Origin of the sequence: Bacillus sp. NSP9.1 (assembly GCF_000465465.2) — a bacterium.
GTDB classification, from domain to species: domain Bacteria; phylum Bacillota; class Bacilli; order Bacillales; family Bacillaceae; genus Bacillus; species Bacillus sonorensis_A.
Map to the genome: position 1 here is coordinate 2,699,687 of NZ_CP048273.1, position 54,734 is coordinate 2,754,420.

Sequence of the window (54,734 nt, forward strand, 5' to 3'; positions counted from 1 at the left end):
TGGCGGGTCGTCAAAGCGCCGATCAAAGGCAATTTCACATACCGGATCAAAGAAGGAAGCAGTCAGTGGTGGGCGGCGATTCAAGTGAGAAACCACAAATATCCCGTTATGAAAATGGAATATTATAAAGACGGAAAATGGGTCAACATGGAGAAAACGGACTACAACCATTTTGTCAGCACCAATTTGGGGACAAGCCCTTTAAAAGTCAGGATCACGGATATCCGCGGAAAAGTCGTAAAAGACACGATTCCGAAACTTCCGGAAAACGGAACGTCCAGTGCATACACTGTATCTGGGAACGTGCAGTTCCCAGACTAATCCTAAACTAAGAGACGGCGGCCAGCTGCGGAAACCCGCAGCTTTCACCGCCGTCTCTTTTTAAGATTTTCATTAGACTGTAAACTTAGCAACCTTTATCGATAGCCGGGCGCTCCTCCGTATGGAGCTCCTGCGGGAACGCCTGCTCCTCCGTAAGGGATTCCTCCCGGTCCGGCTCCGTAATAAGGCCCCGCACCAGGCACACCTCCGTAATACGGGTAAGGCGGCGGATAAGCGTACGGTCTAGGGTAGTTAAAAATCGCGCTTCCGAGAAATCCGCCCAGCAATCCGCCGACAAGCGGCGCCCCAAATCCCCAAAACAACGGGGATCTAGCCGGATATCCGGCAGGATTCGATCTCGCGTATCCATAAAGCATGTGAGGGTACATCGGCATTTATCCTCCTTTATGTCTGCCTATAGTCAAGGTATTCATAAAGTCGGAAAACGTTTGGGCTATTCTTCATAAATCCACCGTAATGTTCGTACCATTGACAAACCTGTTGTCCGGATCGGTTAAGTAAAAACACGCCTTAACAATATCAAGGGGCCGGCCCACACTGTTGGAAAAATGCTGCTCACGGTCTTTCGCCCGCAAATCTTCAAAATGCCCGGTCTTAGAACCACCCTGGTGATGCTGTTGACCGCGATCGAATACTCGCCCGGCCATCCTTATCAGTTCCCTTCCGCATCACAATGGTGTTCTGCCCACTTTTGTATCTCGTGCAAAACAGGTTCAAGCGCCGCTCCTTTGCCTGTCAATTGATAGATCACTTTCACAGGCGTCTCCGGCAAAACCTGACGTTCGACGATACCACCCTGCTCCAGTTCTTTTAAACGTTCAGCCAGCATTTTTTGGCTGATCATTGGTATCATTTCCGTTAAATCTTTAAACCGTTTAGGTCCATCCAATAAAACATGGATGATCAGTCCATTCCATCGTTTGCCGAGCAAAGAAAAGGCGGCCTCCATTTTAGGACACATTGTAAACCCCAATTCTCTCACCCCTCCATATCCAGTTGACAAATAGTCTTTGCACCATTAGAATACTGATTGAAGTTACAAAAAGTAAGTTTCTAACTTTTTATCTAACTCTATCATACCACGTTTATCGTAAAGGAGGAAGTCACATGACTTTATCGGAGAATCAAGCGATTCAAGTTTTGACAGAACGCTCATCTATTAAAGAATATGACACAAGCGCCGCCATCTCGAAAGAGGAGCTGACAGAGCTTTTGGAAATTACAACAAAAGCGCCGTCAGCATGGAACCTGCAGCACTGGCACTTTACTGTATTTCACAGCCGGGAATCAAAAGACAAGCTTCTCCCGATTGCCTACAACCAAAAACAAGTCAGCCAGGCATCAGCGGTTGTCGCTGTCTTGGGAGACCTCAAGGCAAACTTAAACGGGGAAGCCGTCTACGGTCCTTTAACAGAAGAAGGGTATATGACCGAAGAAATCAAAGAGACGCTTCTCGGACAGATTAACGGCGCTTACCAAAACAGTGCGTTTGCCAGAGACGCCGCTTTCACCAATGCATCGCTTGCAGCGATGCAGCTGATGATCGCAGCCAAGGCGATGGGCTATGATACGTGTGCCATGGGCGGTTTCGACAAGGAAGCGTTTGTGAAAGAATTCAATATTGATGAACGCTATGTACCGGTCATGCTGATTTCGATTGGAAAACAGGTGAAACCGGCTCACAAAAGCAGCCGCTTTGATGTTTCTGAAGTATCTACATGGCTGTAAACATGTGAAAAACCTTAGTCCCGAAAAAGGGACTAAGGTTTATTTTTATGCTTTGAGATGTGTTTCATACCAGTTTTTTGCCTGTTCAATTTCCCGATGTGTGAGCTGATGTCCGCCCTCTTCCCAATGAAGTTCGACATCCGCCCCGGCGTTTTTGAAATACCCGGCAAGCTCGTCCGACTCCTGGGGCGGACAAAGCGGATCTGTCTGTCCGGCTCCGATAAAAACAGGAATTCCCGCCATATCAGGAAGCTTCCTATTTCTAAGCGGAACCATCGGATGATGCAGCACGGCCCCCTTCAGCACGTGTTCATGGAGAAACAAGAGGCTTGCAGCAATATTGGCGCCGTTTGAATAGCCGACCGCCACCACTTGATTCCGGTCGAACTCAAGCTCTTCTGCCGCTTGATCGAGAAATGTCTTCAATTCATCCGTTCTTGCGATTAAATCGTTCTCATCAAAAACCCCTTCTCTCAACCGTTTAAAAAAACGGGGCATGCCGTTTTCCAAAACCTTTCCTCTGACTCCGAGCAGATTTGCATGCGGGTCAATCATTCTGCCGATCGGCAAAAGGTCGTGTTCATTCCCTCCGGTTCCGTGCAAAAGCAGCAGTGTAACGTCTGATTGCCCTCTCTCAAAAATATGGTTCATTTTATATGTCCCCCTTTTCCCATATTGGAAGAATGCCTTCGATTTGACGGCGGTGCTCTTCAAGCCAGTCCGGGAGCTTCAATGTCGTTCCCAAGTCCTCGAGTTCCTCGTCAACGAGAAAGCCCGGACCGTCTGTCGCCATTTCAAATAATATACCGCCTTTTTCCCTGAAATAAACGGATGTGAAGTATTGGCGGTCAAGAATGTCCGAAGTGGAAAATCCGCTTTCAGGAAGCCGTTTTCTCCACTCTTTTTGTTCTTCGGGATTCGTTCTGAAAGCCACATGGTGAATCGTGCCATATCCGCCGATGCCTCTCGCGTTTTCATTCAGCTTGACATCGAGACGGTTTCCGATTGTTCCGTCGGATTCAAGGCGGACATATCCTTTATCTTCACCTTTTTTCTGATAGCCGAATTGCTCTTCCAAAAAGCGGATCGTCGCCTCAGGCCGATAGCTGTTCAATGTTACGCCTTTTATGCCCTTGATTGCATAACGAGCCGGAATGGCAGCCGCTTCCCATGTGCTCTCTGCGCCTTCTTCATCTTCTGTGATGGAAAGCTTGAGCCCTTCCGCATCTTGAAAAAGCAGAACAGCCTCGTTAAAGAGCACTGATTCGCAAGCATTGATACCCCTCTCTTCAAGGCGCTTTATCCAAAAGGAAAGCGCACGCTTAGGCACGGCTAAATCGATCCTTCCCGCCTGTCCGTTTCCAACCATTCCCTGTGAGCTCTGCTGAAATGGGAAGAATGTTAAAATCGTCCCGGGATCACCGGTTTCATTCCCGAAATAAAAATGATAAGTGCCGGGGTCATCAAAATTGACCGTTTTTTTGACGAGCCTTAAACCCAATACCTCCGTATAAAAGGCCAAATTTACTTTTGGATCTTTCGCAAAGGCTGTCACATGGTGAAGTCCTTCTGTTTTCATGATGATTCTCCTTTTATCTCGAATTCAAGATATTAATTATTGTAATGTTATATTATCATTTCCGCAAGGCAGACGTATTGTTTTAATAATTTAAAAAATCACTTTTTTCTAATAATTATCTTGTGATTGAATCTGACAACTGCTATGATAATGAACATTAAAATGCTTCAAGGAGGAAATAAGGTGAATAAACGGTTTTTGATTGCGATTCTTTTCTTCATCCCTTTTATCGGCCAGCTTGTCTTGCTGCCGTTTGTCAACCGGATTGAGCCGGTCATTTTCGGGCTTCCGTTTTTCCACTTTTGGCTCGTATTATGGATCGTCTTGACACCGTTGATTACATTCGTGATTTACAGATTAGAAAAAAGCGGAGGTTATGAATGATGCAGGGAAATTTAACAGCTCTTTTGATAACGGCGGCCATTATCCTGAGCGTTGTCTGTATCGGATTTTTGGCCGGAAGCAACAAACAATCGCGCAAATCGGTTGAAGAATGGTCTGTCGGCGGAAGGCGATTCGGCGGGCTCCTCGTCTGGTTTCTCGTCGGCGCCGACCTCTATACGGCGTATACGTTTTTAGGGCTGACAAGCACGGCATTTACAAGCGGAAGCGCAGCTTTTTTTGCTATTCCTTATTCTGTTCTGGCATATTTTATCGCTTACTTTTTCCTGCCGAAAATATGGCATGTGGCAAAAGAACACCGCTTGACAACCCTTGCTGATTATGCGCGGGAACGATTCAACAGCAAACTCGTGTCATCGCTTGTTGCGATCGTCGGCGTCCTGATGCTGATTCCCTACATCTGTCTTCAGCTCAGCGGAATCCAGGACACGCTGCGGGTCGCGGGAACGAATTTTATTAACGTGAATGCGGTCGTCATCATATCTTTTATACTTGTCGCGCTTTATACGTTTTTCAGCGGTATTAAAGGGCCTACATATACCGCCATTATTAAGGATATTTTAGTTTGGGTGATGATGTTGTTTATGGTCGTTTCTCTGCCGCTCATTCATTTTAACGGCTGGACGCCGATGATTGACAAACTGGCAAGTGAAGCACCGCAAATGCTTACCATCCCTTCCGATGGACCAAGGGGAATTGCCTGGTTTATTACCGCCTCGATCGTTTCCGCCCTCGCCTTATTTATGTGGGCGCACGCGGCAACGGGTGTTTTTACGGCGAACAGCGCTGATGCCCTCAGGAAAAACAGCATGTTTCTCCCATTGTATAATATCGTGCTGATCCTTGTGATCTTCCTTGGATTTATCGCTTTTCTCGTCCTTCCTGAGGACACGAACCCAAGACTTGCTTTGCTTTATTTGATTCAGACGTCCTATGGCGGTGTCACACAAGGATTTGCCTATTCGACGATCGCTCTGGCCAGTCTCATCCCGTGCTCGATTATGGCGATCGGGGCGTCCAATCTGTTTGCCAACAATTTATACCGCGATTTGATTAATCCCCGCGTTTCGGGAAACCGGCTGACGATGATCACGCGTTCGATGGTATTTGTCGTTATCGGTCTTGCGCTGTTATTCGGAATGCTGTTCCCGGCGGCGCTTGTGACGCTTCAGCTTCTCGGGGTATCCGGAATGGTGCAGATTTTCCCGGCCATCGTCATCAGCTTGTTCTGGAGAAACCAGACAAAAGAAGCGACGGTCATCGGCTTGATTATCGGCCTTATCGTGACGTTTACGGTTTATGTGACGAAAACCTCATTCGGCATTTACGAAGGGTTCTGGGGGCTTTTAGCCAATCTCGTCTTTCTCGTGATCCTGAATCCGTTCTTTGTGAAAAATGTGAAGACAAATTCTGTCGTCAGCTTTTTGTTTGATGCAAAGAAAAGCGTGCAAAAAAGCGCCTGAGATCATACAGCAAAACACCCTTGCAGCAAAATGTGCAAGGGTGTTTTTAAGTTATTTTTCTTTTTTCAAAATTTCAATCGCTTTATCAAGCTGTGTATCGTTTTCGGAAAGCTTTTTCTGCAGCTTGTTTGTCAGGCTGATGGTTGTCTCGCCGGTGATGATTCCGGTTGCCTTCAGCTTTTGATCTTTTTGAAACTTTTTCACGGCGGCTGCTGTCTGATCATCGAAGGAGCCGGTCGGTTTTATCGTGTAGCCGAGCGCTTTGAGCATTTGCTGTGCGGCTTTCACTTCGTCTCCTGTGCTGCCTGACTTATACTCTTTTTTGGAGTCGAGGTACGGCAGTTTGGCGTAGCTTGGAAGCTCGGCCTTGTATTGCGGCTTGATCCCTTTTTCATGAATCCAGTCCCCGTTTGGCGTCAGCCATTTGGCAATCGTCAGCTTGACTGTTGATCCGTCGGCGAAGTTTTCCGCGTTTTGCACCGTACCTTTTCCGAACGTTTTTTCACCGACAATCGGAATACCGGAAGACTGATGCAGCGCAGCTGCCATGATTTCAGCGGCGCTCGCCGTTCCTCCGTTGACGAGAACAACGGTCGGCTTGGTCACTTTTCGTTCATTTTCCGCTTTATATACTTCTTTTTTACCGTTTTTCGGTTCAACTTGCAAAATCGTTTTGCCTTTATCAACGAATAGGTTGCTCATTGTAATCGCTTGGTCCATCAGGCCTCCCGGGTTGCCCCTGAGATCCAATACAAAACGGTCCGCCCCTTTTTCGGTGAGGCTGTCAATCGCTTTTGTCAGCTCTTTAGACGTGTTTTCCGAGAAAGACGTAATTTGGATTTCGCCGATATGGCCATCGATCATTTTCGAATAAACCGTTTCAATCGGAATCGTATCACGCTTAATGGTGACATCGATTTGCCCGACGCCTTCCCTGTTTAAGACCAGCTTGACTTCCGTGCCTTTTTTGCCGCGGATCATCGCAACCGCTTCGTTGACAGTTTTGCCTTTGACGCTTTTGCCGTCAACTTTCTGAATTTCGTCATGCGGCTTCAAGCCCGCTTTTTCTGCCGGTGAGCCTTTAATAGGCGCGACGATTAAAATTTGTCCATTTTTCTCTTCCACTTGGGCGCCGATTCCTTCAAAAGAAGAGGTAATGCTTTCTTCAAAACTTGTGGCCTCTTTTTTGTCCATATATGTAGAATACGGATCATCCAAAGCCTCTAGCATCCCTTTGATCGCACCATCTGTCAGCTTTTCATCGTCTGTATTTTGATAATAGTCGCTCTTGATTTTGTCATACGCCGCCATCAGCTTGTCAAATTTATCGCCGTTTGATGCGGAATATACTGTCCCGCCGTTTTCTCTTTGTACGATAAAAAGCGTTAGTGCCGAAGCGGCGACGGCAGTAATCAATACTGCCAAAAAGAGTTTTAACTGCTGTTTCAAACGAACACCACCTTTTCTTCTTACCATATTATCACGGACGAGTCTTTATTCGTCAACTCGCATCCCTTAGGCTAGGAGATTTTTCTGGGTTGTCTTTCCCTGTATATCTAAACGTTTTTTCAATTTTTGCATATGCATACACAAAAGGAGGGATCTTATTTTGAGCGATTATTTAGACATGCTGGCCACTTTCGGCGTCTCAGGCGCCCACCCCGGCGGCATGCGGCTGACAAAAGCGGTGCTTGCCAAAGCCGATATCGATCCGGAGCTGCCGATTCTTGATGCGGGCTGCGGAACCGGGCAGACCGCCGCCTATTTGAGCCACCTTCAGTTTCCAGTTACCGCCCTTGATTCAGATCCGGTCATGATTGAGAAAGCCAAAAAAAGGTTTGCAAAAGAACAGCTCTCCGTCCCGCTTTTTCAGTCCCGCCTCGAGAAAACGCCGTTTCAGGATGAAAGCTTCGCTTGTGTCTTAACAGAATCGGTGCTGAGTTTCACCGATTTCAAAGCGGCCTTAAAAGAAATCCGCCGGCTTCTGATGCCGGGCGGCAAGCTGATCGGCATTGAAGTTTCTCTTTTAAACGGCGGCCTCACAAAAGAGGATAAAAAAGTAATTACGGATTTTTACGGCTTTACCGTTTTATACAATAATGATGAATGGGTCCACGCTCTTCGGAAAGAAGGCTTTTCACAGGTTGAAATCGTTCCCAGCATGTTGGAAGAAACGGTTGACCTTGAAGCCGTTACCGAAATGGATTTGTCGCCTGTGATTTCGGCAAAAGCCTATCATACGATGGAACAGCACCATCAGCTTCTGGCCAAATATCAGCATGATCTCAGCTTTATCGTTTTTATATGCAGTTGATAAAACGGCGCTTCACCTCCTTCTTTCGTCCAACCTTTTCTATCAATATCGTCATAAGCTGAATAGGAATACTAGATGATGGAAGGAGCATGTTTAGTGGAGCGTTACTACAGGTTTTGTAACCAAAATATTGGAAGGGTTGCCAGAATCACTGACAGAAACGGGCGTGTCCATGTCGGCAAAATTGTCCGTGTATCACCGAACAGGGTTTTTATCGCCCCGGCGATCAGAAGAGGCGGCCCCGGATTCGGCTACGGCTTTTACGGAGGCTGGTGGGGATGGGGTCCTGCTTACGGAATTGGTCTCGGTTTAATCGCGGGTATAGCGCTCGCAGGGCTGTTTTTTTGGTAAACGAAAAAGGCCGATACACGTATCGGCCTTTTTCATTTTATATCTTTTTGACTTTTTCGAAATACTCTTCAAGCGTCAGATCATGTTCCTTGATCACTTTGGCGGCCTTTTTGCCTACATACCGCAAATGCCAAGGTTCATATTTGTATTTGGTAATGTCTTCTTTATTTTTCGGATAGCGGATGATAAAGCCGTATTTATAGGCGTTTTCCTCAACCCATTTTCCGTCTTTCGTATTGCCGAAGTCCTCGTTAAGGGCAAAGCCGTTGCTTCTGCTGGAAATGTCCATTGCCAAACCTGTCTGGTGCTCGCTCTGTCCCGGATAAGCGACGGCTTCTTTCGCTTTTTCCTCACCCTTTTGGCTTACTTCATTGTCATAGATCACTTTTTGTCTGTCATAAGATCTGTAGCCGGACACCGCAACAAGTTCAAACCCGTCTTTCTTCGCGGCATTGAACATCTTCTCCAGAGCCTCAGCAGCCTCTTTTCTAATATAGCGCTTGTCGATATCTTCGGTAAATGAAAATTCGACGTCAGGCACTGTTAAATCCGCAGGTGCATAGTCTCCAGGCAGGGCATAATCTTTGTTGACAAGCGCGAGAATATTGTCTGAATTTTGAATCGTCGGCAGGCCGTCAACCTCTTTAATTTGATTAAAGTATTTGCTTTCAAGTACAAAATCTTGATCTTCCAGATCTTTTTTTTCATTTGTTTTTTGATCTTTCGCATCTTGATTGGTGTTTGCCGTATTTTGCGGTTGAGCGGAGTCTGCGTTTTTTTCTTCATTCATTGAGCAACCCGCGCCTAATAATACAGCTGCACTCAAGATTGACGCGATCGGCATGTATTTGTATTGTATTTTCATCATTTTCCATCCTTTGTTCAGCGCTTCATCTACCGTAAAGCTGTGTCAAGCGCCAATAAAATCATATCGTTGAATGTGGTCTGTCTTTCTTCAGCGGTCGTTTCCTCGCCTGTCACCACATGATCGCTGACCGTGAGAATCGACAAAGCGTTCCGGCCGAATTTCGCCGCTAATGTATAGAGAGCTGTCGTTTCCATTTCAATCGCCAGCACGCCGTGCTTGGCAAGCTTTTCGATTTGGCTGTCATCATTGTAGAATTGGTCCGCCGTAAAAACATTTCCTGCCGTTACCGGGATATTCCGCTCCTTCGCAGCATCATACGCCGCTTTTAAAAGCTCGAAATTTGCGCATGGCGCAAAATCGATCGAACCAAACGCCACCCTGTTGATTTGCGAATCGGTGGAAGAGGTCATCGCGAGAATAACATCTCTCACTTTAACGTCTTCTTTGATAGCGCCGCATGAACCGACACGAATCAGGTTTTTCACATCATAGCTTCTGATCAGTTCATTCACATAGATCGAAATGGACGGTACACCCATGCCCGTCCCCTGTACGGAAACGCGTTTTCCTTTATATGTGCCGGTAAAACCGTACATACCCCGAACTTGGTTATAGCTTTCGACATTTTCCAAATATGTATCTGCGATGTATTTTGCGCGCAGCGGGTCTCCGGGCAGCAGCACCGTTTCTGCAATTTGCCCTTTTTCCGCGCCAATATGTACACTCATGAATATTCCTCCTGCCTAAGTATTGATCCAGCATCAGCTCGCAATATGTATTATAAACCAACATGATCGAAAATGAAAATAAGCTTTTGCGGTTCAAAACTTGTCATGTTTTCAAGTGGACAGGCATAGCATAAAAAAGAATCATTCCGATTAATAATCTTGACGGAGGAAAAGATATGTTTCGTTCGCTTAACCATTATCTTTTAGATTTTACAGGCATTCTCGTCATCGGCATTTTATTATGCCTATTGTCGATCGGCGGCTCGCTTTCAGCCGGACTTCCTTTTCATCTGCCCGCTTCCATCCAGCAGCTGAATACGATTTTTATCAGCATTTTAATTGAGGCGTTGCCCTTTGTCTTGATCGGCGTTTTAATGGCCGGTTTCATTCAAATTTTTATCACTGAAGAACATATCCGCTCTCTTTTTCCAAAAAACAAATTTTTCGCAGTGATTGTCAGCTGTTTGCTCGGCGCTTGTTTTCCTGCTTGTGAGTGCGGTATCGTACCGATCGTCAGACGGCTCGTCGCTAAAGGCGTTCCGATCTATGCCGGCGTCGGATTTCTTCTGACTGGTCCGCTGATTAATCCAATGGTCATCTTATCGACTTATATGGCTTTTGGCAATGATGTCCGAATGGCGGTTTTAAGGGGCGCCGTCGGGTTTACCGCCGCGCTCCTCACCGCCTTTTTCGTCAGCTTTATGTTTCGCTCAAACCAGCTGAAAACAAAAGAGACCCGCCGGGAGCATGATTCGGGTCATGTGAAAGCTCCCTTTTCAGAACGCCTCTTCGCTATGTTGAAGCATGCCATCGATGAATTTTTTGATATGGGAAGATATTTGATCATCGGGTCTTTCATCGCCGCTCTTGTGCAAACCTATATTCCCTTAAAATCTTTGTTTCTTGCAGGTGGCGGAATGATCGACTCCACATTGGTGATGATGGGACTTGCTTACTTTTTGTCGCTGTGCTCTGAAGCGGATGCGTTTATCGGCGCCTCCTTTACCAGCTTGTTTCCCCACTCCTCCATACTCGGATTTCTCGTATTCGGACCGATGCTTGATTTAAAAAATACGATCATGATGCTGCATGCATTCAAGCCGAAATTCGTGATTTGTCTTTCGATTTTGATCACGGTGTTCGTCTATATTTGCGTCAAAGCTGTCAGCTTGCTGTAGAAAGGAGGATTTCACATGGTATTTCAGCCGCAGCAGTTCCTGCGCGCACTTATTTTGGCCGCTTTTTCCGGTTTCATATTCAAGCTCCATCAGACGGGGGAAATCTATAAGCTGATCAACCCGAAATACGAATACATGAGCTTGATTGCCGCCGGTGCATTCGCTTTTCTGTTTATCATCCAGCTGTCAAGGATCTGGACCATCCGAGAGGATCATAGCGGATGCTGCAGCTGCGGTCATGATCACGGCCGCTCCAAGCCTTTCTTTATTAAAATGATCCATTATGCTGTGATCGCCTTACCGCTTATTACCGGCTTTACCTTCGCTCCAGCCGTGCTGAACTCATCTGTTGCCGCCAATAAAGGAACAATGCTCGCCAAAACATCCGCTCCGAACACCGAAGGCGCCGGACATGTGACAACACCTGAGATCGAAAACGAATCATCCGACATCCCCAAGACAGCCTATGATCGAAAAATGGCCCAGTTTCAACAGCAGAATCCGCTTCTGATGAAGGACGATCTGTTTGCCGATTACTATGATGAAATCAATGAAAATCTTGATGATTACATCGGAAAGCACATCAAAGTCAAAGGTTTTGTCCATAAAGAACCCGGCCTGAAAGCCGATCAGCTTGTCGTCTCCCGTTTTTTGATCACGCATTGTATCGCCGACGCCAGCTTGATCGGATTGCTTGCCGAATGGGACGGTGCCGAACATATAAAACGCGATACATGGGTTGAACTAGAGGGAATTCTCGGAAAAGCCTCCTATCAAGGAACCGTCATTCCGATCATTCAGGCAAAGCAATGGAAAACGGTTCAAGAGCCGAAGCATCCTTATGTCTATCCGGTGTCTATCAATATGACAGAGTAAAGATTTCCCCGGGATAAATGAGGAGCTGTTTAGTCATCCTATTTTTATGGAAGGAGGTCAAAGGTATAATGGGCAAAAAACAGCGAAACAGAGTGACCGGGCTGAAGAAAAACAATCACATCCCCGCAAAAGATGTGATCGCGGCGGAGGAAGCACACGAAAAAGACTTCAGCGCCAGAAAACGAAAGAACACAACGTAAAAAAACTGCGGATGGCGCTTCCGCAGTTTTTTTACGTTTAGGACGACTGGAGTAAAATCCGGTTGATCTTTCTCCAGCCTGTTGATAGCAGTTTATAGTAGGTTTTTCCTTTTTTCCCTTCATCGATTAAAACGATGTCGCCTGTGGCAAGAAATCTGGCCTTATAGTCATTCGGCACCGTGTCATACACATTAAAGGTGGAAAACGTCCGCTCAAGCACATCCGCATGGGTTCTGCCGTTTATTTCTGTTCTGTAAACCATCTCATATCCCTTATCTTCTCCAAAGCAAGGCGTTTGAAAAATCGTCACATCATAAGCTGTCAGCTTCTTTTTAAACAACATCAACGGCAATACGATCCCTCCCTTTTTATATACTATTGGCGTTTGGCAAGGGAAACCCTTTGACTAGTTTTGTCGAACAAGCGGGTAGTTTTCGCCAATTTTCTTGAAGAGGAAAAACAGCGCCAGACCGAGAGAAAATCCTGCTATAACATCGGTTGTGTAATGGACGCCGAGATAAATGCGGCTGATTCCGATCAGGATGGTCACCAGGCCTGTCCACACCAAAACGGCCGTCCTGTGCTTCTTGGAAAAAGGAATGTGCAGTAAAAGGATATATGCGATAAATGGATACATGCTCGCCGCATTCATCGAATGCCCGCTCGGAAAGCTGAAGGATGTCTCATGAACGAGATGGCTCACTTCAGGCCGCGGCCGGGAAATCCAGTCTTTTAGTCCTTCATTGACCGTTCTTTCCAGAAGAAAAAGCAGATAAACATACAGTGAAGCCGCCGCTTTTTTGCGGTAAGCGAGCAGCAGTGTCAAAACGAGCATCACGGTCAGCAGCAAGCCGCTTGACCCAATCCCTGTCATCGCTTTAAAAAACGGGGTGAGGAGCGGCTGTCTGAGAGCCGCGGCCGCCTTCGCGATATAAACGTCGATCAGCTGAACAGCAGGAACGCGAATGAGGGCGGCCATGACCAGAAAAAGTGCGGTGAAAATGAGTGTGTTACGCATCGAAAAATCTGCGCCTCCTTAAGTCGATATTGTTTACATATTGTACCCCCGCTTCTCTTTTTAAGGCAATAAATGAAAAAGGACCGAAGGCAAAGCCCGGCCGGTCCCCATCGCTTTAATCTTCTATATGCTCATCTATCATACATTTTGCAAGCAGGTAATCAAAGGTGATATCGGCAATTTCGAACAGTTCGTCCTCATTCGGTATGTAGCCTCTTCTTGTCAGCTCAAGATAAAAAAAATCAGCGATTTCTTCAGTATCTATCATAAGCTCAATTTCTTTCATTTTGATCGCCTCCTTATTCTGATGTATGAGCCGGCATTCGGATTTATAACCGGATTGTCATAATGTTTGTCCCTTCTCATATACATGTTGTAACAAAACAAAGCGGGAAGGGGAAAAGAAATGATCCAAAAAATGATTGCAGCGCTTGACGGAGACGGTTTCGACCTGATGCTGGAAAAAGTCTTGAAAGTCATGTTCGGATTCATTTTGTTCGGTTGCTTTCCTTATTTTTTATATTTGCTGTTTTTCAGCTGAAATATTCTTTCAGGCTGTTTAAAACAAAATTCATCATTTCTTTGTATTCCGCATCCTGAAACATTTCATACAGCACTTTGTAGTCGTTGTAAATATCCAGCAGCTCATCCACGACAGCCACGGCCATTTCACGCTCATGCTCCTGCTCTTCATTATCTGTGGCAGATGGCAGCAATACCTTTTCTGAAATCGGTTCATCCAGTTCCTGTCCGGCTTCACCGACATAATGAACAAAAAGCAGCTGGTGAACAAACTGATCCATTTCATATGTTCTGAGCACAAGTGTCAAGTCTTCTTCTTCCGTCTCAAGCCATTCCCCGTCTTTCAGGCGGGTCAGTTCATATATAATATCCTCCCAGCCGTCCTCTACATATCTCCAGATTTCCGTTCTGTGTCCGGTGATTTTAAAGAGCTCTTTGCCGTAATCTTTTACATACACGACATCACCGATTAGAAAACCATATTCGATATCAAGCTTTTCCGTCTCGACGATGACCCCGTCATAATCTTTATAAAGCTGTAAAGAAGACTCAAAATAAAGAACTTCATTATGATTGACTTCATAAAGAAAATGCTTGTCGATTTTATGAACTTTTGTCACAGTTCCGACCGTTCCGTACATGACAACAACTACAACATCTCCGACTTTAAATTTAGGCGCGTTTGGCTTCATTTTGACTCCCCCTTGCCTTAAAGCTTCCGTCTTACGCTTATCGTATGCATAAGGCTGTCATTTCGCATGGGCAAGGATACAACGCATGAACGTGTTTGCCGAAAATCCTAAAAAACCATGCCGGCACCCGGGATTAGGCCATAAAAGAACCCGCAGACATCGATCTGCGGGTTTTACTGCCTTGTTTCCGATATATATTTTTCCCAAGCCTCATCAAATGTCGTCATCGATGATAAATAATCTCCATTGAGCTCAAGGTATGAACTGATTTCATCGTACTGGTTTGACGTCTTCGGAAACCCGTGATCATGATAGGCGTGATTGGCAAATTCACTGATCGCGTCTTTCGGCTTCGGATGTCGGTATTTCATTAAATAATGATAAAAGGATTTCACGGCCTCCCCCTCCTGTCTTCTTTTGATGTACTATTATACAGGCACCAGAAAAAAATACAAACAAAAAAACCGGCTTTAGTCAAGCCGGTTTAAGACGAGAAGTCAAAATAATTGCGCTTTAAAATCCGCTCGGTTTTCATTAGCGTGTCAAATGATACGGATGAAGGCAGTGCTTTTGTATCGATCAAGAGCAGCTGGTTTTCAATGTCTTGAATGATGGATTCCTCCTGATAGACCATCCCGCAGCTGCCGCAGCTGACAGCGGGCGTCTCCGTGATTTCAACCGCTTTTGTGCCGTCCGGCAGCTCCCAGTATACGGTCGTTCGGTCATGTTCTGCTTCCGTCTGGCCGCACCAGTCACAGCGCTTCATTGAGCACGCCCCTCAGCTTCGCTTTCTTTATTCTGCTGGGCGAGGAATTTCTTTTCTTTTAATTCATCCCGCTTTGCCCTTCGGCTTTTCAATGTTTCATGGTCAGGCCGCTCAGAATAGCTTTCCCGCCTTTTTAAACGGGTTAAGCCGTCAGGTGTATAAGAGAGCGTCTGATCCTCAAAGATCGCGGAGATGCCGATCTGTTCTTTTTCCCTCATCACCTCTGGATAGATTTCGGCGAAATAATCGTCCGCTCTGCCTGGCACATAGTTTTCCGGCTCAGGATAAGAAGTGATCACCCCTTCAAAATTGCGGAGTACGACTTTGTCAGGGCTTTGCGAAATCAGGTAGTTCGGTTGAATGGCGATTTTCCCGCCCCCGCCCGGTGCGTCCACAACAAAGGTCGGTACGGCGTACCCGCTCGTATGCCCCCGCAAGCCTTCAATGATTTCAAGCCCCTTTGACACCGGGGCCCTGAAGTGGCCGATGCCTTCGGATAAATCACACTGATAAATGTAATACGGGCGGACTCTGATTTTGACCAAATCGTGCATCAGTTTTTTCATAATGGGAACGCTGTCATTTATGCCCGCCAAAATCACCGCCTGATTGCCGACCGGAACGCCTGCGTTGACAAGCTTTTCACAGGCTTCCTTCGCTTCTTCGGTGATTTCGATGCTCGTGTTGAAATGGGTGTTCAGCCAGACGGGATGGTATTTTTTCAAAATGTCGCAAAGCTTATCGGTGATCCGCTGCGGAAACACGACAGGAGCTCTCGTGCCAATCCGAATAATTTCAACGTGCGGAATGGCGCGCAGATTTTTCAAGATGTACTCCAGTATCTGATCATTGATTAACAGACCGTCCCCTCCCGAAATGAGCACATCCCTGACATCCGGTGTATCCCGAATATATCCGATCGCCTGGTCAAGCTGCTTTTTCGGCACCCCCATGCCGATTTGACCTGAAAAGCGCCGCCTCGTACAGTATCTGCAATACATGGAGCACTGATTTGTGACGAGAAAAAGAACGCGGTCAGGGTACCGGTGGGTTAGCCCCGGTACAGGCGAATCTTCATCTTCATGCAGGGGATCTTCAAGATCGTATTTCGTTTTATGCATTTCGTCTGACAGCGGAACCGATTGCATCCTGATCGGACAGCGGGGATCGTCGGGATTCATAAGGGAAGCGTAGTAAGGTGTAATATTTAGAGGAATCGTTTTTGTAGAAATCCGCACCCCCTCTTCTTCTTCTTTTGTCAGATTGACGACCTTTTTTAAATCATCCAACGTTCTCACGGTATGAGTCAGCTGCCATATCCAATCATTCCACTTTTCTTCGGGAACATCTTTCCAAAGCTCAATTTCCTTCCAATGCCTTTTTGGCTTGAACAGGCCGTTTGCCATATTCCATCCCCCTATCAGCATTTTTCCTATTACTTCCCAGGTTATGTCACGGTCAGGGAAAGTGCCTCTTATTTTCAAAAATCATCCTGAAAGCCGCTTAAATTCTTGCACCAGATGTTCATGTTCTCAATTGCTTCATAAATGAGGCAATTGTTGATAAGACGCCCCCTGTAACGGTAAGACAAATGATAAAGACTGGCGTTCATTCCGAAGGAAGCCGCTCTTGCAATCGAAAAAACAGAAAAGATGCCGGCTTTTTTCAGGTCTGCTTCAAGTGCCGTGATGAGCAGCTTTGTCAAAGAAGAGCCCCGATACGAAGGGAGAACGGCACAATCGGTCAATTCCGCATGCCCCAAGGCGGGATTGATATCTGCCGCCGCTGCTGCGATCAGCTTGTTTTCGTCAAATGCGAGCCGGTAAACAGTCCCTTCGGCCATCAGCTTTTCAAGGTAGGTATGATCGAAAACAGGTGCCGGATATACCGGGAAGACATCCTTGTAGAGCTTTGCCATAAGAGGTGCATCCTCTGCGTCGGCCCGCCTGATCTTAAATTCGCTTTTCTTTTCCGCTTTTAAACATTTGGTGCAAAATAATGTTTCCAGCATTTGATCCTGTCTGTGCCAATCCTGTGTCTCTCGTCTGCTTTCTTTTACATATCTCACAAACAGTTCGGCGTCATGGCCGTTAAAATATCCGTCTATCTGTCCTTCCGGCTCATACAGATGCTCAAGCATAGCGGTTCTGTCTCGTGCTTTCGCAAAAATGATGATCTTTTCAAGATTACGCGCTTTTGCAGCTTTCAGTATATCCGGGAAAAAAGAAGCGACATCCCCTTCATAGTTGATGACTCTGATTCTTTTATTCAGCACATCAAGATCGATCTCGAGCGTGCCGTATTCGTTGCTCCATTTTTCCGTCATGGCCCCCTCCTTGTCGCTTTACTTTTCATAGCCACACCAATTCATAATGAAGAGGCTGATGATTTTCGCCGCTTTGATCATCGCATCCTTTTCAATGTATTCATTCGCTTGATGAGCCAGCTTTGTTTCGCCCGGTCCGAAGACGATGGCTGGCGTATCTCCCGCATGGGACAGGACGCCTCCGTCTGTCGCCCATGGAGACGCTTCGACGGCAGGCTGTTTGCCGGTGATGTTTTGATAGGCTTTTTTCAGAGAAACCGCCAATTCATGATCATCAGCTAAATCATTGGGCATCCATCTTGCCCCAAACCATTCGACTTCCACAGGGTAATGCTTAAACCAGTCATCATGATACTGAAGATCTTGGAGCCAGTTCTCCAATTCAGCCTGGACGGCTTCCGGGGATTCGTTCGGGGCGATTCCGCACCTTCCCTCCAAGGTCACGGTGTCGGCGACCGATGAGGGCCATGCGCCGCCCTTGATGGTTCCGATATTGATCGGGACAGGGATCGGGATATGTTCATATAAGGAATCTTTGATTCTTTTATTTCTCACCGATTCAAGCTGACGGATCGACCCGATGACAAGCATGCTTTTTTCTATGGCGCTAACGCCTTCATACCTTGTGCCTCCATGTGCGGAAAGCCCTTTTACCGTGATTCTGAACCACATTGATCCCTGCTGTTTGATAAAGATTTTCATATTTGTCGGCTCCGGGATCAGGGCTCCGTCCGCCCGGTACCCCCGCATGACGGCGGCAAGGGTTCCCGCTCCTCCGCATTCTTCATCGACGACGCTTTGAAAAATAAGGTCCCCTTTCAATCGGACCCCGCATTGTTCAAGCGCTTCGATCGCCATTAACAGGGCGGTATTCCCTCCCTTCATATCAGTCGTGCCGCGCCCGTAAATCCTTCCGTGTTTCATGATCGGCTGAAACGGCTCGATGTCCCAATCATTGCGGTTCCCTGCGGGGACGACATCGATGTGGCCGTTGAGAATCAGCGATTTCCCCCCTCCTGAACCGCGCTTGACAGCCGCGATATTCGGACTTTCTTTGAAGCTTGTTCTGTCGGATTTAAACAGGGGATGCTGATTTAATTGTTTTATGCTCGGTTCCCAGACATCGATTTCAGCGTCAAACTGCCTCAGTTTTTCCAAGACGACGGCTTGAGCGTTAAATTCTTCTCCGAGCGTGCTTTTTTCACCGACGAGCTTTTTCAACAGGCGAACCGCTTTTTTTTCGTGCGAATCAATCCAATCGCACACTTTTCTCTCTATGTTCTCCATCCAATTCCTCCTCTTACGAAAACGGCTGATCGATCCTGACCTTTCCATCTGTCAGCCGGAGTACATCTTCAAGATCTGCTCCGTTCATCAGTTCTTTTAAAACAAAACCTTCGTGTTCAATCGCAATCACAGCTTTATCGGTAATGACCATGTCAACACAGCCTTTGGCCGTTAAAGGGAGCGTGCAGTTTTCCACGAGCTTCGGCGCCCCGTTTTTATCGGTATGGCTCATGACAACGATCACTTTTTTCGCTTTTTGGGCAAGCTCCATTGCCCCTCCCATCCCGGGGACTTTTTTGCCCGGCACGATCCAGTTGGCAAGATCTCCAGACCTGCTGACCTGGAGGGATCCGAGGATCGTCAAGTCGATGCAGCCTTTTCTGATCATCCCAAAAGACACGGCCGAATCAAAATAGGAAGCCCCTTTGACAACCGTGACGGGGTAGCCCGCCGCATTGCAAAGGTTCTCATCCTCACTTCCCTTTTCAGGCGTTTCCCCGATCCCGAGCACACCGTTTTCCGCTTGAATCATGACGGAAATGCCGGGGGCCAAAAAATTCGGGACTAAAGACGGGATGCCGATTCCCAAGTTGACAACCATTCCATTTTTCACTTCTTCAGCCGCTCTTTTTGCGATTTGCTCCCGCTCCGTTACTCCCAAACCCATTTCCAGTTCACCCCTCCCGTCTCGCTCACCCCATGGACAAAAACGCCTGGTGTCACGATCTCTTCTTCAGCAAGCTCACCCGCTGGGACGATCCGGTTGACCTCTGCAAATGTCTTGTCAGCGGCCATCGCCATGAGCGGATTCATGTTGCGGGCCGATTTATCATATATAACGTTTCCGAACTCGTCGGCCGTTTTCCCGAAAACGAAGGCAAACTCAGCAGTCAGCGCCGCTTCGGCGAGATAGGATCGTCCATTGATGCTCACAAGCTTCTTGCCTTCTCGCACCATCTCGTGATCAACCCCGATGTCGGACAAAATCCCGCCCAATCCTACACCGCCCGCACGGATTCTTTCGGCCAAAATCCCCTGCGGAGAAAATTCAACGTCAAGAAACCCGTCTGTCATTTGTTTTCCGGCGACAGGGTTTGAGCCGATATGTGAAGCAATCAGCTTTTTTACCCGTTGATTGACGATCAAAGGGCCGATCCCGATGCCTGGAAACCCGGCATCATTACAAATCACCGTTAAATCTTTCACACCCGTTTCCAAAATCGCGCTGATGAAAGACGGGGGTGAACCGACTCCGCCAAATCCGCCGACCATAATGACCGACTCATCTTTTAAATCTGCAACCGCTTCTTCAATTGCCATCCGTTTATTCCGCATCATCTGCTGAGATCACCTTTTCCACCTGTTTTTCAACCGCATGTACGGCTTCTTGCAAACAGAATACAAGCTCATCCATCTCATGATCCGTAATCGTCAGCGGCGGTGCGATGATCACGGCGTCGCCCCCGCCGCCGGCAATTCCCGCCTCCGCCGGATAAATGAGCAGCCCCCTCCTTTTCGCTTCGGAAATGATTCGCGCTGATACTGACAGTGACGAAGGAAACGGTTTTTTGCTTTTTTTATCAGAGACAAATTCAACACCCAAGAGCAGCCCTTTTCCGCGAATGTCACCAATTATGTTTGATTGTTTCATGACATCCCTCAGCCGATTTTTCAGCCTTTTTCCTTTGGTCGCTGCTTGTCTTGGCAAATCATGCTTTATGATATAGCGCAGGACCGAAAGCGCGGCCGCGGCGGAAAAAGGGTTGGCGCTGTACGTATGACCGCTCATGATCACACCCGAGCCATTTTTGATCGTCTTCATGATCCCGTCCGTAATGACAGCCGCGGCAATCGGGGAATACCCGGCGCTCATTCCTTTCCCGAGAACAGCGATATCCGGCGTAACACCCCAATGTTCGATCGCCAGCATCTTCCCCGTTCTTCCCATGCCGCACATCACCTCATCCGCTATGAACAGAATCCCGTTTTCTTCGCAAAGATCTTTGATTCTTTTGTAGTACCCGCGAGGAGCGGCAATGGCGCCTCCCGCGGCTCCGATCACAGGTTCGGCCACAAAGCCGGCAATAAACGATTTGCCGATCCGTTTGATGGCAAGCTCTACCTCCTTCACACATGCTGTTTCACATTCGGGAGCTGACAGCTGATACGGGCACCTGTAGCAGTTTGGAGCAGATGCAGCGGGATAGTTGTGCAGCATCTGTGTAAACCGGTAGCGCCGTTCGTAAAACCCCGACAGTGACAGGGCTCCGTTCGTGATTCCGTGATAGCTGTTCCATCTGGAAAGAAACATCGTTTTGTCGTTTTGCCCTTTTTCCTGCCAGTATTGAACAGCGATTTTCATTGCGGTTTCGACCGCTTCTGAGCCGCTGTTTACAAAAAAAGACCAGTTTAGATCTTCGGGCAGCACTTCCGCCAGCAGTTCGGCAAGCTGCTCCGCAGGCCGGCTCGTAAACTGTGAACGATAGACAAAAGAAACAGCATCCAGCTGTTCTTTGAGAGGAGCAATAACCTCGGATACTCCGTGGCCGAGGCTGCAAGTGACAGCACCTGAGCAGCCGTCAAGAAATCGTTTTCCGGTTTGATCGTATATATAGCTTCCTTTCGCATACTGAACGACCGGATAGCTTTGATGAAGATCCGGCTTAATCAAAAATGACATGCAGATTTCCCCCCTTCCGAATGAAAAGGATGTTTTCTTTACATTGTATGAAGCGGGAAATGGCGGCATTCTTTTTTCATAGCCGGAATGAGTGCAAAAATGGTTTATCATGAAACAAGCGAACGATCGTTTTATCATAAAGGAATAAGATCACCTTTTGGCGGGATGACGCGACTTGAAAATCAATTATGAAAAGAATATGCTTGAAGGCACATGCTGCATCGACATTTTTTCAGACCGGAATAAAGGGAAAGTGCTGGAATTCTGATTCGATTTACTTGACTGAAGATCATTTCGGCTGCATCGAACCTGTATTTGAAAGATGCTGTAAGCCATTCGATTGCTTTGCATTTAACGAAATCGATGTGGATACATAGGCGGTGAATGGGAAGCTGTAAAACGCCTCACTCAGATGAAGTGAAAGATGTGTCAGGGTTTCCATTCGTTTATTCTGAACAAGAATTCAAGGAGAACGATGAAATAAACGTCAAACACCTGACACCCATGATCGGTGAATTTTAAAGCATGGATAGAGAAAAAAGCGGCTTCGGTTCAATGTATCTCTGTCTGTGTTGGGAATCTAGAAAAACATCCTTTTATTTTTTACATAGAAACCTTTTTTTCAGAAGACGCATCATTCCCTGTTTGCTTTTCCCACAGAGAAAAAGAGCGCATCATACTGAATGCAGCGAAAGGAGCGGGCAAAGCGACAACCAGGAATAAATATGTTGGGCTGACGGCGTCTGATAAAATACCGGCCAGCGCATAACCGAGCGGCATGAAGGTGCTGTTGAGCGCAAAAAAAGCCCCCAGGGACCTCCCCCTCTTTTCACCTTCCGTCAATCGCTGCAAGTATCCTTCCAAATATATATTGACAACACCGGAGATCATGCCGATCAGGATCAGAAGGAAAGCGGCGATGACAATATTAGCGATCCAGCCAAGCGGAAATAAAAGCAGGCCGAACATCACCATCAAGGCAGGCACAGCCGCTTTTGCATGCTCCTCTTTGGCGATAAATGACAGGCACAGCGCCGCCCCGAGTGTTCCCATGGCCCAAAGTGATTGAAAAGCCCCGCCAAGCCATGCCTGGTCTTTGACAAAGAGCGAAGACCAAACGACGATATAGATGGGAAACCCGCTGAATACGAGCTGCTGGACGCTTGTCCCATACAGTAAATACCTGAGCGGTTTATTTTGGAATATGCTAGAAAACCCGCTGAAAAGCTGTTTGTTCGTAAACGGAATATGAGGCTGATTTCCTCTGTTGTCTTTGATTTTCCACTCCAAAAAGATCGACATGAATGAAAGGCTCCCGCAAATCACCCAGATCCAGCCAAAATGCAAAAATGAAAACAGCACACCCGTCAGGAGCGGCACAAGCACTTGGATCATCTGTGATAGCACTTCCTGAAATGCGATTCCTTTTTTAATTTGGTCTTGCCGAAGCGTATCAGGAATGAGCGATCTTGCCGCGGGTTCAATCGCGGTCAGGCAGGTGGAGATCACCACTCTGGCCGCCAACAACAACAGAAGCGGACTGGTGCCGTTTAGCGCCAAAATGCCGATCGTAAAAAAAACCGCCGATATGAACATGTCTGAAACGGCAATCAGCTTTCCCCTGTGAAGCCTGTCAGACAGCCATCCGGTAAACGGCGATATCGCAACAGAAACGGCCAGCCCGAGCCCGATCATCACGCCTCCCTGAAGCGCGCTTCCGGTTTCATATAAAGACCACCACACCAATGAATAATAAAAAAGGACGGAGCTGAACAAAGACAAAAATGTTCCAGACCATAATCTGAAAAAATCACCTTTTATAAGCCATGCATATTTCAATCTGAATCCCCCTTGTGAAAATATAGGACCTCCGTCTGAGCTGCTCATCAAGATTACAGGATTATTTTACATATGTATTCAATATTTAACAATGCTTTATTCTTCAAAACGGCAAAAACCTTCCGAACTGGAAGGTTCCTGCGAGCATGCAAAGCACCGGTCTTTTTAACGTATCTTAGCAGATAAAAGCGGCTCCAACGATAATAAGCAGAATGAAAAGTACAACGATTAACACAAAAGTGCTTCTTCCGTGAAATCCATAGCCATATCCTCCATCAGGACAGCAGTAGTGCACAGGCCATTCATCCTTTCTTAAAAAGTCTACACCCCAGCCTATGCAGGCCAAGTCACCATTTGTTTGTGCACCTGCCCACATTCAGCCAAACAAATATTTAAAAATGGTTGTCATCCGTTCCTTCCGCTGAAAACCGAGCTTTTCGTAAAACCGTTTGACATGGTCGCTGCCTGATGTGACAAGATAGCTGGATGTCATGCCCGACTGCTTAGATGCCGCAAGCATCCCGCAGATGAGCTCTGTTCCATAGCCTTTCTTCTGATGAGGCTCTAAAACGGCCACTTCTTCGATTTTAGACAATTTTTCACCGTGATCGAGATAAAGCTCGGCACAGCCGACAGGCTCTCCTTCATCTGAATAGCAGACAAACAGCTCGATGACACCTTGTTCGTAATAAAGGTACTTGCGGCGCAGCTTTTCTTTCGCAAATGCTTCGTCTATACTCAATGAATCGTAAGCCTCCATGACGCGGCAGGCATCGCGGAGCGATTTTTCCGTGCCCCATTCGACCCGGCAGATGCCGGCGTGTTCTTGCCAATCGGACAGCCTGATGCTGTAAAACAGCTCTTCGTCAAGAATATATCCAAGGTCAAAGAGCGTTTTTTTCATAGAAAAGGGGATGTCGCATCCAAATGAGCTTTTCACATGAATGTAATTTCGTTTTAAAATGCCGGGAGCTCGGACCAATAACGAGTATAAATCCGCCAAAGGATATGCGTCTTGCAGCTGTATAAAATGATGGGCGAACATTTGCGGCAGCTGGTCGTCCGTATATATGTCGTAGAAAGGTTCGCTTTTTTTGCTGCATGTCAGCAATAAATAGTTTTCTTCAGCTTTTGCAATGGATTTCATGATGACAGCCTCTTTTCGTTCATTTCGTTCCTCAAGTAGTTTTTCGTCATCAAAAGGAACATTTCCTGTTAAAAAAAGTCATATAAAAAATGATCCTTTATGAAAAGGATCATTTTTTTGAACCGTCAATCTTCTTTTTCGTCAAATAATTTGGCGTATTCGCCATACCCTTCTTTCTCAAGTTCGTTCTTCGGGATAAAACGCAGAGCGGCGGAATTGATGCAATAGCGCAGCCCGTTTGGCCCGGGACCGTCTGGGAACACGTGGCCGAGGTGGGACTCGGCCGTCTTGCTTCTGACCTCCGTCCGGATCATGCCGTGAGACGTGTCAAGCTTTTCTTCGATCTCCCCGGTTTCAATCGGCTTTGTAAAGCTTGGCCAGCCGCAATGGGCGTCAAATTTGTCCAGCGAGGAAAATAGCGGCTTCCCTGAAACAATATCGACATAAATCCCCTCTTCCTTATGGTCCCAAAATTCATTTTGAAACGGGGGCTCTGTTCCGTTGTTTTGCGTCACCTCGTACTGCATCCGGTTCAGCTGTTTCAGCCGTTCTTCTTTATTAACCGTCATGCCTGATCCCCCCAATGCTCTTGAAGAAATCCTTCCCGGCCGCTTCCGATGCGATATCGTTTATAACGGTCAGGATGTTTTTTGTGATAATCCTGATGATACTCCTCTGCCGGATAAAACGGCTTCGCTTCAAGAATATCGGTTACGATCGGCTCTTTAAATATCCCGCTTTCTTCAAGCTTTTTCTTTGATGCTTCAGCGAGCGTTCGCTGTTTGTCATGATGATAAAAGATCGCCGTCCGGTAGGATTCCCCGCGGTCTGCAAACTGCCCTCCGCGGTCTGTAGGATCAATTTGCTGCCAATAGAGCTCAAGCAGTTTTTCATATGGAAACACATCCGGATCGAATGTGATCTGCACCGCTTCTCTATGTCCCGTCGTATCGCTGCAAACTTCTTCATATGTCGGATTTTCCTTATGGCCGCCGGTATAGCCGGATTCTACTTTGATAATACCCGGCTGCTCGTCAAAAGGCTTGACCATGCACCAAAAACAGCCTCCGGCAAATGTCGCAAGTTCTTGTTTTTCAGCCATTTCAATCTGCCTCCTTCTCTTTAAACACCTGATGGGAATGATTATATCACAGCCGCCTGTTTTCCCGGTTTCTTCTGCTCATGAGCCGCCGGGTATATACCTTCACGCAAAGTTGTGACAATTCGTTGGCTTCTTCAGTTCAAATAGCCGATTGTTCACCCATTCGGTTTTGCATTTGTTCAATTGATGGTCAAATGAACTAAAAATCTTCTGAAACATGCACTTGAAAGGCAAAAATTATGGTATCATAGTGATATCATGTTCATGATCAATAAAAATCATGCTGATTCGGTCATTCCTTAAAAATGAAAGCGGAATTTGCTAACTATATGGAGGGGCGAAATTTTGAAAGCTAGAGAACAAATGATGTATGATATGGAAGCGTTGCTTCGCACGGTTTTTAAACAGATACGTGATGAGATAAATGAATTGCTCGAAAAAGAGATGTCCCGTAATGAATTTATGATTCTCCGTCTGTTAAGTGAACAAGGTCCCAAGAAGGTGACGGAGTTTGCAACGATTTTAGGCGTTTCTGCAAGCCACATCACAGCTGTAACCGACACATTGGTCGAAAAGGGATGGATCACAAGAGTCCGCTCCAAAGAAGACAGACGAATCATCAAAATCCATTTAACGGATACAGGCAAAGAAATTATCAGATATTTCGAAGAAAAGAAAACAGAATATTATATGAAACGCTTCAGCTGCTATACCGACGAAGAGCTGAAAACACTGATCGAACTGTTCAGCAAACTGGACAAAAAAAGAGAACAGCGTTAATCAAAAAGGTTTATACATAAAAATAAACCTCTCTGCGCATCTTATGAATAAAAAGAGGTGCGAAGATGATGACAGCTCCTTATCTCTGTCCAAACTGCAAAACAAACCGCACGCGGTTTAATCTCATTGAGCAGGCGCCAACATCCGTCAAGCTTGATCCATCGACGGGGGAAATCATGGAAACGTATTCAGAAGGTGAGCGCTCTCCCTTTCATCTTCCATACAGCGGCCCTGATATGAAAGTTCAATGCGGAGCCTGCGGTTTAATTGAAGATGAAAGGACTTTTATCAAGCACGCCGAACACGATAGACGCTAAGAAAGCACATCTCCTAGGAAGATGTGCTTTCTTGTTTTTCAAACAGAATGAGGTTTTTCCATTTGCCATAACGGTAATACAAAAACGCCGTCAGGCTGCTTAATAGAAAACTCGTCCCAATTCCCAGCGCAATCCCGTTTTCCCCGAACCATTTCGAAAACATGAATGTAAACGGGTAGCGAAGGACCCAAAAAGAAATGACATTCAATACCAAAATTTGAAACATCGCTCCCGCTGCCCTTACCACACCATTGAGCACAAAATTAATGCCGATGAATGGATAGAAAAAAGCGACGGTTTTTAAATACTGTTCGCCGAATGCCACCGAATCCGCCTCAGAAATAAACAGCCTGACAGCTTGATATCCGGCCAAAAAAACGGCGGTGCTGATCGCCAGCATAAACATCATGACGTAGAAAACGCCGTAGTTTGCGATTTTTTTCGTGCGCTCCATATCGCCGCTTCCGATGGTTTGTCCAGCCATACTGTTGACGGCTGTTCCGATCGCCATCGCCGGCAGGATGAGGATGCTGTCAACCCGCTGGATCGCTCCATACCCGGAAACAACGCTTTCGCCGAATGAATTGACAACGCTCATAATCGCCATGGAACCGCCGGAAATCACCATCATTTGCAGTCCCGCGGGTACTCCGAGCCGCAGGATAACAGCTGTCTCTTGAAACGAAGGAATCACCGGCATCCTAAAAGGAACAAGCCCTTTTTTCACCGTCAGGATCAGCCCGTATACAAAAGCGACCCCCTGCGACACAACGGTTGCATATGCCGCTCCGGAAATCCCCAGCTTCAGTCCGGATATAAAGAGCGGATCCATGAAAAGATTGATGATGACAGCCAATAGAACAAAGCGTAAAGGTGTTTGACTGTCACCGACAGCTCTTAAAATAGTGCTGATAAAATTATAGCCAAATAGAAAAATAATTCCAATAAAGTGAATTCTTAAATAAACGGTCGCTAAGTCCATCATCTCGCCAGGCGTTTCCAAAAGGGATAGCAAGGGCTCTGTGAATACAAACCCAAGGATGCCGACAAATAGGCTCATCACCGTCATCAAGACGACAAATGCATTGACATATGAAGCAAGCCCCTGCTTGTCCCCTTTTCCTTTTTGCTGTGAGAGAATCGTCAGTGCCGCATTATTGATCCCCAAGACAAACGACAATACCGTAAAGAATACCGTTCCGGATACGGCGGCGGCTCCAAGAGCCTGAGCGCCGAGCAGGTTCCCGACCCACAAGCTGTCGATGAACTGAAAGGAAACTTGCAAAAGGTTAGCCAAAATGATGGGGCCTGAGAAGAGGATCAACTGCTTCAATACATTTCCATATGTAAAATCCGTTTTCATTTTCTTCTCCTTTTCCAGACTTTTTAGTGCTGTGTCCGCTTACCAGCCGGCGGAATATGATGACAGAAAGAAGATAAAGGGGCGTGTGAAGATGAATGGTGCTGAACTTAATGCCCGTACTCGAGGTGGTGCGCATCACAGCAGGCAGGCGGCGCTTTCCGTTTTTCGCTATGACACAAAAAACGTCATGCTCAGTCTGCTCCATGCCGCTCCGCATACAGAAGATATTGATATGGCCGTTAATGGGATGCCGCTTTTTAAAAACGTTCCATACAAAAGCTTGACTTCTCCTGTTTCAGTTCCTGCCGGCCGTATTCAAATCGCTTTTTTTACAACAGGACATGACCGCCGTCACCTCCTGACAGCATATGATCAGCTGACAGCGGGAACAAATTATACCATTGCCGTCACCGGTACACCATCAAGGCTGCTTCCCGTCGGAATCAACAATCGAAACATCACCGATCCGCAAAGCATCGGCTTCAAATTCGTCCACCTTTCCCCGGATGCCCCGGCTCTCGATCTTGCCGTCCGCAACGGACCTGTTCTTTTCGCAAATGTCCCTTTTGCAAAAGCCGGCCCGTACATCACGCTTCCGCCACAAAAACTCGATTTGGATATCAGGGCTGCCGGTACGAAAACAGTCTTATTCAACGTCCCTAAAATCGGGGCAAAAGCCGGCCAGTCCGTGACACTGCATTGTCTCGGCTTCGCCAACGGCGCCCCCTCTCTTGAAATAAAGGAAGCTTTACTTCCCATGGAAAGCTTAGGCTAGCGAAAAAAAAGAGACGTAAAGTCTCTTTTTTATTGGTCGTTCCGCTCTGTTTTTTTGTGCTTTTTCATCTCAAGTGTAAAGATCATAATGCTTAAAAATAAAGCGCAGTAACCGATATTCAAATACATCTTATCCATATGTTCATCGATAAAACTGAAGGCGGCGAGACCGCCGAAGTAAAATGAAAATAACAGCGACAGAAAGCTGAAATATCCATAAATACGTTCCATACGTTCACCCCAGTATTGAAACAAAACAGATCCATTGCTTCTTATTTTCTTTCATTTTAAAAGCTTACATCAAGCTTATCAATCTGATGATGCAGCCGGCTGATAATAAACAAATTCGATTTGATCCTGTTTTAAATCAATGTTTTTGGCTTTGATATACATTCCGTTTTTAAGCGGCATTTCCGACAGACGAACCTGAATTTCTTTGGCATCAGCTCTGACATGGACAAAGGGCGGCAGATCATAAAATTGGTCCATATAATTTAAGACAACGGATATTGGAACATTCAATCTGCCGATCGAGAATTTTGTAACATCCAAAACCACATCTCCGTTTTTTTCAACCGCCGGGCGGAAGGAAACCTTTGCATCGACCGTTGATGAAAAGGCGCGGATCGCACCGACAATGTGGAATTCGTCATCAATCTCTATTTTGTAGTCAAGATCTGGCGACGATTCCTTTTCCAAATACGTATTAATAAATGCCGCCAAAGACTCTTTCGTACTGGTCACATTCAGTTCATATTCGCTTGGCGCTGGCGTCTTGCCGGGGTATTTTTGGCCGCCGGGAAGGAACAGGAGAATCAAAATCCCGGCCAAAATGATCGCATTAGCCGCTGCCAAAATAAAAAACAGACGTTTCCACTTCTTCATATTTTCACCTAATTCTGATTCAGAGGTCTTCTTCTTCGATTTGTTCATAAACGCGTTTGGCAATTAATGAATACCCGTATTGGTTTGGGTGAAATTCATCTTCTGAAATCTTTTTTTTATCACTGTACTCTTCGAATATATCAGCGATATCGGCCATTTTTGCATTCTCAACTTTTTTGAGTTTCTTTTCAGCCCCTAGATTCCATTCCCCTACGACTTGGTCAACTTCTTTCAGTTCAGACAATGTAAATTTAAACGGGTTGTACATGCTGACATAAATCAATTCGGCGCTTTTGTTTTGCTTTCTGATTTCTTTTAGAATGCTCACAAACCGCTTTTCAAATGCCTTCTGTTCTGTGCGGAAAGGCTTCAGGGTTAAATGGGCGAAGTTTTGCCGAACCACCTTCATCAGGTCATTGCCGCCGATTGTAAACAAAATATAGTCCGCATCCTTAAGGCCTTCTTGAACCTCTTTATCTTGCAGTTTTTTAAGCAGCTGATCAGTCCGGGACCCTTTAACGGCATAGTTTTTCACCGTAACCGATTTGACATCGCTGCGCTTTTCAAGCTTGTCGGCCACCTCGCCGACATACCCTTTTTCTTCTCGATCGCCTACCCCTTCTGTCAGAGAATCACCCACAGCGGCGATCACAATATCCCGCTTGGGGGCTGCCACTGTTTTTTCAGCGCCCGCATGACCCTCTGCACAGGCTGAGAGCAGACAGACGAGGGCCATCATGACTGATAAAAAACGTATCTTCAATAAGGATGCCCCTTCCTTCAATAACCTAAAAAAAAGTGTACCATGTTTTCATTCTTTTGAAAATCGTTTGCAACGTGTTGAAAAAAGCCTGTTTTCCAGATTTTCAGGAAACAGGCTTTTTTGCCTCCGCCTTTGTTCTCAACGGTTTTCAAGTGTTTTAATATCGGCGATGATCTCGCTGTATGGCGTATCTTTCACCCCATTATAATCCTTGACGACTTTCCCGTTCTGATCGACTAAATAGAATGAGGTTTGATGGATCACCTGGTCATCATCTTCCGGTTTTTTGACGATCGCTTTAAAGCTTTTCAGCGCAAACTTTTCAATTTCTTCCTGCGAATACCCCGTTAAAAAGTCCCAGTTTTCAAAAGTGAGCGGATAGTTAGCGGCAAACTTCTTCAATTTCTCAGGGGTGTCATTTTCGGGATCGACACTAAATGAGACAATCCTTGCTTGTACATCTTCTTGTTCCATTTGTTTTTGCAGCTCTGCCATATGCGATGTCATCGGCGGGCAAACCGTTTCACAATTCGTAAAAATAAAATCGGCGATCCAAACTTCCCCTTTTAAGCTTTCAAGAGACACCGTTTTTTGATCTTGATTTTGAAACGAAAAGGCCTGTACATCATAATTTAAAGAATCTTTAATTTTGCTGGTTCCGCAGGCGCTTAACATCACGATGAGCATACCTAATGCAAACGTGCCGAGAACGTTTTTCAAATCCTTTCATCCCCTTTATCAATCCGTGTAAAAGGTAAACCCGATCGCTCCTTTGCCTGTGTGTACCGAGATAATCGGCGTTGTATATGAAATATCAATATCGGCTCTCGGAAAATGCTCAAGCAAAGAAGCTTTGAGCCTGTTTGCCAGATCTAAAGCATCTGCATGGGCGATGCCGATTGCCTGGACTGTTTTCCCTTTGACAGTTGAAAGAAATCGGCCTGTTAAATAACGGACAAGCTGGTTTGTACTGCGGACATTTTTTTCAGGCGTATAGATGCCGTCCTCAAGCCTTGCAATCGGCTTCACTTTGAGCAGTGAACCGATCAGCGCTTTCCCTCTGCCGATACGTCCGCCTTTGATCAAGTTTTCGAAATGGTCGATTGTCACGTATAAGGACGTCCGGTTTCTTACGTCTTCGAGATCTTTGATGATCTCATCGGCTGTAAGGCCTTGCTTAGCCAAGGCCGCAGCTCGCAAAACCTGAAAGCCCAAACCCTTTGAAATATACATGGAATCCACCACTCGAATCGTGGCATCGACCATTTTTGAAGCGCTTACAGCCGTTTGGAATGTCCCGCTCAGTTCACCGGACAGGTGGATGCTGATCAGCTCACTCCCGTCTGCCGTGAGTTCTTCATACAGCTTGATAAACGCGCCTAATGGAGGCTGTGAGCTTTTCGGAAGCTCTGTTGCGGACTCCATTTTTGCAATAAATTCATCCGGCTGAATATCCAGCCGATCTCTGTAAACCGTACCGTCTATCGCGATGGAAAGCGGCAGCACGGAAATGTTGTATTTGCGCAGTGTTTCTTCGCATAGGTCAGCTGTGGAATCCGTTACAATTTTGATGCTTGTCAATTCCCTTCACATCCTGTCGGTCTCATATGGTGTAGATCATGGTGATTGGCAAAAAAACGCATGAAAAATTCTTTGCCGGCTTCATGCCTTAGAGCGGCTCGGGTCTTAGCCGGCAAAGAATGCTTTTACATGCTATGCATTATGTTTCAGTTCTTCCTGTTGGTAAATGGCCAAGTAATCCGGCCATTTGAGCGCTCTTTTTAAGTATTCCCTGAAGGAGTAGACACACCTTTTGCGCTTCGAGCAATAAAGCTCTTTCAAATAAGCCTCTAGCCTCAGCTTCGCCATGAAAAAATGCGGGTCATCCTCTTTTAACAGGGGTATTTCCGTCACCTTCACCTGCTGTCCATCCGATCGTTTGAACTCTAGGCTTTTAAGTAACAAGCTATCAATCCTCATTTTTGATATTTTCTTTATTATACATAATCTCCAAAGCTGTTGTCTTTAGAATCATGCGTAATATTCAAAAAAAATTCTTATATGAGCAGATTGAACAGACCCTCATCTTTATTCACTTCGAGATAGCGGAACCCTTTTTTGTCCATTCTTTCGATCAGCGGGTCATAGTCTTCGCGCTGCTTCAGTTCGATACCGACAAGAGCCGGCCCGCTGCTCTTATTATTTTTCTTTGTATATTCAAACCGGGTGATGTCATCGTTTGGCCCGAGCACCTCATCTAAAAATTCGCGCAAAGCCCCGGCCCTTTGCGGGAAGTTGACGATGAAATAATGCTGCAACCCTTCGTACATCATCGATCTGTCTTTAATTTCCTGCATCCTGCCGATGTCATTATTACCGCCGCTGATCACACAAACGACATTTTTCCCTCTGATTTCATCCTTGTACAGATCTAAAGCGGCAATCGGCAAAGCTCCGGCCGGTTCAGCGACAATCGCACACTGGTTATATAGCTCAAGAATGGCCGTGCACACTTTGCCTTCCGGTACAAGCAGAATATCATCGACGACGGTTTCAAGCGTTTTGAATGTCTGCTCACCGATTGTTTGCACGGCTGCACCGTCAACGAATTTGTCGATCTTCTCAAGTGTTACCACTTCGCCTTTTTTGTTGGACTCAAAAAGCGCAGGTGCTCCTTTCGGTTCGACTGCGATCAGCTTTGTCTCAGGGGACACGTTTTTCACATAGGTACCCACTCCTGAAAGAAGCCCCCCGCCTCCGACGCTTGCGAATAAATAGTGCGGCTCAGCCTCGATGTCGTTTAAAATCTCCACGGCGACTGTTCCCTGTCCGGCCATGACCGCGGGATCATCAAACGGATGGATAAACGCGCGCTTTTCTTCCTCACAGCAGGCAACAGCGCTCCGGTATGCATCATCAAACGTATCACCGGTCAGAATAATTTCTACATATTCCTTTCCAAACAATTCGACCTGGGAAATTTTTTGTCTCGGGGTTGTTGAAGGCATAAAAATCTTTCCGTGGATGCCGAGATGCTTGCACGAGAAGGCAACTCCCTGGGCGTGGTTTCCGGCGCTCGCGCAGACGACACCGTTTTTCGTCGTATCTTTGGAAAGCTGCTTCATTTTATAATATGCGCCTCTCAGCTTGAATGAACGGACAACTTGCAAATCTTCCCTTTTTAAATAAACGTTGCAGTCGTACCTCTCAGACAGCCTCTCATTTTTTTGAAGAGGGGTATGAATCACAACATCTTTCACATTTTGGTGTGCTTTTAAAATATCTTTGACTTGGATGAGAGAGTTTTCTTTAAGCAACGGTTTCATGTATTAAGATCCTTTCTTTTTAAAGCTTTATTTAATACGCCATTATATCATGAATATTCAAAATTTAAAGGGCAATTACGGAATATAACACAGTTTCCCCCGATTTTCTATATATACGGCAGCCAACAGTGTTTCATGCACTCATCGAAACAGACGCCAGCGCTGAAAATTTTCAAAAAAACCTTTATTTGTTTCAATTGGGTGTTATAATAGAACCAATTAGAACCAAAAGGAGCATAACTATGGTGCATACGAAACCGCCATCTTCGAACTTCACCGAACTAATCGGTGAAAGCGATACTTTTTTACAGGCAAAAAACAGAGCAAAAAAATTTGCAGACTCCCATCTGCCGGTTCTGATACACGGAGAAACCGGGACCGGCAAAGAGCTGTTTGCAAAAGCCATTCATGATGAATCATCGTACAAAAAGGGGCCTTTCGTCCACGTCGGCTGCAGCACGCTGAAAGAGGACGCTCAGGCAGAAGCGCTTTTCCATTCGGCAAATGATGAACCCGGAACCCTGTTTCTTGACGAAGTGTGGGGCCTGTCTTTGCCCCTTCAGGCAAGGCTTTTGGATTCAATTGAAAAAGGGTTGAATAAAAGGCTGATTTCCGCATCAAGTGTACCGCTTTCGGAAAAGGTAGAGAAACATGAGTTTCGCAAAGATTTGTATTTCAGGCTCAATGTCCTTGACCTGCCGCTGCCTTCTCTTGCTGAGCGACAAAGCGACATCCCGCTGCTCATGCATCATTTTCTGAAAAGCGGAGATCATGACATATATGTCGATCCTGTCGTTTGGAAGGCGCTTGAGCAGTATGAGTTTCAAGGTAATGTAAGAGAGTTGAAAAACATGGCGGATTACATGAAAACCGTCTCTGATCAAAAAACGATACAGCTTTATGACACACCGCCCGCTATTAGGGAACAGATTGAAAAGAAAAAATCAAAAGATAAAAAAACAACGGCAAAATCGCTGACTTTGATGGAAAAAGAGGAGTTTGCCTACCTTTTGGAAACGATTAAACAGCTGAACGAAAAGGGGGAGCCGGCCAGCCGCAGAGTGCTGTCCGAACGAAGTAAAAACGGAAAGTTAGTGCTCACTCCGCAGCAAGTGCGAAGCAGGCTGGATTATTTGGAAAAAAGAGAGTTTGTTACAAAAGGCCGCGGCAGAGCCGGCACAAAAATCACGCTTGAAGGCCTGCGCTTTTTAAGCTCTTTAAAAAATCACATTGTTCAAGAATAGAAAGGGTGATTGATGTTGTACACGATCAAAGAAGAAATTGCCAATGCCATCACACACGGACTCGGCGTCTTGCTGTCGATTCCCGCGATTGTGTTTTTAGTGATTTTCGCCGTACGCTACGGCAGCCCGCTTGATGTTGTCAGCTTTTCGATTTTCGGAGCTTCGATGCTGCTTCTGTATTTAAGCTCGACACTTCTGCACAGCATTCAGCATAAAAAAACAAAGGACATCCTGGAGATCATTGACCATTCAGCCATTTATGTATTAATCGCGGGCACCTATACCCCGCTGCTCCTAGGTCCGCTTAAAGGCGCGCTCGGCTATACGATGCTGGCGGTCGTCTGGAGCTTGGCTCTTTGCGGCATCATCTTTAAAATCTTTTTTGTCAAACGGTTTATCGTCGTCAGTACACTGATGTATCTATTGATGGGCTGGATGGCGATCGTGGCGATCAAACCGCTTTATACGGCATTGACAGGAGAAGGTTTTGCCCTGCTTTTATTAGGAGGCGTCTTATATTCGGTCGGAACGATCTTTTACCTATGGAGAAAGATCCCCTACCACCATGCGATCTGGCATACGTTTGTACTCGGCGGCAGCGCCTCGATGTTTTTCTGTGTCCTCTTTTACGTCGCGAACGTCCCATTTATTTAAGTATTAAAAAAACAGGCTTTTCAGCCTGTTTTTTAATGCGTCCGCTAAGCCTGAAGCTGCTTTTTATCGGAAACGACGTAGCCGGGGTGAATCGTCAAATCGATATCAACAGGCTTGAGCCTTTTAAAAAACGACCCCTTGACCATGTCCCGTGTTCCATCGGTCTCAACCGGAACGATCGGAACACCGAGCCTTTTTGATATGGATTTGTAGTCAACGCCGTCATTTTCAGAGAGGATAAAGCTTTGCCCTTTGCGCAAAAGCTCTTCTATTTCTTCAATGGCTGCTGCCTTATCCGTGTGTTTGTTCAGCACCGCCATTTTTTTCAGCCATTGATTGACAAGCGGATAGCGGAATGCGCGCGGCTTTGCGAAAAAAGAAGCGGTTTTGTCAAGGTGTCCGACAAGAAGCGCGAGCTCTCGAAGGCCCGGCTTTGGATGGACATAAAGCACGGGACCGGCCGGCGTTTTGCCGAACTGATGGATCGAAACAGTCGAACCGGTGAGGCCGATACATCCGCGCAAAAAGGATTTCGGCTTGTCATAAACCGCCTTCATCTGATTGGCGTAAGAAAGCCGCGGGTCGAGCGTCCGAAGCTCGCCCAACAGCCTGATATGCTTCAAGAACATATAGGCCGTATAAATCAACAGGAAACCGTAGCGAATCATGAAAATCCCTCCCCTCTATCCTTTTCTCTGATAAACGAGGAATTCGTAGTCATAAGGGTTTTGCTCGTCTTTTAAACCTTTTTGCCTCGAAATGATTTCCCACTCATCTTCGCTGAATGCCGGAAAGTAGCAGTCCCCTTCAAATGTTTCATCGATTTTTGTCACATACAGTTTATCTGCATAAGGAAGGAGCTCTGTATATAGTTTTGAACCGCCGATGACAAAACATTCTTCGTCCTGTTGATTTGCAAACCGAACCGCCTCCTCCGGTGAATGCAGCACTTCACAGCCCGGCAGATTCAGCGCCTGATTAGACGTAACCACTAGATTTTTCCGGTTGGGCAGAGGTCTTCCGATTGATTCGTAAGTTTTCCTTCCCATGATGACGGGATGGCCGGTTGTCACCTTTTTAAAGTATTTCAAATCCTGCGGCAGATGCCATGGTAAATCATTGTTTCTGCCGATCAGACGGTTTCTGTCCATTGCAAAGATAAATGAGATCATGCGTATACAGCCTCCTTAATCAATTCATATGCGGGTTACGGGTCAATGCCTGATGGTGCCGTTGTCTCCTTTGTTATAATCATTTAGTGAACAATGATGTAAAAGGTGGAGTTTTGTTGTTAGAGGCAAACCTTGCTGGAGGCCTGAATATGACCAGGGTGCCGAACGAACTGCAGAATTCCCCGTTCCTGTCCAATTCTCTCTGTTTCCCGTTTACTAAACATAAGACGGCATAAATCCCGCTTTTGTTTCAGTTTTTTCATCCTTTTGTAGTGTATCTCGAGTAAGCTTTGAAAAACAAGACATTTTTCATAAATCGAGCAAAAATTGCCCGCAAAAAAACCCGCCGTTTGGCGGGTTTTACTTTTCATCAGTTCCTGACGCCGGTCTTTTCTTCCCGGACTTCATCCTCATGATCCTGAGACGTATGGGCGATCCTGCTCGCAGCAGCAGCGGCAAGGGCGGCCACGATATCGTCAAGGAAAGTGTGAACCTCGCCGTCAGAACAATCATCCAATTCTTTAATGATTCCAAACTTTTCTTTATCAAGATAGCCGAAGTTTGTCAGACCGATTGATCCGTAAACATTGACGATGGAAAGCGGAATGATCTCATCTATTCCATAAAGCGGCTCATCTGTTTCAACCAAATACTGGAGCGGTTCAGGCAGAAGCTTCTTCTCTGCGAGCTGATCAAGCGCGATTCCCGTCAATACGGCGTGGACGATTTCCCTTTTATTCAGCACCTTTTCGACATGTTCGACACATACGCTGAGCGGCAGATCGGGATGATATTTTTCCTGAAGTTTTTGAACGATGAGCGCGATGTCTTCAATCTTGACTCCCCGCTCATTGAGCATGTCTTTTGTGAGATGTACCATTTCATTCATCGTATATTTCTTCATCTGTTATCCATCTCCTTTAGTGGCTCATCCAGTTGGGCGGTGTGTTTTGATCCCAGTATATACTTCCGAGATCATGATGTGTCTGAAAGCCGTCTTCTGCGGTGTGGTAATGGAAATTAAACCAGTAGCCTTCATGCGGAGGCTTGTCCCGGCGGACATGAAACCGCAGCACGTCTTCACCGGTTTTTCGATTGTAGACGTGGAAGATTTTCTCCGATTTTCCCGCTGTCGGCTTTCCGGAAACCACCAGATCCTGATATGCGTCATTGTCCTTCAGCGTCATGAGATGGCTGACGATGATCTCTTCGATTTTAGGCAGCACGTCCTGTCTGTACTCCTCTTCGATGACGGGCGAAATCCGGTTTCCGAATTTGGCAAACGATTGATCTTCCGCGGCATTCAGCATTTCATCCGTATAGGCGTCAAAAGAGGATTCAGATGCCTCTTCCCCGTCGGATTTGGTTTCCTCCCGCTTTTGATAAACAGCCGTATACCCGGTTTCTTTGATGCTCTGGTGCTCTGTCGGCTTGTCCGCCATTAAAGCGGCAGGAGGAGAAACAAGACCGAATGTCGCAATTGTAAACAAGGCAACAAGAGCTTTTCTCATCCACATCTTCATGACTGGTTGGTTCCCTTCTATTGACATTCTTTTTCTCTTATTCTATCATATGTTGAATTTTCAGTCATTCAAAAGCTGATGGTCGGGAAATCGCTTAGAAAAAATACGAAGAAATCAAGATCCGGGGAATCTCTGTTCCCGCTTGATTTTATTATAACTTCGTTCGCCTGGTGTCAATTGAAAATCCGCCTTCAAGATGCACTGCGGCCGCCAAAATGTTCGAGCTTTCATGACCGGCCGGGTGGATTACGCTTAGAATATCATCGTTTTTGCAATCTGTCCGTTCCGATGCGCCGGCCGGCACGATATAAGATATGTTACTTCACCTATTGTTCAACTTTAAGTAAATGATCGACCACCATGCAATTTATCGCATGAATATAAGCCCATGCACTGGCTTTCATGATATCCGTATCCGTCGCTTTGGCTGTGTATTTCTCCCCTTTGTATTCCACCTGAATCTTCACTTTTCCTAATGCTTCTTTGCCTCTTGATACACTGCTGATGTTGTATTCAATCAATTTAGTATCAAATTCACTGATGTCAGCTATTGCGGAATATAGAGCATCGACGGGACCCGTACCTGTCGCACTCTTCTGCAGCACCTGCCCGCCCTTTTTCATTTTCACACTCGCAGAGGGGAAATGAGGATTGCAAATCACCTGCAAATCCATCAGCTCATAAAAGTGCTGGCTGATGTGCTCCACCTCTTGAGCGTGCACACTGTGTTTTTTGTAATAATTCTCAACGATCACATACAAATCATGGTGATAGACTTCTTTTTTTGCATCCGCCAGTTCTAAAAAGTCTTCGAAAACTTCTTCAAATTGCGTCTGGGTCAACTGGTTTAAGGCCAATTTCTCAAGCGCGTTTTTCACGGCATGACGGCCTGATCGTGCGGTTAAAACAAGTTCCATATCATCAAGACCGACGTCGGCCGGGTTCATGATTTCATAAGCGTCTCTCGATTTCAATAAACCATCTTGGTGTATGCCGGAAGAGTGGGCGAACGCATTTTCACCCGTAATCGCTTTATTCACTTGTACATCAAGCCCCATAAAACTGCTAACAAGCCTGGAGGTATTGATCAATTCTTCCGTTTGAATATTGGTGTAGCCTTTGTAGACTGACGAACGTGTCTTCATCGCCATGACCACTTCTTCCAAGGCCGCATTCCCGGCGCGTTCGCCGATACCGTTCACCGTACATTCCACTTTATCAGCGCCATTTTTAACGGCTGCAAGTGTGTTCGCTGTCGCCATGCCGAGATCATTGTGGCAATGGACGCTTAAAAGCACTTGATCATTTATATTTTTCAATCGGTCATTGATTTTAAAGATCAATTCCCCGAATTCTTCAGGCTCTGCATACCCGACAGTATCAGGCACATTAATGATCGTTGCCCCTGCATTGACAACAGCTTCAATTGTCGCCCACAAATATTCGAAATCAGAGCGTGAGGCGTCTTCTGTTGAATACTGCACATCCGGCAGAAGGGTTTTGGCATATTTTACTGCATCCACGCCGATATTCATGATCTGGCTTTTTGATTTGCCGAATTTCTTTTCCACATGAATATCCGATGTGCCTAAGACGATATGAATCAGCGGATGTTCAGCATGTTTCACACTTTGGTAAACCGAATCAATATCTGCTTTAACTGCTCTTGCCAGCGCCGTGATGACAACATCATCCGCTTTGCCCACTTTGGCGGCAATTTCTTTGACGGCATGAAAATCACCAGCTGATGATGAAGGAAAACCGGCTTCAATCATATCAACTTGAAGCTTTTTTAGTTGGTGAGCGACTTCCAGTTTTTCATACAGATTCAGCTTAGCCCCCGGGACCTGCTCACCATCTCTCAAAGTCGTATCCAACACCCAAATCTTTCTTTCCATAAAAAACACTCCTTTCTTGTATAAAAAAAGCCCCGTCTCTATTATGAAATAGAGACGAGGCATTGCTCGCGGTACCACTCTAATTGATTAATCAATTCACATTAATCCACTCAAATTCGGCGGCTATCACCGCCTATCTTCGTAACGGGAGAATTCCGGCATCCCCTACTCCGTCTGTTTCAGGGTGCAGCTCATGGATGAGTTCAAAGGGTATAACTGCCGATTCACACCAGCCATCGGCTCTCTGAAAAGATTATAAACCTTCTACTATTTCCATTCTTCGCTTTGTGTTGATGTCATTTTTTGCAATCATATAGGAGCAAACAGCAATTGTCAATATTATTTTCAGAATATTTCATTCGTTTTATCCGGCGTAAATGAGAAACGCGCCTTTTCTTTTTACGATAAAACGTTTACAATCAAAGGTGAAAATTCCAAAACTGGGAGTGATCCTTTATGGTAGAAGGACTATTCATCACTGCTTCATTGGTAACGCTCGCTTATTTTATCATCATGGAAATCGCCGATTAAAAAACACCCAAGGCGATTAGCTTTGGGTGTTTAATCATTCAGATTCAGGTTCGAGGACGCCGTAATGAAACAGGGCTGTTTTTCGCCTTTTCACACGGAAGCCGTATGTCTCAAAACGCGGACTTCTCCAGTGGTCTTTCAGGACGACTCTTTTTCTGGCTACCCGCAGTGCTTCACTTACACAGCCGGCAAACGAGAAATCGGTATGCGCCAGTTTTCTTAAAGGGGCGATGCCGTCAGATTCTTTGATTGCTTCATCAAACATTGGATCAAAGTAGACGATATCGGCCGAATCATCAGCAAGCTGTTGAAAATGTTTTAAACTGTCGCCTTGAATAACCTGAATTCTTCTCATCGCTTCGTTTAAAGGTGTGAGATCCGTCTCCCATGTCTCAAGCCCGTTTTCCACCAGAAAGGCCAGAAGCGGGCTTTTTTCAATGCCGCGGACTGTTCCCTTTTCACCTGTCACAAGGCTTGCGATCATCGCATCTGAACCAAGGCCTAGCGTACAATCAAGGAGCGTGTCGCCCGGTTTAAGCTGAGCCGCTTCGATAAACGGATCCGGCTCCCCTTTTAACAACCGCTTGGCGCGGAACATCGCCGAATTCGGATGGAAGAAGAACTTTTCTCCGTCTGCAAAATAAAGCTCAAAACGTTCTTTCCCGACCACAAGAACTTCATCCTGCTCCGTCTCCTGAATGAGTCGGATCGGCCGTTTTCTCCGTTCAGAAAACCGGCCATTGAGCGTCCGGCTGATCTTTTTTGCCGCAGATATGGTGGCTTCATTCGGTCTGTAGCTTGTCGTGACAATCATATGTTCTCCATAAAAAATGCCCTTTTGGAGGGCATTTTAGCAATGTTTTTCAAACGCGTCCGTGATGTTTTTCATAATTTCCGCCATTTCGCGGCCTTCGATTTCTTCACGCGGGATAAAATGGACGACTTCTTTTCCTTTCAGCAAAGCCATAGAAGGAGAAGAAGGCTCAAACCCTTCAAAGTATTCCCGCATTTTCGCCGTAGCTTCACGATCCTGTCCGGCAAACACGGTAACGGTCTCGTCAGGACCGTTTTCGCTTGAGCTGACGGCCTGAACGGCGGCAGGTCTGGCCAGTCCTGCGGCACATCCGCAGACTGAATTGACGACAACGAAAGTCGTGCCTTCGCTGGCCTCCATAAACTGTTCCACTTCTTCTGCTGTCGTGAGCTCTTTAAAACCGGCCTGGACCAATTCCTGACGCATTGGCAGAACGAGCTGACGCATGTATTCTTCATAAGCTGTTGACATATAAAAGCCCCCTCTATAAACCTTTAACTACTGATGTAAAGGATACTATAGAGGGGGGAGAATTTCAAACGTCCGCCGTTAGATTTTCATAATTCCGCCTGTATTGGCAGATGTCACAAGCTTGGAATAGCGGGCGAGATAGCCTGTCTTCACTTTTGGCTCAAAGCCCGGCCAGTTTGCTTTTCTTTTTTCCCATTCTTCATCTGATATTTCAATATTCAAGATCCGCTTTTCGATATCCACGACAATATGGTCGCCGTTTTCTACAAAAGCAAGCGGTCCGCCTTCAGCCGCTTCCGGAGAAACGTGGCCGATCGAAAGCCCCCGCGAAGCTCCGGAAAAGCGGCCGTCCGTGATCAGCGCGACTTTAGGCCCGAGCCCCATGCCGACGATCTGAGAAGTCGGGGCGAGCATTTCAGGCATTCCGGGTCCGCCTTTAGGCCCTTCGTAGCGGATGATGACAACGTCTCCCGCTTTGACTTTGCGGTTGATGATGCCGTCGAGCGCTTCTTCCTGCGAATCAAACACCACAGCAGGACCCTCATGACGGGTGATGCCGTCCTGGACGCCGCCGGTTTTAATGATCGCCCCGTCAGGCGCCAGGTTGCCGAAGAGTACGGCAAGTCCGCCCTGTTCTGAAAACGGCTTGTCGATCGGATGAATGATATCATAGTCCTGCACTTCACATCCGGCAATATTTTCGCCGAGCGTTTTCCCCGTTACTGTCATCGTATCTAAATGGAGTGCGCCTTCTTTTTTAGACAGCTCATTTAAAACCGCTGTCACGCCTCCGGCTGTATGAAGATCTTCAATAAATACATCTGATGCCGGGGCCAGTTTTGATAAATGAGGAACCCTTGCCGCGACCTCATTGATCCGTTCCAGCGAATAGTCAACGCCCGCTTCATTGGCGATCGCCAGCGTATGAAGGATCGTATTGGTCGATCCGCCGAGCGCCATATCGAGCGCAAACGCATTGTCAATCGCTTTTTCCGTGACGATGTCGCGCGGTTTTAAATCCGCCTTGATCAGCTCCATCAGCTGGCGGGCCGATTGTTTGGCAAACTCTCTTCTGTCCGGTGACGTCGCTAAGATGGTGCCGTTGCCCGGCAGTGCGATGCCCAAGGCTTCGGAAAGGCAGTTCATCGAATTGGCTGTGAACATTCCCGAACATGATCCGCATGTCGGACAGCCAAACTGTTCAAGTTCCTCAAGCCCTTTTTCATCGATTTTGCCAGATTGATAGGCGCCGACGCCTTCAAATACAGAAGAAAGCGAGATTTTCCGTCCGTCGCTCGTTCTTCCCGCTTCCATCGGACCTCCGCTGACAAAAACGGTCGGAATATTGATCCGCATCGCTGCCATGATCATCCCCGGGGTGATTTTGTCACAGTTTGGAATACATACCATCCCGTCAAACCAATGAGCGGAAACAACCGTCTCAACGGAATCGGCGATGATTTCCCGGCTCGGAAGGGAGTATCTCATGCCGATATGCCCCATCGCAATCCCGTCATCGACTCCGATCGTATTGAATTCAAACGGCACCCCGCCGGCTTCTCTGATGGCCTCTTTGACGATTTTTCCAAATTCCTGCAAATGGACATGACCCGGTACGATATCAATATATGAGTTGCATACGGCAATAAACGGTTTGCCGAAGTCCTCTTCCTTTACCCCTGCCGCACGAAGCAAGCTGCGGTGCGGTGCTCTGTCGATCCCTTTTTTTATCATGTCACTGCGTAAACCTGTCATGGTGATCCTCCTAAACATTTTTACATTCTTTTTTTCTGAATATTCAGTTTTAAAAACGGTCCATCGGCCGCATCTCCCTCAAGATGGCGGCTTCATTTGTCAATCATTCCCCAATATCAGAACCTCCACATTCCATATGATTGCTAACTACTATATATATTTTCTGTTTGTTTTTCAACAATATTCGAAATATTTTTATAGAAAAAGTCATATTTTTTGACAGAATCCTTGATTTTGTCCCGTCCTCTGTTCGGAACAGGTCATAATGGAATAGTATTCCATTAGAAAAAGGCGCTGGAAACAGCGCCTTTACCCGTTTTCTTTCTTGCGGCTTTCCGTCATTTGTTTCCAGACGGAACCTTTCGCTTCTTCACCGTGTTCAATCCGTTCGATCGCCATTTTGATCTGCAGGCTGACTTCAAACTCCGGATCATTTTCGGCCTCTTTTAAAGCGGGAAGGGCGCTTTCATCGCCGACTTCGTATAAAAACATCGCGGCCCGCCAGCGAACGAGCTTGTTCGGGTCCTTTAACGCTTTTATCATCGCCGGGATGGCTTCAGGGCTGCCGATGTCTGACAGGCAGTCTCCCGCAGTCCTTCTGACGGTGACCGTTTTATCCTCGAGCGCCTTGTATAAAAGCGGAAGAACTTCAGGCGTTTCGATCATACCCAAATAAACGACGGCCAGCCTTCTGATCGATGTTTTCGGATCATGGAGCGCTTTTTCGAGCACAGGAATGTCCTCTTTCTTCGGATCCATTTGTTCCAGGTGGGCATAGCGTTTTTGCCAATCTTCATCATCAAGCATATCAGGTGTGACCTGATAAGATTTTCTTTGCAAGGATTGCCTTTCGCTGCCTTTGTCCTGCGAAGCGACGGCTTCCGTTAGTTTCCGGAGGCGTTCTTCATCATAAGCAGCTTGAAGCTCTTCTGTCACTTCTCGGCCGATTTCGGAGAAATCGCCGAATCTGACGCCTTGTTCCTTCCAGGAACGCTCAAGGACGACATTGCTAGACGCCGTTTTCAGTTTGAGAATCGCCTCCTGAAACCGCTCCGGCAAGCCAAAGCGTTCTTCGCGCTCACCATCGGTCAGCTTGACCTGCATCGGAATTCCGCTGAACATCTGCACAAATACTTTAACCTCGCCGAACGATTCTTTTTCTTGAGCAGCTGAATCGCTTTCTTCCGCTTCCTCCATTCCGAAGGCGGAACGAACGGCCGGGAGAATGTCTTTCCAGTCGAACCGGGCATTCCGCTCAACAGCCAGGAAATCTGCGACATGGTAGACGCCTTTTACCCCGTCTATGTTCAAAATTTGCCGGATGACCGGCGGCGCCCCATCCGCTTGGTCCTTCTTATAGTTATTGCTTTTACCGGCAGGCAGTTCTTCGGTTAAAATCACCTTCATCGTATTTGGACTTGGTGTCGGTTCTATAGATTTGATTTTCATCATCGTCCCCCTCTGTTCAAAGATCCGGGTCTTATTCTACCATAACCCCCGCTCTCGATCTATCAGAGCGGTTTGGCTAAAGGCGGCGCACTCGTTTTTTAGTTCTTTGAGAAAGGCCAGCATCACTTCATGCCGCTGTTTGGCCAGCATCCAGCCCGTTTTTGTGTTCATCAGATCCTTTAGATGAAGAAGCTTCTCATCAAAATGCTTTAGCGCGGAAGGAATGTCGTGTTCTGGCGTTCCATCGCTGTACAGCATGTGGCCTTTTGCTCCGGCATACATGAAAGCCCTGGCGATTCCCACGGCGCCGATGGCGTCGAGACGGTCGGCGTCCTGTACAGACATTCCTTCTTTTGAGAGCTTGACATCTTTATATTTCTCTCTGTCCCTGAACGATATCTTCGTGATGATGCCGATGATTGCGGCCGCAGCTTTTTCTTCTACATTCCAGTCTACAAAACGGCTGTACAGTTCCTCAAGCGAAACCCGGTGTTCGTCAGACAGCTTCACATCGATTACATCGTGGAGGAGGGCGGCAGCTTCTGTAATAAACAGGTCGGCCCCTTCTTCTTTTGCGATCGCAAGGCTTACGGAGCGCACCCTTTTAATATGGAGCCAATCGTGTCCCGTCCCTTCACCGGCGAGCTTTTCTTTTACCCACTTTGACATTTGGCTGATCTGCTTCCTTTTTTGCTGATTCATCCCAGCCATTTTTGAATGGTCTCTTCCATTTCTTTTGGATTGGTCTGCGGAGAGAAGCGCGCGACGTTTTCCCCTTTTTGATCGACTAGAAACTTCGTAAAATTCCATTTGACTGCTTTCGTTCCGAGCATCCCTTTTGCTTCGTTCGTCAAATGCCGAAACAGCGGATGTGCCTTTTCGCCTTTCACATCCACTTTGGCAAACATCGGAAATGTCACACCGTAATTCATGCTGCAGAATTCTTCTATGTCTTTTTCATCGCCCGGTTCCTGGTTCATGAATTGATTGCTTGGAAACCCCAAAACGACAAGCCCCCTGTCTTTATATGTATCATAGAGATCCTGAAGCTGTTTATATTGCGGTGTGAATCCGCATTTGCTGGCCGTGTTGACGATGAGAAGAACCTTTCCTTCATACGGTTTAAGCGTCGTTTCTTCACCTTTAATCGTTTTGACGCGGATATCATATATCGACATGACGATCCCTCCCTTTTTAAAATAATCCCTTCGCTCTGCCAGTTTCATCGACATCCATCTGCAATGCGGCCGGCTGCTTAGGAAGGCCCGGCATCGTTAAAATGCTTCCCGTCAGCGCGACGATAAAGCCGGCGCCTCTGGACGGTTTTAATTCGCGGACGGTAATGTGAAAATCTTTCGGCCTTCCGGTTTTCGCCGGATCATCTGAGAGGGAGTATTGGGTCTTCGCCACACATACAGGCAACTGTTCCAATCCGTTCTTTTTGATCTCTTCAAGCTGTTTTTTCGCCTTGTCTGTCCATTTTACTCCGCGGGCTCCATAGACGAAGCGTGAAACTTTGTCCAATTTTTCTTCGATCGAATCGGTTAATTCATATAAATAAGAAAACCGATTTTCTTCATTCTCCAACACATGGATGACTTCCTTCGCAAGATCCAGACCGCCTTTTCCGCCCTCTTCCCAGACATTGCAAAGGGCTGCCGGATGTCCGTGATCCCTGCACCAGCTGAGCACGGTATCAAGCTCTTTTTCCGTATCATGAATGAATCTGTTGACGGCGACCACATAAGGGAGTCCGAAGGCGGAAATGGTTTCGATGTGCTTTTCAAGGTTTTCGATCCCTTTTTTCAGCTCATCAATCCCTTCTTTTTTCAGATCTTCGGCAGATTGTCCGCCGTGCATCTTCAGCGCTCTTACCGTGGCGACGATCACAACCGCCCCCGGCGTAAATCCGCCCGCTCTCGTTTTGATATGCATGAATTTTTCCGCACCTAAGTCGGCCCCGAATCCCGCTTCTGTGACCACATAATCGGCAAGCTTTGCCCCCATTTTCGTGGCGATCAGGCTGTTTGCCCCGTGGGCAATGTTTGCAAACGGGCCGCCGTGAACAAGCGCCGGTGTACCTTCGACAGTTTGGACAAGGTTCGGCTTCAGCGCATCTTTCAACAGCAGGGCCAGGGCTCCCTCTACCCCGAGCATTTCGACAGTCACCGGCTTTTGATCGGCCGTATAAGCAACGATCATCGCCGCCAGCCGTCTTTTTAAATCTTCCAGATCTCTGGCCAGGCATAAAACAGCCATGATTTCAGAGGCTACCGTAATGTCAAAGCCGTCTTCACGAGGAAAGCCGTTCGCTTTGCCGCCCAGGCCGATGACCGCTTGCCTGAGCGCCCTGTCATTGAGATCAAGGGTCCTTTTCCAGACGATTTTTCTGATGTCAATGTTTAATTCGTTTCCGTGATGAATATGATTGTCAATGAAAGCGGCCAACGCGTTGTTCGCGCATGTAATCGCGTGCATATCTCCGGTAAAGTGAAGGTTGATGTCCTCCATCGGAAGAACCTGTGAATAGCCCCCGCCGGCTGCACCCCCTTTTAAGCCCATCGTCGGTCCGAGTGACGGTTCCCTCAGCGCAACAATCGATTGCCTGCCCGCCTTCCAGAGCGCCTGGCTTAAACCGACCGTCACCGTCGATTTGCCTTCGCCGGCCGGAGTCGGGTTGATGGACGTCACCAATATGATCCGTCCGTCAGGCTTATCTTTTAAGCGCTCAAAAATGTTTAAAGAAATTTTCGCTTTTGTGTAACCAAAACACTCTATTTCTCCGTCTTCTATAGAGAGTTTCCGAGCGATTTCGGTAATCGGTTTTAATTCGGTGTTTTGAGCGATTTCAATGTCAGATAAATGGGATTTCATAGCAAGAGGAACCTCCTTTTAGGTGATCGCATGATGGATTTCCATAATTTTCACACACTTCTTTTATTGTAACACAATTCACACATTGAAATATCGCCAAAAAGTTCCTATAATGAAGAAAAATCAGCGGAGAAAACCGGAGGTGGCGTGTTGCCTATCAACATTCCTATCGATTTGCCAGCAAAGCGGATTCTTGAAAGTGAAAATATTTTCGTCATGGATGAAAAACGGGCTTTTCATCAGGATATCAGGCCTTTGAATATTGTGATTCTCAATCTGATGCCGCAGAAAATCAAAACGGAGACACAGCTTCTCAGAATGCTCGGAAATTCTCCTTTGCAGGTATATTTCACTTTTTTAATACCGTCTACACATACGCCAAAAAATACGGCAAGACAGCATTTAGAACAATTTTATACAACATTTGCTGCGATCAAGGACAAAAAATTCGACGGCATGATCATTACCGGGGCGCCGATCGAACATCTCGAATATGAAGAGGTATCGTATTGGGATGAGCTTCAGGAAATTTTGGAATGGAGCAAAACGAATGTCACATCAACGCTGCACATTTGCTGGGGAGCGCAAGCGGGATTGTACCATCATTACGGCATTCGCAAAAGAAAGCTTGCGAAAAAAACATTCGGTGTTTTTGAACACCGAATTTTGGAAAAGAACGAAAGATTGGTCAGAGGATTTGAAGAATTCTACTATGTCCCGCATTCCAGGCATACAGATATAAATATGGATGATCTGAAAGCCGTTCCCCATTTAAAGGTGCTCAGCATATCGGATGAGGCAGGCGTCTGTTTAATTAGTTCAAAAGATGAAAAACAGGTTTTTTTAACTGGACATCCCGAGTATGATACCGATACTCTTAAAGAGGAGTATGAAAGAGACCTAGCCAGAAACTTAAGCATCGATCCGCCCGTCAACTATTTCAAAGACGGACCTGACGGCGCAGTACCGGTCAACCGCTGGAAAGCCCATGCCACCCTTTTGTTCATGAACTGGCTGAACTATTATGTGTACCAGGAAACACCATATGAATGGAAATGAAATTCTCATGCTCTGGTCTGATGCAAGACGTGCAAAATGTGTTAAAATACAGTTGGGCTGCGCTTCCATAAAAGCGTAAGGACATCAATCAGCTTGTTTCGGGATCTTTCCCGGAAGAAGAAAGTCCCAGGAACCAGTGCTTTCCTTTCAAACCAAACTTTAAAAATACCTTAATTCTTGTTCTTCATTTATAATTAAAATAATATTTATGGTATGGTATGATTGGACATTGACTCCTGTTATGTTATGATTTTAGCTCTCGTTGTTTGAATTAATTGAGGTGAATATGTTTGAATACCAACAAAAATATATTAATTTTGACTGCAAATTACGGAAATGGCCATGTTCAAGTAGCCAAAACGCTCTATAAAGAGTGTGAAAGGCTCGGTTTTAAGAATGTAACTGTTTCAAATTTGTATCAGGAATCAAACCCGATTGTCTCTGAAATAACGCAGTATCTCTATCTGAAAAGCTTTTCAATCGGAAAACAGTTTTATCGTCTTTTCTACTATGGCGTCGATAAAATTTACAATAAAAGAAAGTTTAATATCTATTTTAAAATGGGGAATAAACGGCTTGATCAGCTTGTCAAAAAACATCAGCCGGATATCATCATCAATACGTTCCCGATGATTGTCGTGCCTGAATACAGGCGGAGAATGGGAAAAGTCATTCCGACATTCAATGTCATGACGGATTTTTGCCTTCATAAAATCTGGGTCCATGAACATATTGATAAATACTATGTCGCGACAGATTATGTGAAGGAAAAGCTGCTTGAAATCGGCACTCATCCAAATCAAGTCAAAATTACGGGTATTCCGATCCGCAAGCAGTTTGAAGAAGAAATGGACACAAAAGAGGTCTATGCCAAATATCAGCTGTCTCCGGATAAAAAGATCCTTTTGATCATGGCGGGCGCCCACGGCGTTCTTAAAAATGTAAAGGAACTGTGCGAATCCCTGGTGACGAAAGAAGATGTCCAAGTCGTCGTCGTTTGCGGCAAAAACACGCCGTTGAAAACGTCGTTGGAGGAAATTGAAGCGATGCATCCCGACAAGCTGAAAACGCTCGGATATATCGAAAGAATTGACGAGCTGTTCAGAGTCGCCGACTGCATGATCACAAAGCCCGGCGGCATTACGCTTACGGAAGCGACAGCCATCGGCGTACCGGTCATCTTGTACAAACCGGTCCCCGGACAGGAAAAAGAAAACGCCCTGTTCTTCGAAGACAGAGGCGCCGCCATCGTCGTCAACCGGCATGAGGAGATTCTCGAATCCGTGTCCTCCCTTTTGGCGGACGAACAGAGATTAAACGAAATGAAGCAAAATATCAAAAGCCTGCACTTATCCAATTCATCTGAAGTCATTTTGACTGATATTGTTGAGCAGTCTGAAATCATTATAAACAAAAAGCAGGCTGTCGGGGCTCTTTCATAATCCCGCTCAAGAAAAAAACACTTGTTTTTAGCAAGTGTTTTTTTCTTGGCTGCCTAAGACTCTGAATAGTACACTTCTTCAAACGGCTGAACGACGACAAAGCCGCTTCCGGAAAACTTCATTTGAACCGATTCTCCGCTCCCTCTGCCGATGAATGTTTTTAACGATACATCTGTCACGAATTCAGGCTGAAGGCCGCCCGACCATGCAACAGTTGCGTTTGGATCGGTATAGACCGGGCTGTCGGGTGTAACGATCAAAGTCAGCGGTTCATAATGGCTTGTGATCGCCGCCATCCCCGTTCCTTCCAATTTGACGTTGAACAGCCCGCCGGCCAGAACACCTGAGATCTTTTTCATAAGTTTGATATCCCAATTGATCGCCGGCTCAAATGCCAAAAGATCATTTCCATTCACAAAAATGGAGTCGTCATGCAAATTCAAAATTGATATCTTTTTTCCCTGATCGGCAAGATACAGTTTGCCGTCTCCTTCCGCTTTCATCAGTGAAGTGCCTTCCCCGCTGAATACTTTTTTCATCATGCGGCCAAGGCCATGCTCAAAGACACCTTCGCGTTCGAACTTGATTTTTCCCCTGTAGGAGACCATTGAACCGGCCTTCGCCCACACTCTTCCATCAAGGTTGACTTCGAGAAGGCGCGGTGTTTCCAGTTCAAACAGCCCCTCCCCTTTGTCCTCCTGCCTTGTTTGCGCCACAAACTCATCGATCGAATAACGATTCATACGAAAAACACTCCTCTTCATTTTCGGTGATATCAAGCTTTCTTATATACGGATGGACCTTTAGTTTGTTTCATTTTTAATATGGAGAAAATGGGCGTGAATAGCCATAAATTGAAAACGATTTCAATAAAATCCCTTAAAAAATCATAAAAGTTTATTTTTTTCTCTTGACAGCTTGACGCGCCTTTACAGATAGTGTATAGTGAAACCATCATTTAGCAGAACACGTTAGATGATGAAAATTTTTTTTAGCACTTTGTGCTACAGTACTAGGAGGATTAAGCAATATGCAAAACGGTAAAGTAAAATGGTTTAACAATGAAAAAGGCTTCGGCTTCATCGAAGTTGAAGGCGGAGACGATGTATTCGTTCATTTCACTGCAATCGAAGGTGAAGGATACAAATCTCTAGAAGAAGGACAAGAAGTTTCTTTCGAAATCGTTGAAGGTAATCGTGGACCTCAAGCATCTAACGTTGTGAAGCTATAAGCGAATCAAGACAAAATGAAACTTCAAATAAGAGGAGAGGCTGTATAAGCCTCTCCTATTTAATTTTCAGCTGAATTTCAATGGCCAGGACGTTTTGCTTCAGCCTCTGCTCAATTTCCTCGATGTTTTTCTCCAGAGAAGGCCGGCCTTTTTTCGCGATATCCACAAGCTGTTCCAGATCTTTATATACCTCCACAAATGTCTTGTGAAGAACGGTTTGCAATTCACTACGTTCCACTTTTACAGGCTCCTTTTTTGACTAAGATACCTAAATTAGTAATATAGACTTATATTTTTCAGGTTCAATAGTTATATCGGATTAATTTTATGATATTTTTTCTTTTTTGGCACATAAAAATGCTTCTTTTTTTAAAAAATAAAGCCGGAGGTGTTTGATCATGAAATCAGAGCGTCACGATGATATCAATACAGGGTTCAATCAGCGAAAGCAGCTTGAATTAGCTGTGGAAACCGCGCAAAGAACAACGGGGATGGCGACTAGGCAAAACAGCTCCACCCTGCTGAAATCGGCTTATCAATCAATTGAAGACGCAAGAAAACTGTCACAGTCTGAAGAATTGTCCGCTTTGGATGAGGATTTTTTACATCAGCAGCTGGCGATATTAAATAACTGTGAACACCAGCTTGACGAAGCACAGCATTAAAAACAAAAAAACCGCCATAAAGCGGTTTTTTTCTGTCAGTTTTTATTTGTCAGCTCTTCTCCATATGTACGGAGCTTTTCGCCGACTGTGCATTTTGAAATGCAGAATGCATGTGCATACGTTTTACCGTATTCTTTTCTGAAATGTTTTTTGATAAAACACCCATCACAATACGTATCATGCAAATGGGCGAGTTCTTTAAAAATCTCCTTCTTATCCAAGGCTTTCATCTCCGTTATTGATCTAATTTCGTGCAGCTTTCCACCATGGTATGCTCAAGCATTTTTTTTGCAAGCTGATCCGCTTCCTTATTGTCTTTGCGGCTGATTTGCATATAGGTCGGTGTGAGCTTTAAGCGATTGAGCTGTTTTTCGATTCTGTCCAGCCACTTCGAGTGAACCGGATCATAGCATGGCCAATTTCCTTCGAGCTGATTCAGCACGACAAGCGAGTCCCCTTTGATGACGACGGAATTCCGGCTTGCGCCAAGATCTCTCAGCTCGTTTACGGCTTCATAGAGAGCTGCATACTCCGCCTCGTTGTTTGTCGTCAGCCGGAAGCTTTTATTTTTTCTGATCCGATACCTCTCCCCGCCGAGGGAATAGTATATCACGATGCCCAAACCGGCAAGCTGGCTCTCTTTGTCATAGCTCCCGTCAAAAAACACCGTGATGTCATCCGGTTCGTGCGCAAGCTCTTCTTTTAGCTTTTCGAGCTCTTTCAGCGTCCAGAAGCTTCCCTTTTCGTCCTCAAATTCGAGTTCTTTGACATACGGATATTGAGAAAGCTGGCGGCCGAGCGTTACAGCATCATTTGTCTCAATCCATTCGTCAGCCGTAAATGAAATGGATGGCGATGCTTTCAATTTTATTTTCATACATGCTCTAAGTTTCACAAAATCACCTTTATTCAAATCTTGGCTTGTTATGCTATAATCAAAACAGTTTATTTTAGAAAGGAAGTACCTGTTCTTGTATAACGATTTGCTTTGGATTGGTTTTGCAATCATTCATTTTATCATTGTTCTCTTTTTTTTCAAACGATTTGGCAAAATCGGCTTATTTGTCTGGATCGGATTTGCGACAGCTGCGGCGAATATCGAAGTCACAAAAACAGTCGAACTGTTCGGCCTGACAGCAACGCTCGGCAATATCTTGTACGGCAGCGTGTTTTTTGCGACAGATGTGATCAATGAAAGATATGGCAAAGAAGAAGCGAAAAAAGCCGTTTCACTTGGCTTTTTCATCCTGATCAGCCTGACCGCCGTCATGCAGGGGGCACTGCTTTTCAAGCCGCATCCGTCTGATATCGCACAGCCGGCGCTTGAGACGATTTTCGGATTTCTGCCGCGCGTTGCGCTTGGAAGCCTGCTTGCGTATATCATCAGCCAAACCCTTGATGTTTATGTATATTCGGGGATCAGAAGGTTATTTCCTTCCGATCGCGCCTTATGGCTGCGCAATAGCGGGAGCACCGCCGTCAGCCAGCTTCTCGATACATTGATTTTTACGAGCGTCGCTTTTATCGGCACATATCCTGTTGGTGTCTGGGTGGAGATTTTTATCACCACATATGTGTTAAAATTTGTCGTCGCCCTTTTGGCAGCGCCTTACGCATATGCCGCCAAAAAGATCACCCCTCTGGATGAAAGGAGTGAAACCGATGCCGGTTGAGGTATATATTGACGGAGCAAGCGCCGGCGATCCGGGCCTTTCCGGACTTGGCATCTTTATTAAAAACGGGGCACAGTCTGAATCATTTTCTCTGCCCGCCGGCCGATTAAGCAATCACGAAGCGGAATTTTCGGCTCTGATCGAAGGGATGAAGCTTTGCGCCGAAAGGCAGTACCCGATTGTTTCGTTTCGAACAGACTCTGAGATCGTTGAGCGTGCAGCGGATTTGGAATTTGTCAAGAACGAGGCATTCAAGCCTTACCTTGATGAAATTCTCCGTCTGAAGAAAGCTTTCGATTTGTTTTTTATTAAATGGATCCCTTCCAAAGACAATCAGACGGCTGACAAATTGGCGAAACAAGCGATTTTGCTCAATTCCGAGTAAAAGCGGCTTTTTTTGCGCATCATAGTCCTTGAGGTGGTTCAAGTGGATAAACAACAGCCTGCCGGAAAAGGCCGTCTGACCGGCGGAGTTACGCCGCAGGGAGACATTGTCACAAACCGGCATAACCAGCACACAGATCCAAAAACCGAGCTTGAAAACAGGGCGAAAAAAAGCAATACAAAACATTAGAGAGATCGATTGTTTAACCGATCTCTCTTTTTTCCATTTTTATAAGCAGTGGTTCAATGCCCCTGATCTGATGCATTCTCAGCATGTCC

The 54,734-nt window shown here is 46.1% G+C and carries 70 protein-coding genes, 2 pseudogenes and 1 other annotated feature (2 of these 73 running past the window's edge); of the genes and pseudogenes, 22 read left to right on the plus strand and 50 right to left on the minus strand.

Annotated features, from left to right (window positions below):
* Nucleotides 1–321: the 3' portion of an expansin ExlX gene (locus tag M654_RS13930; protein ID WP_026587486.1), read on the plus strand. Its footprint begins 375 nt before the window's first position; 321 of the gene's 696 nt are visible here — the last part of the coding sequence; its start codon lies beyond the left edge, outside the window; the stop codon is at nucleotides 319–321.
* A gap of 95 nt (nucleotides 322–416) precedes the next feature.
* Here the strand turns inward: M654_RS13930 and M654_RS13935 are convergent, their stop codons facing one another.
* The 3 genes and pseudogenes from M654_RS13935 to M654_RS13945 form a co-directional block, all read right to left on the minus strand.
* Nucleotides 417–710, minus strand: a complete 294-nt coding sequence (locus M654_RS13935) for a hypothetical protein (protein WP_026587487.1) — start codon at nucleotides 708–710, stop codon at nucleotides 417–419.
* Between the two features lie 72 nt (nucleotides 711–782).
* Nucleotides 783–963 (minus strand): annotated as a pseudogene (locus tag M654_RS13940) (3-ketoacyl-ACP reductase); the annotation flags it as partial.
* A 31-nt stretch (nucleotides 964–994) separates the two neighbouring features.
* Nucleotides 995–1,315 (minus strand): transcriptional regulator YodB, encoded by a 321-nt coding sequence (locus M654_RS13945; RefSeq protein ID WP_026587489.1) that lies wholly within the window; start codon nucleotides 1,313–1,315, stop codon nucleotides 995–997.
* Between the two features lie 134 nt (nucleotides 1,316–1,449).
* On the opposite strand from M654_RS13945, the gene M654_RS13950 reads away from it, so the two are divergent.
* The gene (locus tag M654_RS13950; protein WP_026587490.1) at nucleotides 1,450–2,070 is read left to right on the plus strand and encodes a nitroreductase family protein; all 621 of its coding nucleotides are present in this window, start codon (nucleotides 1,450–1,452) and stop codon (nucleotides 2,068–2,070) included.
* A 45-nt stretch (nucleotides 2,071–2,115) separates the two neighbouring features.
* Here M654_RS13950 and M654_RS13955 read toward each other — a convergent pair whose 3' ends face one another.
* Nucleotides 2,116–2,721, minus strand: a complete 606-nt coding sequence (locus tag M654_RS13955) for an alpha/beta hydrolase (RefSeq protein ID WP_026587491.1) — start codon at nucleotides 2,719–2,721, stop codon at nucleotides 2,116–2,118.
* A 1-nt stretch (nucleotide 2,722) separates the two neighbouring features.
* Nucleotides 2,723–3,649: a ring-cleaving dioxygenase gene (locus M654_RS13960; protein ID WP_026587492.1), complete on the minus strand. Its 927-nt coding sequence runs from the start codon at nucleotides 3,647–3,649 to the stop codon at nucleotides 2,723–2,725.
* Nucleotides 3,650–3,832: 183 nt separating this feature from the next.
* Here M654_RS13960 and M654_RS13965 point away from each other — a divergent pair, with 183 nt between their 5' ends.
* Nucleotides 3,833–4,033, plus strand: a complete 201-nt coding sequence (locus M654_RS13965) for a DUF3311 domain-containing protein (protein ID WP_026587493.1) — start codon at nucleotides 3,833–3,835, stop codon at nucleotides 4,031–4,033.
* A complete protein-coding gene (locus M654_RS13970; protein ID WP_026587494.1) occupies nucleotides 4,033–5,514 on the plus strand; it encodes a sodium:solute symporter family protein in 1,482 nt (493 codons plus the stop codon). The genes M654_RS13965 and M654_RS13970 overlap by 1 nt, the downstream gene beginning before the upstream one ends.
* Before the next feature lie 51 nt (nucleotides 5,515–5,565).
* Here M654_RS13970 and M654_RS13975 read toward each other — a convergent pair whose 3' ends face one another.
* On the minus strand, nucleotides 5,566–6,963 hold the full coding sequence (locus M654_RS13975) for a S41 family peptidase (protein ID WP_026587495.1): 1,398 nt from the start codon (nucleotides 6,961–6,963) through the stop codon (nucleotides 5,566–5,568).
* Nucleotides 6,964–7,123: 160 nt separating this feature from the next.
* Between M654_RS13975 and M654_RS13980 the strand changes: the two genes are divergently transcribed.
* Complete coding sequence (locus M654_RS13980; protein ID WP_026587496.1) at nucleotides 7,124–7,828, plus strand: class I SAM-dependent methyltransferase; 705 nt, start codon at nucleotides 7,124–7,126, stop codon at nucleotides 7,826–7,828.
* Between the two features lie 96 nt (nucleotides 7,829–7,924).
* The gene (locus tag M654_RS13985) at nucleotides 7,925–8,179 is read left to right on the plus strand and encodes a hypothetical protein (protein ID WP_026587497.1); all 255 of its coding nucleotides are present in this window, start codon (nucleotides 7,925–7,927) and stop codon (nucleotides 8,177–8,179) included.
* A gap of 37 nt (nucleotides 8,180–8,216) precedes the next feature.
* On the opposite strand, the gene M654_RS13990 is transcribed toward M654_RS13985, so the two are convergent.
* Both M654_RS13990 and deoD read right to left on the minus strand, forming a co-directional pair.
* Complete coding sequence (locus M654_RS13990) at nucleotides 8,217–9,044, minus strand: D-Ala-D-Ala carboxypeptidase VanY (protein ID WP_026587498.1); 828 nt, start codon at nucleotides 9,042–9,044, stop codon at nucleotides 8,217–8,219.
* A 29-nt stretch (nucleotides 9,045–9,073) separates the two neighbouring features.
* Entirely contained in the window at nucleotides 9,074–9,775 is a 702-nt protein-coding gene (deoD, locus tag M654_RS13995) for a purine-nucleoside phosphorylase (protein ID WP_026587499.1), read from the minus strand.
* Nucleotides 9,776–9,951: 176 nt separating this feature from the next.
* Here deoD and M654_RS14000 point away from each other — a divergent pair, with 176 nt between their 5' ends.
* The 3 genes from M654_RS14000 (at nucleotide 9,952) to M654_RS14010 (ending at nucleotide 12,029) form a co-directional block, all read left to right on the plus strand.
* Complete coding sequence (locus tag M654_RS14000; protein ID WP_026587500.1) at nucleotides 9,952–10,953, plus strand: permease; 1,002 nt, start codon at nucleotides 9,952–9,954, stop codon at nucleotides 10,951–10,953.
* Nucleotides 10,954–10,968: 15 nt separating this feature from the next.
* Nucleotides 10,969–11,829 (plus strand): TIGR03943 family putative permease subunit, encoded by an 861-nt coding sequence (locus tag M654_RS14005; protein ID WP_026587501.1) that lies wholly within the window; start codon nucleotides 10,969–10,971, stop codon nucleotides 11,827–11,829.
* 68 nt (nucleotides 11,830–11,897) lie between these two features.
* Nucleotides 11,898–12,029, plus strand: a complete 132-nt coding sequence (locus M654_RS14010) for a hypothetical protein (RefSeq protein WP_142246112.1) — start codon at nucleotides 11,898–11,900, stop codon at nucleotides 12,027–12,029.
* Nucleotides 12,030–12,066: 37 nt separating this feature from the next.
* Here M654_RS14010 and M654_RS14015 read toward each other — a convergent pair whose 3' ends face one another.
* The 3 genes from M654_RS14015 to M654_RS14025 form a co-directional block, all read right to left on the minus strand.
* A complete protein-coding gene (locus M654_RS14015) occupies nucleotides 12,067–12,381 on the minus strand; it encodes a YodL domain-containing protein (RefSeq protein WP_026587502.1) in 315 nt (104 codons plus the stop codon).
* Nucleotides 12,382–12,435: 54 nt separating this feature from the next.
* Nucleotides 12,436–13,047: a phosphatase PAP2 family protein gene (locus M654_RS14020; RefSeq protein WP_026587503.1), complete on the minus strand. Its 612-nt coding sequence runs from the start codon at nucleotides 13,045–13,047 to the stop codon at nucleotides 12,436–12,438.
* Between the two features lie 115 nt (nucleotides 13,048–13,162).
* A complete protein-coding gene (locus M654_RS14025) occupies nucleotides 13,163–13,333 on the minus strand; it encodes a YozD family protein (RefSeq protein ID WP_077736609.1) in 171 nt (56 codons plus the stop codon).
* Nucleotides 13,334–13,453: 120 nt separating this feature from the next.
* On the opposite strand from M654_RS14025, the gene M654_RS23945 reads away from it, so the two are divergent.
* The gene (locus M654_RS23945) at nucleotides 13,454–13,588 is read left to right on the plus strand and encodes a hypothetical protein (protein ID WP_026587504.1); all 135 of its coding nucleotides are present in this window, start codon (nucleotides 13,454–13,456) and stop codon (nucleotides 13,586–13,588) included.
* Here the strand turns inward: M654_RS23945 and M654_RS14030 are convergent.
* From M654_RS14030 to msrA, 14 genes are all read right to left on the minus strand, one after another.
* On the minus strand, nucleotides 13,581–14,261 hold the full coding sequence (locus M654_RS14030) for a hypothetical protein (protein ID WP_026587505.1): 681 nt from the start codon (nucleotides 14,259–14,261) through the stop codon (nucleotides 13,581–13,583). The genes M654_RS23945 and M654_RS14030 overlap by 8 nt on opposite strands.
* Before the next feature lie 173 nt (nucleotides 14,262–14,434).
* Nucleotides 14,435–14,656, minus strand: a complete 222-nt coding sequence (locus M654_RS14035; RefSeq protein ID WP_026587506.1) for a YozE family protein — start codon at nucleotides 14,654–14,656, stop codon at nucleotides 14,435–14,437.
* Nucleotides 14,657–14,745: 89 nt separating this feature from the next.
* A complete protein-coding gene (locus M654_RS14040) occupies nucleotides 14,746–15,027 on the minus strand; it encodes a YokU family protein (RefSeq protein ID WP_026587507.1) in 282 nt (93 codons plus the stop codon).
* Entirely contained in the window at nucleotides 15,024–16,433 is a 1,410-nt protein-coding gene (ablA, locus tag M654_RS14045) for a lysine 2,3-aminomutase (RefSeq protein ID WP_026587508.1), read from the minus strand. Before ablA ends, M654_RS14040 begins: the two co-directional genes overlap by 4 nt.
* A gap of 74 nt (nucleotides 16,434–16,507) precedes the next feature.
* Nucleotides 16,508–17,353, minus strand: a complete 846-nt coding sequence (ablB, locus tag M654_RS14050) for a putative beta-lysine N-acetyltransferase (protein ID WP_026587509.1) — start codon at nucleotides 17,351–17,353, stop codon at nucleotides 16,508–16,510.
* Nucleotides 17,354–17,371: 18 nt separating this feature from the next.
* Nucleotides 17,372–18,640 (minus strand): peptidase, encoded by a 1,269-nt coding sequence (locus tag M654_RS14055; protein ID WP_026587510.1) that lies wholly within the window; start codon nucleotides 18,638–18,640, stop codon nucleotides 17,372–17,374.
* Nucleotides 18,641–18,653: 13 nt separating this feature from the next.
* Complete coding sequence (locus M654_RS14060) at nucleotides 18,654–19,307, minus strand: 3-oxoacid CoA-transferase subunit B (RefSeq protein WP_026587511.1); 654 nt, start codon at nucleotides 19,305–19,307, stop codon at nucleotides 18,654–18,656.
* Complete coding sequence (locus M654_RS14065) at nucleotides 19,292–19,975, minus strand: CoA transferase subunit A (RefSeq protein ID WP_026587512.1); 684 nt, start codon at nucleotides 19,973–19,975, stop codon at nucleotides 19,292–19,294. Before M654_RS14065 ends, M654_RS14060 begins: the two co-directional genes overlap by 16 nt.
* A complete protein-coding gene (locus M654_RS14070) occupies nucleotides 19,965–21,320 on the minus strand; it encodes an aspartate aminotransferase family protein (protein WP_026587513.1) in 1,356 nt (451 codons plus the stop codon). Before M654_RS14070 ends, M654_RS14065 begins: the two co-directional genes overlap by 11 nt.
* Nucleotides 21,321–21,923: 603 nt before the next feature.
* The gene (locus M654_RS14075; protein ID WP_026587514.1) at nucleotides 21,924–23,159 is read right to left on the minus strand and encodes an MFS transporter; all 1,236 of its coding nucleotides are present in this window, start codon (nucleotides 23,157–23,159) and stop codon (nucleotides 21,924–21,926) included.
* Nucleotides 23,160–23,334: 175 nt separating this feature from the next.
* Nucleotides 23,335–23,454, minus strand: coding sequence for a YjcZ family sporulation protein (locus M654_RS14080; protein ID WP_077736604.1), 120 nt, complete (start codon nucleotides 23,452–23,454; stop codon nucleotides 23,335–23,337).
* A gap of 81 nt (nucleotides 23,455–23,535) precedes the next feature.
* The gene (locus M654_RS14085; protein ID WP_026587515.1) at nucleotides 23,536–24,306 is read right to left on the minus strand and encodes a GNAT family N-acetyltransferase; all 771 of its coding nucleotides are present in this window, start codon (nucleotides 24,304–24,306) and stop codon (nucleotides 23,536–23,538) included.
* A 125-nt stretch (nucleotides 24,307–24,431) separates the two neighbouring features.
* A complete protein-coding gene (gene msrB / locus M654_RS14090; protein ID WP_026587516.1) occupies nucleotides 24,432–24,875 on the minus strand; it encodes a peptide-methionine (R)-S-oxide reductase MsrB in 444 nt (147 codons plus the stop codon).
* Nucleotides 24,872–25,408, minus strand: a complete 537-nt coding sequence (gene msrA / locus M654_RS14095; protein ID WP_026587517.1) for a peptide-methionine (S)-S-oxide reductase MsrA — start codon at nucleotides 25,406–25,408, stop codon at nucleotides 24,872–24,874. The genes msrB and msrA overlap by 4 nt, the downstream gene beginning before the upstream one ends.
* A gap of 345 nt (nucleotides 25,409–25,753) precedes the next feature.
* Here msrA and M654_RS14100 point away from each other — a divergent pair, with 345 nt between their 5' ends.
* A complete protein-coding gene (locus tag M654_RS14100; RefSeq protein ID WP_026587518.1) occupies nucleotides 25,754–26,188 on the plus strand; it encodes a MarR family transcriptional regulator in 435 nt (144 codons plus the stop codon).
* 68 nt (nucleotides 26,189–26,256) lie between these two features.
* Nucleotides 26,257–26,505, plus strand: coding sequence for a hypothetical protein (locus M654_RS14105; protein ID WP_026587519.1), 249 nt, complete (start codon nucleotides 26,257–26,259; stop codon nucleotides 26,503–26,505).
* Between the two features lie 13 nt (nucleotides 26,506–26,518).
* On the opposite strand, the gene M654_RS14110 is transcribed toward M654_RS14105, so the two are convergent.
* Nucleotides 26,519–27,868 (minus strand): MATE family efflux transporter, encoded by a 1,350-nt coding sequence (locus tag M654_RS14110; RefSeq protein WP_026587520.1) that lies wholly within the window; start codon nucleotides 27,866–27,868, stop codon nucleotides 26,519–26,521.
* Between the two features lie 91 nt (nucleotides 27,869–27,959).
* Here M654_RS14110 and M654_RS14115 point away from each other — a divergent pair, with 91 nt between their 5' ends.
* Nucleotides 27,960–28,643, plus strand: coding sequence for a DUF4397 domain-containing protein (locus M654_RS14115; RefSeq protein WP_051290385.1), 684 nt, complete (start codon nucleotides 27,960–27,962; stop codon nucleotides 28,641–28,643).
* Nucleotides 28,644–28,672: 29 nt separating this feature from the next.
* Here M654_RS14115 and ypmT read toward each other — a convergent pair whose 3' ends face one another.
* The 7 genes from ypmT to ilvA form a co-directional block, all read right to left on the minus strand.
* On the minus strand, nucleotides 28,673–28,873 hold the full coding sequence (ypmT, locus tag M654_RS14120) for a protein YpmT (protein ID WP_026587522.1): 201 nt from the start codon (nucleotides 28,871–28,873) through the stop codon (nucleotides 28,673–28,675).
* Between the two features lie 78 nt (nucleotides 28,874–28,951).
* Complete coding sequence (locus M654_RS14125; RefSeq protein ID WP_026587523.1) at nucleotides 28,952–29,527, minus strand: YpmS family protein; 576 nt, start codon at nucleotides 29,525–29,527, stop codon at nucleotides 28,952–28,954.
* A gap of 19 nt (nucleotides 29,528–29,546) precedes the next feature.
* Nucleotides 29,547–30,290: an SGNH/GDSL hydrolase family protein gene (locus tag M654_RS14130; RefSeq protein ID WP_026587524.1), complete on the minus strand. Its 744-nt coding sequence runs from the start codon at nucleotides 30,288–30,290 to the stop codon at nucleotides 29,547–29,549.
* A gap of 138 nt (nucleotides 30,291–30,428) precedes the next feature.
* Nucleotides 30,429–30,977, minus strand: a complete 549-nt coding sequence (locus M654_RS14135; RefSeq protein ID WP_372709719.1) for an SCO family protein — start codon at nucleotides 30,975–30,977, stop codon at nucleotides 30,429–30,431.
* A gap of 51 nt (nucleotides 30,978–31,028) precedes the next feature.
* Nucleotides 31,029–31,871 (minus strand): DegV family protein, encoded by an 843-nt coding sequence (locus tag M654_RS14140; protein ID WP_026587526.1) that lies wholly within the window; start codon nucleotides 31,869–31,871, stop codon nucleotides 31,029–31,031.
* 132 nt (nucleotides 31,872–32,003) lie between these two features.
* The gene (locus M654_RS14145) at nucleotides 32,004–32,255 is read right to left on the minus strand and encodes a YpmP family protein (RefSeq protein ID WP_026587527.1); all 252 of its coding nucleotides are present in this window, start codon (nucleotides 32,253–32,255) and stop codon (nucleotides 32,004–32,006) included.
* A gap of 92 nt (nucleotides 32,256–32,347) precedes the next feature.
* Nucleotides 32,348–33,616: a threonine ammonia-lyase IlvA gene (ilvA, locus tag M654_RS14150; protein ID WP_026587528.1), complete on the minus strand. Its 1,269-nt coding sequence runs from the start codon at nucleotides 33,614–33,616 to the stop codon at nucleotides 32,348–32,350.
* 245 nt (nucleotides 33,617–33,861) lie between these two features.
* Here ilvA and M654_RS14155 point away from each other — a divergent pair, with 245 nt between their 5' ends.
* Nucleotides 33,862–34,860, plus strand: a complete 999-nt coding sequence (locus M654_RS14155) for a sigma 54-interacting transcriptional regulator (protein ID WP_026587529.1) — start codon at nucleotides 33,862–33,864, stop codon at nucleotides 34,858–34,860.
* A gap of 15 nt (nucleotides 34,861–34,875) precedes the next feature.
* The gene (trhA, locus tag M654_RS14160) at nucleotides 34,876–35,514 is read left to right on the plus strand and encodes a PAQR family membrane homeostasis protein TrhA (RefSeq protein ID WP_026587530.1); all 639 of its coding nucleotides are present in this window, start codon (nucleotides 34,876–34,878) and stop codon (nucleotides 35,512–35,514) included.
* Nucleotides 35,515–35,558: 44 nt separating this feature from the next.
* Here trhA and M654_RS14165 read toward each other — a convergent pair whose 3' ends face one another.
* The 12 genes from M654_RS14165 to M654_RS14220 form a co-directional block, all read right to left on the minus strand.
* A complete protein-coding gene (locus tag M654_RS14165; protein ID WP_026587531.1) occupies nucleotides 35,559–36,182 on the minus strand; it encodes a lysophospholipid acyltransferase family protein in 624 nt (207 codons plus the stop codon).
* Between the two features lie 15 nt (nucleotides 36,183–36,197).
* Nucleotides 36,198–36,686: a dihydrofolate reductase gene (locus M654_RS14170; RefSeq protein WP_026587532.1), complete on the minus strand. Its 489-nt coding sequence runs from the start codon at nucleotides 36,684–36,686 to the stop codon at nucleotides 36,198–36,200.
* A gap of 370 nt (nucleotides 36,687–37,056) precedes the next feature.
* The gene (locus tag M654_RS14175; protein ID WP_026587534.1) at nucleotides 37,057–37,590 is read right to left on the minus strand and encodes a phosphatidylglycerophosphatase A family protein; all 534 of its coding nucleotides are present in this window, start codon (nucleotides 37,588–37,590) and stop codon (nucleotides 37,057–37,059) included.
* A 16-nt stretch (nucleotides 37,591–37,606) separates the two neighbouring features.
* A complete protein-coding gene (locus M654_RS14180) occupies nucleotides 37,607–38,209 on the minus strand; it encodes a YpjP family protein (RefSeq protein WP_026587535.1) in 603 nt (200 codons plus the stop codon).
* Between the two features lie 326 nt (nucleotides 38,210–38,535).
* A complete protein-coding gene (locus tag M654_RS14185) occupies nucleotides 38,536–40,107 on the minus strand; it encodes a 2-isopropylmalate synthase (protein WP_026587536.1) in 1,572 nt (523 codons plus the stop codon).
* Nucleotides 40,108–40,154: 47 nt separating this feature from the next.
* Nucleotides 40,155–40,397, minus strand: a binding site (T-box leader).
* Between the two features lie 275 nt (nucleotides 40,398–40,672).
* Nucleotides 40,673–41,452, minus strand: coding sequence for a class I SAM-dependent methyltransferase (locus M654_RS14190; protein WP_035428149.1), 780 nt, complete (start codon nucleotides 41,450–41,452; stop codon nucleotides 40,673–40,675).
* Nucleotides 41,453–41,488: 36 nt separating this feature from the next.
* Nucleotides 41,489–41,923, minus strand: a complete 435-nt coding sequence (locus M654_RS14195) for a BrxA/BrxB family bacilliredoxin (protein ID WP_026587538.1) — start codon at nucleotides 41,921–41,923, stop codon at nucleotides 41,489–41,491.
* Nucleotides 41,924–42,001: 78 nt separating this feature from the next.
* Nucleotides 42,002–43,678, minus strand: a complete 1,677-nt coding sequence (gene ilvD / locus M654_RS14200; protein ID WP_026587539.1) for a dihydroxy-acid dehydratase — start codon at nucleotides 43,676–43,678, stop codon at nucleotides 42,002–42,004.
* 309 nt (nucleotides 43,679–43,987) lie between these two features.
* Entirely contained in the window at nucleotides 43,988–45,127 is a 1,140-nt protein-coding gene (locus M654_RS14205) for a conserved virulence factor C family protein (RefSeq protein WP_026587540.1), read from the minus strand.
* 36 nt (nucleotides 45,128–45,163) lie between these two features.
* Nucleotides 45,164–45,838 carry an HD domain-containing protein gene (locus tag M654_RS14210; protein WP_051290386.1) on the minus strand — a complete coding sequence of 225 codons (675 nt, stop codon included), beginning with the start codon at nucleotides 45,836–45,838 and terminating at the stop codon, nucleotides 45,164–45,166.
* A complete protein-coding gene (locus M654_RS14215) occupies nucleotides 45,826–46,305 on the minus strand; it encodes a glutathione peroxidase (protein ID WP_026587542.1) in 480 nt (159 codons plus the stop codon). Before M654_RS14215 ends, M654_RS14210 begins: the two co-directional genes overlap by 13 nt.
* 16 nt (nucleotides 46,306–46,321) lie before the next feature.
* Complete coding sequence (locus M654_RS14220) at nucleotides 46,322–48,001, minus strand: formate--tetrahydrofolate ligase (RefSeq protein ID WP_026587543.1); 1,680 nt, start codon at nucleotides 47,999–48,001, stop codon at nucleotides 46,322–46,324.
* A gap of 150 nt (nucleotides 48,002–48,151) precedes the next feature.
* On the opposite strand from M654_RS14220, the gene metA reads away from it, so the two are divergent.
* Nucleotides 48,152–49,060 (plus strand): homoserine O-acetyltransferase MetA, encoded by a 909-nt coding sequence (metA, locus tag M654_RS14225; RefSeq protein WP_026587544.1) that lies wholly within the window; start codon nucleotides 48,152–48,154, stop codon nucleotides 49,058–49,060.
* Nucleotides 49,061–49,350: 290 nt separating this feature from the next.
* A complete protein-coding gene (locus M654_RS14230) occupies nucleotides 49,351–50,502 on the plus strand; it encodes a diglucosyl diacylglycerol synthase (protein ID WP_026587545.1) in 1,152 nt (383 codons plus the stop codon).
* 53 nt (nucleotides 50,503–50,555) lie between these two features.
* On the opposite strand, the gene M654_RS14235 is transcribed toward M654_RS14230, so the two are convergent.
* Nucleotides 50,556–51,245, minus strand: coding sequence for an AIM24 family protein (locus M654_RS14235; RefSeq protein WP_026587546.1), 690 nt, complete (start codon nucleotides 51,243–51,245; stop codon nucleotides 50,556–50,558).
* A gap of 287 nt (nucleotides 51,246–51,532) precedes the next feature.
* On the opposite strand from M654_RS14235, the gene cspD reads away from it, so the two are divergent.
* The gene (gene cspD, locus M654_RS14240) at nucleotides 51,533–51,733 is read left to right on the plus strand and encodes a cold-shock protein CspD (RefSeq protein ID WP_003153604.1); all 201 of its coding nucleotides are present in this window, start codon (nucleotides 51,533–51,535) and stop codon (nucleotides 51,731–51,733) included.
* A gap of 55 nt (nucleotides 51,734–51,788) precedes the next feature.
* Here the strand turns inward: cspD and M654_RS14245 are convergent, their stop codons facing one another.
* Nucleotides 51,789–51,971, minus strand: a complete 183-nt coding sequence (locus tag M654_RS14245; protein WP_026587547.1) for a hypothetical protein — start codon at nucleotides 51,969–51,971, stop codon at nucleotides 51,789–51,791.
* Between the two features lie 160 nt (nucleotides 51,972–52,131).
* Here M654_RS14245 and M654_RS14250 point away from each other — a divergent pair, with 160 nt between their 5' ends.
* A complete protein-coding gene (locus M654_RS14250) occupies nucleotides 52,132–52,398 on the plus strand; it encodes a DUF2564 family protein (RefSeq protein ID WP_026587548.1) in 267 nt (88 codons plus the stop codon).
* Between the two features lie 35 nt (nucleotides 52,399–52,433).
* On the opposite strand, the gene M654_RS14255 is transcribed toward M654_RS14250, so the two are convergent.
* Together M654_RS14255 and M654_RS14260 are read right to left on the minus strand one after the other, a co-directional pair.
* The gene (locus tag M654_RS14255) at nucleotides 52,434–52,619 is read right to left on the minus strand and encodes a zinc-finger domain-containing protein (protein WP_026587549.1); all 186 of its coding nucleotides are present in this window, start codon (nucleotides 52,617–52,619) and stop codon (nucleotides 52,434–52,436) included.
* A pseudogene (locus M654_RS14260) lies at nucleotides 52,612–53,293 on the minus strand (reverse transcriptase-like protein). The gene M654_RS14255 and the pseudogene M654_RS14260 overlap by 8 nt, the downstream one beginning before the upstream one ends.
* A 76-nt stretch (nucleotides 53,294–53,369) precedes the next feature.
* Between M654_RS14260 and M654_RS14265 the strand changes: the two are divergent.
* Genes M654_RS14265 through sspL form a run of 3 tightly spaced genes read left to right on the plus strand, consistent with a single transcriptional unit; the run spans nucleotide 53,370 to nucleotide 54,645 of the window.
* Nucleotides 53,370–54,071, plus strand: coding sequence for a queuosine precursor transporter (locus M654_RS14265; RefSeq protein WP_026587551.1), 702 nt, complete (start codon nucleotides 53,370–53,372; stop codon nucleotides 54,069–54,071).
* Entirely contained in the window at nucleotides 54,061–54,456 is a 396-nt protein-coding gene (locus tag M654_RS14270; RefSeq protein ID WP_026587552.1) for a reverse transcriptase-like protein, read from the plus strand. Before M654_RS14265 ends, M654_RS14270 begins: the two co-directional genes overlap by 11 nt.
* Before the next feature lie 42 nt (nucleotides 54,457–54,498).
* Nucleotides 54,499–54,645: a small, acid-soluble spore protein L gene (gene sspL, locus M654_RS14275; protein WP_026587553.1), complete on the plus strand. Its 147-nt coding sequence runs from the start codon at nucleotides 54,499–54,501 to the stop codon at nucleotides 54,643–54,645.
* A gap of 13 nt (nucleotides 54,646–54,658) precedes the next feature.
* On the opposite strand, the gene M654_RS14280 is transcribed toward sspL, so the two are convergent.
* On the minus strand, nucleotides 54,659–54,734 hold the 3' portion of the coding sequence (locus M654_RS14280) for a 5'-3' exonuclease (protein WP_026587554.1). It continues 812 nt past the right edge of the window; 76 of the gene's 888 nt are visible here — the last part of the coding sequence; its start codon lies off the right edge, out of view; the stop codon is at nucleotides 54,659–54,661.

Bases quoted from the DNA above. Each gene is read 5' to 3' on its own strand.
- M654_RS13935 (WP_026587487.1), bottom strand. From the start codon at position 710: ATGTACCCTCACATGCTTTATGGATACGCGAGATCGAATCCTGCCGGA.
- M654_RS13950 (WP_026587490.1), top strand. From the start codon at position 1,450: ATGACTTTATCGGAGAATCAAGCGATTCAAGTTTTGACAGAACGCTCA.
- M654_RS13955 (WP_026587491.1), bottom strand. From the start codon at position 2,721: ATGAACCATATTTTTGAGAGAGGGCAATCAGACGTTACACTGCTGCTT.
- M654_RS13960 (WP_026587492.1), bottom strand. From the start codon at position 3,649: ATGAAAACAGAAGGACTTCACCATGTGACAGCCTTTGCGAAAGATCCA.
- M654_RS13970 (WP_026587494.1), top strand. From the start codon at position 4,033: ATGCAGGGAAATTTAACAGCTCTTTTGATAACGGCGGCCATTATCCTG.
- M654_RS13990 (WP_026587498.1), bottom strand. From the start codon at position 9,044: ATGAAAATACAATACAAATACATGCCGATCGCGTCAATCTTGAGTGCA.
- deoD (WP_026587499.1), bottom strand. From the start codon at position 9,775: ATGAGTGTACATATTGGCGCGGAAAAAGGGCAAATTGCAGAAACGGTG.
- M654_RS14000 (WP_026587500.1), top strand. From the start codon at position 9,952: ATGTTTCGTTCGCTTAACCATTATCTTTTAGATTTTACAGGCATTCTC.
- M654_RS14005 (WP_026587501.1), top strand. From the start codon at position 10,969: ATGGTATTTCAGCCGCAGCAGTTCCTGCGCGCACTTATTTTGGCCGCT.
- M654_RS14010 (WP_142246112.1), top strand. From the start codon at position 11,898: ATGGGCAAAAAACAGCGAAACAGAGTGACCGGGCTGAAGAAAAACAAT.
- M654_RS14020 (WP_026587503.1), bottom strand. From the start codon at position 13,047: ATGCGTAACACACTCATTTTCACCGCACTTTTTCTGGTCATGGCCGCC.
- M654_RS14025 (WP_077736609.1), bottom strand. From the start codon at position 13,333: ATGAAAGAAATTGAGCTTATGATAGATACTGAAGAAATCGCTGATTTT.
- M654_RS23945 (WP_026587504.1), top strand. From the start codon at position 13,454: ATGATCCAAAAAATGATTGCAGCGCTTGACGGAGACGGTTTCGACCTG.
- M654_RS14030 (WP_026587505.1), bottom strand. From the start codon at position 14,261: ATGAAGCCAAACGCGCCTAAATTTAAAGTCGGAGATGTTGTAGTTGTT.
- M654_RS14040 (WP_026587507.1), bottom strand. From the start codon at position 15,027: ATGAAGCGCTGTGACTGGTGCGGCCAGACGGAAGCAGAACATGACCGA.
- ablA (WP_026587508.1), bottom strand. From the start codon at position 16,433: ATGGCAAACGGCCTGTTCAAGCCAAAAAGGCATTGGAAGGAAATTGAG.
- ablB (WP_026587509.1), bottom strand. From the start codon at position 17,353: ATGACGGAAAAATGGAGCAACGAATACGGCACGCTCGAGATCGATCTT.
- M654_RS14055 (WP_026587510.1), bottom strand. From the start codon at position 18,640: ATGGAGAACATAGAGAGAAAAGTGTGCGATTGGATTGATTCGCACGAA.
- M654_RS14060 (WP_026587511.1), bottom strand. From the start codon at position 19,307: ATGGGTTTGGGAGTAACGGAGCGGGAGCAAATCGCAAAAAGAGCGGCT.
- M654_RS14065 (WP_026587512.1), bottom strand. From the start codon at position 19,975: ATGCGGAATAAACGGATGGCAATTGAAGAAGCGGTTGCAGATTTAAAA.
- M654_RS14070 (WP_026587513.1), bottom strand. From the start codon at position 21,320: ATGTCATTTTTGATTAAGCCGGATCTTCATCAAAGCTATCCGGTCGTT.
- M654_RS14085 (WP_026587515.1), bottom strand. From the start codon at position 24,306: ATGAAATCCATTGCAAAAGCTGAAGAAAACTATTTATTGCTGACATGC.
- msrB (WP_026587516.1), bottom strand. From the start codon at position 24,875: ATGACGGTTAATAAAGAAGAACGGCTGAAACAGCTGAACCGGATGCAG.
- msrA (WP_026587517.1), bottom strand. From the start codon at position 25,408: ATGGCTGAAAAACAAGAACTTGCGACATTTGCCGGAGGCTGTTTTTGG.
- M654_RS14105 (WP_026587519.1), top strand. From the start codon at position 26,257: ATGACAGCTCCTTATCTCTGTCCAAACTGCAAAACAAACCGCACGCGG.
- M654_RS14110 (WP_026587520.1), bottom strand. From the start codon at position 27,868: ATGAAAACGGATTTTACATATGGAAATGTATTGAAGCAGTTGATCCTC.
- M654_RS14115 (WP_051290385.1), top strand. From the start codon at position 27,960: ATGAATGGTGCTGAACTTAATGCCCGTACTCGAGGTGGTGCGCATCAC.
- ypmT (WP_026587522.1), bottom strand. From the start codon at position 28,873: ATGGAACGTATTTATGGATATTTCAGCTTTCTGTCGCTGTTATTTTCA.
- M654_RS14125 (WP_026587523.1), bottom strand. From the start codon at position 29,527: ATGAAGAAGTGGAAACGTCTGTTTTTTATTTTGGCAGCGGCTAATGCG.
- M654_RS14135 (WP_372709719.1), bottom strand. From the start codon at position 30,977: ATGCTCATCGTGATGTTAAGCGCCTGCGGAACCAGCAAAATTAAAGAT.
- ilvA (WP_026587528.1), bottom strand. From the start codon at position 33,616: ATGAAACCGTTGCTTAAAGAAAACTCTCTCATCCAAGTCAAAGATATT.
- M654_RS14165 (WP_026587531.1), bottom strand. From the start codon at position 36,182: ATGATTCGCTACGGTTTCCTGTTGATTTATACGGCCTATATGTTCTTG.
- M654_RS14170 (WP_026587532.1), bottom strand. From the start codon at position 36,686: ATGATCTCATTTATCTTTGCAATGGACAGAAACCGTCTGATCGGCAGA.
- M654_RS14175 (WP_026587534.1), bottom strand. From the start codon at position 37,590: ATGAAGAAATATACGATGAATGAAATGGTACATCTCACAAAAGACATG.
- M654_RS14180 (WP_026587535.1), bottom strand. From the start codon at position 38,209: ATGAAGATGTGGATGAGAAAAGCTCTTGTTGCCTTGTTTACAATTGCG.
- M654_RS14185 (WP_026587536.1), bottom strand. From the start codon at position 40,107: ATGGAAAGAAAGATTTGGGTGTTGGATACGACTTTGAGAGATGGTGAG.
- M654_RS14190 (WP_035428149.1), bottom strand. From the start codon at position 41,452: ATGATTGTCACGACAAGCTACAGACCGAATGAAGCCACCATATCTGCG.
- M654_RS14195 (WP_026587538.1), bottom strand. From the start codon at position 41,923: ATGTCAACAGCTTATGAAGAATACATGCGTCAGCTCGTTCTGCCAATG.
- ilvD (WP_026587539.1), bottom strand. From the start codon at position 43,678: ATGACAGGTTTACGCAGTGACATGATAAAAAAAGGGATCGACAGAGCA.
- M654_RS14205 (WP_026587540.1), bottom strand. From the start codon at position 45,127: ATGAAAATCAAATCTATAGAACCGACACCAAGTCCAAATACGATGAAG.
- M654_RS14210 (WP_051290386.1), bottom strand. From the start codon at position 45,838: ATGGCTGGGATGAATCAGCAAAAAAGGAAGCAGATCAGCCAAATGTCA.
- M654_RS14215 (WP_026587542.1), bottom strand. From the start codon at position 46,305: ATGTCGATATATGATATCCGCGTCAAAACGATTAAAGGTGAAGAAACG.
- M654_RS14220 (WP_026587543.1), bottom strand. From the start codon at position 48,001: ATGAAATCCCATTTATCTGACATTGAAATCGCTCAAAACACCGAATTA.
- M654_RS14235 (WP_026587546.1), bottom strand. From the start codon at position 51,245: ATGAATCGTTATTCGATCGATGAGTTTGTGGCGCAAACAAGGCAGGAG.
- cspD (WP_003153604.1), top strand. From the start codon at position 51,533: ATGCAAAACGGTAAAGTAAAATGGTTTAACAATGAAAAAGGCTTCGGC.
- M654_RS14250 (WP_026587548.1), top strand. From the start codon at position 52,132: ATGAAATCAGAGCGTCACGATGATATCAATACAGGGTTCAATCAGCGA.
- M654_RS14270 (WP_026587552.1), top strand. From the start codon at position 54,061: ATGCCGGTTGAGGTATATATTGACGGAGCAAGCGCCGGCGATCCGGGC.